At 61.0% G+C, this 52,553-nt stretch carries 69 protein-coding genes, 1 other RNA gene, 1 pseudogene and 1 other annotated feature (2 of these 72 running past the window's edge); of the genes and pseudogenes, 12 read left to right on the top strand and 59 right to left on the bottom strand.

Features of this window, described 5'->3' with window-relative positions; genetic code table 11:
• The 6 genes from I2C21_RS04610 to I2C21_RS04635 all read right to left on the bottom strand — a co-directional run.
• On the bottom strand, positions 1–221 hold the 5' end (the start) of the coding sequence (locus tag I2C21_RS04610) for a phage minor capsid protein (protein ID WP_195278638.1). Its footprint begins 1,273 nt before the window's first position; 221 of the gene's 1,494 nt are visible here — the first part of the coding sequence; it begins with the start codon at positions 219–221; the stop codon falls past the left edge of the window.
• Entirely contained in the window at positions 193–1,647 is a 1,455-nt protein-coding gene (locus tag I2C21_RS04615; protein ID WP_195278639.1) for a phage portal protein, read from the bottom strand. Before I2C21_RS04615 ends, I2C21_RS04610 begins: the two co-directional genes overlap by 29 nt.
• Positions 1,648–2,874, bottom strand: a complete 1,227-nt coding sequence (locus I2C21_RS04620; protein ID WP_195278640.1) for a PBSX family phage terminase large subunit — start codon at positions 2,872–2,874, stop codon at positions 1,648–1,650.
• Complete coding sequence (locus tag I2C21_RS04625; RefSeq protein WP_195278641.1) at positions 2,861–3,367, bottom strand: terminase small subunit; 507 nt, start codon at positions 3,365–3,367, stop codon at positions 2,861–2,863. The genes I2C21_RS04620 and I2C21_RS04625 overlap by 14 nt, the downstream gene beginning before the upstream one ends.
• Positions 3,368–3,451: 84 nt before the next feature.
• Positions 3,452–3,664, bottom strand: coding sequence for a helix-turn-helix domain-containing protein (locus I2C21_RS04630; protein ID WP_186963868.1), 213 nt, complete (start codon positions 3,662–3,664; stop codon positions 3,452–3,454).
• On the bottom strand, positions 3,657–4,424 hold the full coding sequence (locus I2C21_RS04635; RefSeq protein ID WP_195278642.1) for a hypothetical protein: 768 nt from the start codon (positions 4,422–4,424) through the stop codon (positions 3,657–3,659). Before I2C21_RS04635 ends, I2C21_RS04630 begins: the two co-directional genes overlap by 8 nt.
• A 296-nt stretch (positions 4,425–4,720) precedes the next feature.
• Here I2C21_RS04635 and I2C21_RS04640 point away from each other — a divergent pair, with 296 nt between their 5' ends.
• Positions 4,721–5,122 (top strand): hypothetical protein, encoded by a 402-nt coding sequence (locus I2C21_RS04640; RefSeq protein ID WP_193536716.1) that lies wholly within the window; start codon positions 4,721–4,723, stop codon positions 5,120–5,122.
• Between the two features lie 14 nt (positions 5,123–5,136).
• Here the strand turns inward: I2C21_RS04640 and I2C21_RS17500 are convergent, their stop codons facing one another.
• The 13 genes from I2C21_RS17500 to I2C21_RS04700 form a co-directional block, all read right to left on the bottom strand.
• Positions 5,137–5,259 carry a hypothetical protein gene (locus I2C21_RS17500; RefSeq protein WP_268960687.1) on the bottom strand — a complete coding sequence of 41 codons (123 nt, stop codon included), beginning with the start codon at positions 5,257–5,259 and terminating at the stop codon, positions 5,137–5,139.
• Position 5,260: 1 nt separating this feature from the next.
• Entirely contained in the window at positions 5,261–5,707 is a 447-nt protein-coding gene (locus tag I2C21_RS04645) for a DUF551 domain-containing protein (RefSeq protein ID WP_195278643.1), read from the bottom strand.
• Positions 5,707–6,348, bottom strand: coding sequence for a DUF551 domain-containing protein (locus tag I2C21_RS04650; protein WP_195278644.1), 642 nt, complete (start codon positions 6,346–6,348; stop codon positions 5,707–5,709). Before I2C21_RS04650 ends, I2C21_RS04645 begins: the two co-directional genes overlap by 1 nt.
• Positions 6,336–6,503 (bottom strand): hypothetical protein, encoded by a 168-nt coding sequence (locus I2C21_RS04655; protein WP_195278645.1) that lies wholly within the window; start codon positions 6,501–6,503, stop codon positions 6,336–6,338. Before I2C21_RS04655 ends, I2C21_RS04650 begins: the two co-directional genes overlap by 13 nt.
• On the bottom strand, positions 6,500–6,745 hold the full coding sequence (locus I2C21_RS04660; RefSeq protein ID WP_195278646.1) for a hypothetical protein: 246 nt from the start codon (positions 6,743–6,745) through the stop codon (positions 6,500–6,502). Before I2C21_RS04660 ends, I2C21_RS04655 begins: the two co-directional genes overlap by 4 nt.
• Positions 6,738–7,919: a DUF3102 domain-containing protein gene (locus I2C21_RS04665; RefSeq protein WP_195278647.1), complete on the bottom strand. Its 1,182-nt coding sequence runs from the start codon at positions 7,917–7,919 to the stop codon at positions 6,738–6,740. The genes I2C21_RS04660 and I2C21_RS04665 overlap by 8 nt, the downstream gene beginning before the upstream one ends.
• Positions 7,920–7,930: 11 nt before the next feature.
• The gene (locus I2C21_RS04670) at positions 7,931–9,445 is read right to left on the bottom strand and encodes a PcfJ domain-containing protein (RefSeq protein WP_195278648.1); all 1,515 of its coding nucleotides are present in this window, start codon (positions 9,443–9,445) and stop codon (positions 7,931–7,933) included.
• A gap of 185 nt (positions 9,446–9,630) precedes the next feature.
• On the bottom strand, positions 9,631–10,029 hold the full coding sequence (locus I2C21_RS04675) for a hypothetical protein (protein WP_195278649.1): 399 nt from the start codon (positions 10,027–10,029) through the stop codon (positions 9,631–9,633).
• Position 10,030: 1 nt separating this feature from the next.
• Positions 10,031–10,396, bottom strand: a complete 366-nt coding sequence (locus I2C21_RS04680; RefSeq protein ID WP_195278650.1) for a helix-turn-helix transcriptional regulator — start codon at positions 10,394–10,396, stop codon at positions 10,031–10,033.
• 148 nt (positions 10,397–10,544) lie between these two features.
• Positions 10,545–10,862, bottom strand: a complete 318-nt coding sequence (locus tag I2C21_RS04685; RefSeq protein WP_186963878.1) for a hypothetical protein — start codon at positions 10,860–10,862, stop codon at positions 10,545–10,547.
• A 5-nt stretch (positions 10,863–10,867) separates the two neighbouring features.
• On the bottom strand, positions 10,868–11,080 hold the full coding sequence (locus tag I2C21_RS04690) for a hypothetical protein (protein ID WP_193536698.1): 213 nt from the start codon (positions 11,078–11,080) through the stop codon (positions 10,868–10,870).
• Positions 11,073–11,327 carry a hypothetical protein gene (locus I2C21_RS04695; protein WP_193536696.1) on the bottom strand — a complete coding sequence of 85 codons (255 nt, stop codon included), beginning with the start codon at positions 11,325–11,327 and terminating at the stop codon, positions 11,073–11,075. Before I2C21_RS04695 ends, I2C21_RS04690 begins: the two co-directional genes overlap by 8 nt.
• 16 nt (positions 11,328–11,343) lie before the next feature.
• The gene (locus I2C21_RS04700; protein WP_193536694.1) at positions 11,344–11,583 is read right to left on the bottom strand and encodes a hypothetical protein; all 240 of its coding nucleotides are present in this window, start codon (positions 11,581–11,583) and stop codon (positions 11,344–11,346) included.
• 230 nt (positions 11,584–11,813) lie between these two features.
• On the opposite strand from I2C21_RS04700, the gene I2C21_RS04705 reads away from it, so the two are divergent.
• Complete coding sequence (locus tag I2C21_RS04705) at positions 11,814–12,185, top strand: hypothetical protein (protein ID WP_193536691.1); 372 nt, start codon at positions 11,814–11,816, stop codon at positions 12,183–12,185.
• Between the two features lie 75 nt (positions 12,186–12,260).
• Here the strand turns inward: I2C21_RS04705 and I2C21_RS04710 are convergent, their stop codons facing one another.
• On the bottom strand, positions 12,261–12,659 hold the full coding sequence (locus I2C21_RS04710) for a hypothetical protein (RefSeq protein ID WP_195278651.1): 399 nt from the start codon (positions 12,657–12,659) through the stop codon (positions 12,261–12,263).
• A 208-nt stretch (positions 12,660–12,867) separates the two neighbouring features.
• On the opposite strand from I2C21_RS04710, the gene I2C21_RS04715 reads away from it, so the two are divergent.
• Positions 12,868–13,077 carry a hypothetical protein gene (locus I2C21_RS04715; protein WP_186963883.1) on the top strand — a complete coding sequence of 70 codons (210 nt, stop codon included), beginning with the start codon at positions 12,868–12,870 and terminating at the stop codon, positions 13,075–13,077.
• A gap of 17 nt (positions 13,078–13,094) precedes the next feature.
• On the opposite strand, the gene I2C21_RS04720 is transcribed toward I2C21_RS04715, so the two are convergent.
• Complete coding sequence (locus I2C21_RS04720; RefSeq protein WP_195278652.1) at positions 13,095–13,295, bottom strand: hypothetical protein; 201 nt, start codon at positions 13,293–13,295, stop codon at positions 13,095–13,097.
• A 119-nt stretch (positions 13,296–13,414) separates the two neighbouring features.
• Here I2C21_RS04720 and I2C21_RS04725 point away from each other — a divergent pair, with 119 nt between their 5' ends.
• Positions 13,415–13,603: a hypothetical protein gene (locus I2C21_RS04725; protein ID WP_195278653.1), complete on the top strand. Its 189-nt coding sequence runs from the start codon at positions 13,415–13,417 to the stop codon at positions 13,601–13,603.
• Between the two features lie 199 nt (positions 13,604–13,802).
• Here the strand turns inward: I2C21_RS04725 and I2C21_RS04730 are convergent, their stop codons facing one another.
• Entirely contained in the window at positions 13,803–13,976 is a 174-nt protein-coding gene (locus I2C21_RS04730) for a hypothetical protein (RefSeq protein ID WP_195278654.1), read from the bottom strand.
• A gap of 130 nt (positions 13,977–14,106) precedes the next feature.
• Here I2C21_RS04730 and I2C21_RS04735 point away from each other — a divergent pair, with 130 nt between their 5' ends.
• Complete coding sequence (locus I2C21_RS04735; protein WP_195278655.1) at positions 14,107–14,475, top strand: helix-turn-helix domain-containing protein; 369 nt, start codon at positions 14,107–14,109, stop codon at positions 14,473–14,475.
• A gap of 22 nt (positions 14,476–14,497) precedes the next feature.
• Here I2C21_RS04735 and I2C21_RS17430 read toward each other — a convergent pair whose 3' ends face one another.
• Positions 14,498–14,656 (bottom strand): hypothetical protein, encoded by a 159-nt coding sequence (locus I2C21_RS17430; protein WP_207730582.1) that lies wholly within the window; start codon positions 14,654–14,656, stop codon positions 14,498–14,500.
• A 55-nt stretch (positions 14,657–14,711) separates the two neighbouring features.
• Between I2C21_RS17430 and I2C21_RS04740 the strand changes: the two genes are divergently transcribed.
• From I2C21_RS04740 to I2C21_RS04750, 3 genes are all read left to right on the top strand, one after another.
• Positions 14,712–15,347, top strand: coding sequence for a zinc ribbon domain-containing protein (locus I2C21_RS04740; RefSeq protein ID WP_195278656.1), 636 nt, complete (start codon positions 14,712–14,714; stop codon positions 15,345–15,347).
• A gap of 95 nt (positions 15,348–15,442) precedes the next feature.
• Entirely contained in the window at positions 15,443–16,021 is a 579-nt protein-coding gene (locus I2C21_RS04745) for a Uma2 family endonuclease (RefSeq protein WP_195278657.1), read from the top strand.
• Complete coding sequence (locus tag I2C21_RS04750) at positions 16,018–17,481, top strand: recombinase family protein (RefSeq protein ID WP_195278658.1); 1,464 nt, start codon at positions 16,018–16,020, stop codon at positions 17,479–17,481. Before I2C21_RS04745 ends, I2C21_RS04750 begins: the two co-directional genes overlap by 4 nt.
• A gap of 22 nt (positions 17,482–17,503) precedes the next feature.
• On the opposite strand, the pseudogene I2C21_RS04755 reads toward I2C21_RS04750, so the two are convergent.
• The 9 genes and pseudogenes from I2C21_RS04755 to murD all read right to left on the bottom strand — a co-directional run.
• Positions 17,504–17,596, bottom strand: a pseudogene (locus I2C21_RS04755) (manganese catalase family protein); the annotation flags it as partial.
• Complete coding sequence (locus I2C21_RS04760) at positions 17,596–18,096, bottom strand: spore coat protein CotJB (RefSeq protein ID WP_243207978.1); 501 nt, start codon at positions 18,094–18,096, stop codon at positions 17,596–17,598. The pseudogene I2C21_RS04755 and the gene I2C21_RS04760, both read right to left, overlap by 1 nt.
• Positions 18,097–18,344: 248 nt before the next feature.
• Positions 18,345–20,327 carry an NAD-dependent DNA ligase LigA gene (ligA, locus tag I2C21_RS04765; protein WP_195278659.1) on the bottom strand — a complete coding sequence of 661 codons (1,983 nt, stop codon included), beginning with the start codon at positions 20,325–20,327 and terminating at the stop codon, positions 18,345–18,347.
• A gap of 62 nt (positions 20,328–20,389) precedes the next feature.
• Entirely contained in the window at positions 20,390–21,070 is a 681-nt protein-coding gene (gene yunB, locus I2C21_RS04770) for a sporulation protein YunB (RefSeq protein WP_195278660.1), read from the bottom strand.
• A 64-nt stretch (positions 21,071–21,134) separates the two neighbouring features.
• Positions 21,135–22,385 (bottom strand): methionine gamma-lyase family protein, encoded by a 1,251-nt coding sequence (locus I2C21_RS04775; protein WP_101693083.1) that lies wholly within the window; start codon positions 22,383–22,385, stop codon positions 21,135–21,137.
• 43 nt (positions 22,386–22,428) lie between these two features.
• Positions 22,429–23,427 (bottom strand): M42 family metallopeptidase, encoded by a 999-nt coding sequence (locus tag I2C21_RS04780; RefSeq protein WP_195278661.1) that lies wholly within the window; start codon positions 23,425–23,427, stop codon positions 22,429–22,431.
• A gap of 16 nt (positions 23,428–23,443) precedes the next feature.
• The gene (locus I2C21_RS04785; protein WP_195278662.1) at positions 23,444–24,469 is read right to left on the bottom strand and encodes a M42 family metallopeptidase; all 1,026 of its coding nucleotides are present in this window, start codon (positions 24,467–24,469) and stop codon (positions 23,444–23,446) included.
• Positions 24,463–25,497 carry a zinc-binding metallopeptidase family protein gene (locus tag I2C21_RS04790; RefSeq protein ID WP_195278663.1) on the bottom strand — a complete coding sequence of 345 codons (1,035 nt, stop codon included), beginning with the start codon at positions 25,495–25,497 and terminating at the stop codon, positions 24,463–24,465. Before I2C21_RS04790 ends, I2C21_RS04785 begins: the two co-directional genes overlap by 7 nt.
• Positions 25,498–25,545: 48 nt before the next feature.
• Complete coding sequence (gene murD / locus I2C21_RS04795; protein ID WP_195278664.1) at positions 25,546–26,934, bottom strand: UDP-N-acetylmuramoyl-L-alanine--D-glutamate ligase; 1,389 nt, start codon at positions 26,932–26,934, stop codon at positions 25,546–25,548.
• A 258-nt stretch (positions 26,935–27,192) separates the two neighbouring features.
• On the opposite strand from murD, the gene I2C21_RS04800 reads away from it, so the two are divergent.
• Both I2C21_RS04800 and rnpB read left to right on the top strand, forming a co-directional pair.
• Positions 27,193–27,420, top strand: coding sequence for a hypothetical protein (locus I2C21_RS04800; protein WP_193536666.1), 228 nt, complete (start codon positions 27,193–27,195; stop codon positions 27,418–27,420).
• A gap of 33 nt (positions 27,421–27,453) precedes the next feature.
• Positions 27,454–27,912, top strand: an RNA gene (gene rnpB / locus I2C21_RS04805) — RNase P RNA component class A.
• Between the two features lie 54 nt (positions 27,913–27,966).
• On the opposite strand, the gene I2C21_RS04810 is transcribed toward rnpB, so the two are convergent.
• The 22 genes from I2C21_RS04810 to I2C21_RS04915 all read right to left on the bottom strand — a co-directional run bounded on the left by I2C21_RS04810 (position 27,967) and on the right by I2C21_RS04915 (position 46,110).
• The gene (locus I2C21_RS04810; RefSeq protein WP_101693078.1) at positions 27,967–28,341 is read right to left on the bottom strand and encodes a DUF6291 domain-containing protein; all 375 of its coding nucleotides are present in this window, start codon (positions 28,339–28,341) and stop codon (positions 27,967–27,969) included.
• 259 nt (positions 28,342–28,600) lie between these two features.
• Complete coding sequence (locus I2C21_RS04815) at positions 28,601–29,329, bottom strand: YebC/PmpR family DNA-binding transcriptional regulator (protein WP_101693077.1); 729 nt, start codon at positions 29,327–29,329, stop codon at positions 28,601–28,603.
• 115 nt (positions 29,330–29,444) lie between these two features.
• On the bottom strand, positions 29,445–30,239 hold the full coding sequence (locus I2C21_RS04820; RefSeq protein ID WP_101693076.1) for a Nif3-like dinuclear metal center hexameric protein: 795 nt from the start codon (positions 30,237–30,239) through the stop codon (positions 29,445–29,447).
• Entirely contained in the window at positions 30,226–30,942 is a 717-nt protein-coding gene (locus tag I2C21_RS04825) for a class I SAM-dependent methyltransferase (protein WP_195278665.1), read from the bottom strand. Before I2C21_RS04825 ends, I2C21_RS04820 begins: the two co-directional genes overlap by 14 nt.
• Before the next feature lie 70 nt (positions 30,943–31,012).
• Complete coding sequence (locus I2C21_RS04830) at positions 31,013–31,225, bottom strand: DUF1858 domain-containing protein (protein WP_101693074.1); 213 nt, start codon at positions 31,223–31,225, stop codon at positions 31,013–31,015.
• Positions 31,226–31,557: 332 nt separating this feature from the next.
• Positions 31,558–31,839 carry a zinc-ribbon domain containing protein gene (locus I2C21_RS04835; RefSeq protein ID WP_101693073.1) on the bottom strand — a complete coding sequence of 94 codons (282 nt, stop codon included), beginning with the start codon at positions 31,837–31,839 and terminating at the stop codon, positions 31,558–31,560.
• Between the two features lie 79 nt (positions 31,840–31,918).
• Positions 31,919–32,554: a sigma-70 family RNA polymerase sigma factor gene (locus tag I2C21_RS04840; RefSeq protein ID WP_101693072.1), complete on the bottom strand. Its 636-nt coding sequence runs from the start codon at positions 32,552–32,554 to the stop codon at positions 31,919–31,921.
• An 87-nt stretch (positions 32,555–32,641) separates the two neighbouring features.
• Positions 32,642–33,994 (bottom strand): phosphoglucosamine mutase, encoded by a 1,353-nt coding sequence (gene glmM / locus I2C21_RS04845; RefSeq protein ID WP_195278666.1) that lies wholly within the window; start codon positions 33,992–33,994, stop codon positions 32,642–32,644.
• Between the two features lie 58 nt (positions 33,995–34,052).
• The gene (gene ruvB, locus I2C21_RS04850) at positions 34,053–35,117 is read right to left on the bottom strand and encodes a Holliday junction branch migration DNA helicase RuvB (protein ID WP_101693070.1); all 1,065 of its coding nucleotides are present in this window, start codon (positions 35,115–35,117) and stop codon (positions 34,053–34,055) included.
• Between the two features lie 4 nt (positions 35,118–35,121).
• A complete protein-coding gene (locus I2C21_RS04855) occupies positions 35,122–35,640 on the bottom strand; it encodes an ATP-binding protein (protein ID WP_215655686.1) in 519 nt (172 codons plus the stop codon).
• On the bottom strand, positions 35,637–36,242 hold the full coding sequence (gene ruvA / locus I2C21_RS04860; RefSeq protein ID WP_195278667.1) for a Holliday junction branch migration protein RuvA: 606 nt from the start codon (positions 36,240–36,242) through the stop codon (positions 35,637–35,639). Before ruvA ends, I2C21_RS04855 begins: the two co-directional genes overlap by 4 nt.
• A 23-nt stretch (positions 36,243–36,265) precedes the next feature.
• Positions 36,266–36,802 carry a crossover junction endodeoxyribonuclease RuvC gene (ruvC, locus tag I2C21_RS04865; protein ID WP_101693067.1) on the bottom strand — a complete coding sequence of 179 codons (537 nt, stop codon included), beginning with the start codon at positions 36,800–36,802 and terminating at the stop codon, positions 36,266–36,268.
• A 218-nt stretch (positions 36,803–37,020) separates the two neighbouring features.
• Complete coding sequence (xerD, locus tag I2C21_RS04870) at positions 37,021–37,902, bottom strand: site-specific tyrosine recombinase XerD (protein WP_101693066.1); 882 nt, start codon at positions 37,900–37,902, stop codon at positions 37,021–37,023.
• A 33-nt stretch (positions 37,903–37,935) separates the two neighbouring features.
• Positions 37,936–38,559 (bottom strand): stage II sporulation protein M, encoded by a 624-nt coding sequence (locus tag I2C21_RS04875; RefSeq protein ID WP_195278668.1) that lies wholly within the window; start codon positions 38,557–38,559, stop codon positions 37,936–37,938.
• Between the two features lie 294 nt (positions 38,560–38,853).
• On the bottom strand, positions 38,854–40,215 hold the full coding sequence (scfB, locus tag I2C21_RS04880) for a thioether cross-link-forming SCIFF peptide maturase (protein ID WP_101693064.1): 1,362 nt from the start codon (positions 40,213–40,215) through the stop codon (positions 38,854–38,856).
• A 122-nt stretch (positions 40,216–40,337) separates the two neighbouring features.
• Positions 40,338–40,481 carry a six-cysteine ranthipeptide SCIFF gene (scfA, locus tag I2C21_RS04885; RefSeq protein ID WP_101693063.1) on the bottom strand — a complete coding sequence of 48 codons (144 nt, stop codon included), beginning with the start codon at positions 40,479–40,481 and terminating at the stop codon, positions 40,338–40,340.
• A gap of 68 nt (positions 40,482–40,549) precedes the next feature.
• Positions 40,550–40,972, bottom strand: coding sequence for a TIGR04086 family membrane protein (locus tag I2C21_RS04890; protein WP_193536652.1), 423 nt, complete (start codon positions 40,970–40,972; stop codon positions 40,550–40,552).
• Positions 40,973–41,092: 120 nt separating this feature from the next.
• Positions 41,093–41,416, bottom strand: coding sequence for a preprotein translocase subunit YajC (gene yajC / locus I2C21_RS04895; RefSeq protein ID WP_353654777.1), 324 nt, complete (start codon positions 41,414–41,416; stop codon positions 41,093–41,095).
• Positions 41,417–41,530: 114 nt separating this feature from the next.
• Complete coding sequence (gene tgt, locus I2C21_RS04900; RefSeq protein WP_195278669.1) at positions 41,531–42,661, bottom strand: tRNA guanosine(34) transglycosylase Tgt; 1,131 nt, start codon at positions 42,659–42,661, stop codon at positions 41,531–41,533.
• A gap of 111 nt (positions 42,662–42,772) precedes the next feature.
• The gene (locus tag I2C21_RS04905; RefSeq protein WP_101693060.1) at positions 42,773–43,195 is read right to left on the bottom strand and encodes a DUF3842 family protein; all 423 of its coding nucleotides are present in this window, start codon (positions 43,193–43,195) and stop codon (positions 42,773–42,775) included.
• A gap of 189 nt (positions 43,196–43,384) precedes the next feature.
• Positions 43,385–44,455 (bottom strand): tRNA preQ1(34) S-adenosylmethionine ribosyltransferase-isomerase QueA, encoded by a 1,071-nt coding sequence (gene queA, locus I2C21_RS04910; protein ID WP_193536648.1) that lies wholly within the window; start codon positions 44,453–44,455, stop codon positions 43,385–43,387.
• Positions 44,452–46,110 carry a SpoIID/LytB domain-containing protein gene (locus I2C21_RS04915; protein ID WP_195278670.1) on the bottom strand — a complete coding sequence of 553 codons (1,659 nt, stop codon included), beginning with the start codon at positions 46,108–46,110 and terminating at the stop codon, positions 44,452–44,454. Before I2C21_RS04915 ends, queA begins: the two co-directional genes overlap by 4 nt.
• 279 nt (positions 46,111–46,389) lie before the next feature.
• Between I2C21_RS04915 and asd the strand changes: the two genes are divergently transcribed.
• The gene (asd, locus tag I2C21_RS04920) at positions 46,390–47,478 is read left to right on the top strand and encodes an aspartate-semialdehyde dehydrogenase (protein ID WP_101693057.1); all 1,089 of its coding nucleotides are present in this window, start codon (positions 46,390–46,392) and stop codon (positions 47,476–47,478) included.
• A 4-nt stretch (positions 47,479–47,482) separates the two neighbouring features.
• Positions 47,483–48,418 carry a 4-hydroxy-tetrahydrodipicolinate synthase gene (gene dapA, locus I2C21_RS04925; RefSeq protein ID WP_252192564.1) on the top strand — a complete coding sequence of 312 codons (936 nt, stop codon included), beginning with the start codon at positions 47,483–47,485 and terminating at the stop codon, positions 48,416–48,418.
• Here dapA and I2C21_RS04930 read toward each other — a convergent pair.
• The 5 genes from I2C21_RS04930 to recN form a co-directional block, all read right to left on the bottom strand.
• Positions 48,394–48,858, bottom strand: a complete 465-nt coding sequence (locus I2C21_RS04930; RefSeq protein ID WP_195278672.1) for a GNAT family N-acetyltransferase — start codon at positions 48,856–48,858, stop codon at positions 48,394–48,396. The two genes, dapA and I2C21_RS04930, sit on opposite strands and share 25 nt — an antisense overlap.
• Before the next feature lie 67 nt (positions 48,859–48,925).
• Positions 48,926–50,140, bottom strand: coding sequence for an AI-2E family transporter (locus I2C21_RS04935; protein ID WP_193536841.1), 1,215 nt, complete (start codon positions 50,138–50,140; stop codon positions 48,926–48,928).
• Between the two features lie 38 nt (positions 50,141–50,178).
• Positions 50,179–51,405 carry a tyrosine--tRNA ligase gene (gene tyrS / locus I2C21_RS04940; RefSeq protein ID WP_195278673.1) on the bottom strand — a complete coding sequence of 409 codons (1,227 nt, stop codon included), beginning with the start codon at positions 51,403–51,405 and terminating at the stop codon, positions 50,179–50,181.
• Positions 51,406–51,455: 50 nt separating this feature from the next.
• On the bottom strand, positions 51,456–51,755 hold the full coding sequence (locus tag I2C21_RS04945; protein ID WP_101693053.1) for a zinc ribbon domain-containing protein: 300 nt from the start codon (positions 51,753–51,755) through the stop codon (positions 51,456–51,458).
• 45 nt (positions 51,756–51,800) lie between these two features.
• Positions 51,801–52,041: a binding site (T-box leader), on the bottom strand.
• 64 nt (positions 52,042–52,105) lie between these two features.
• Positions 52,106–52,553 carry the end of a DNA repair protein RecN gene (gene recN, locus I2C21_RS04950; protein ID WP_195278674.1) on the bottom strand. Its footprint extends 1,253 nt past the window's final position, so only the last 448 of its 1,701 coding nucleotides appear in the window; the start codon falls outside the window, past its right edge; it ends in the stop codon at positions 52,106–52,108.

Genomic DNA, 52,553 nt, shown 5'->3' on the forward strand with positions numbered 1-52,553 from the left:
AACTGCTTTTCGATCATCCTCGGGACGTATTCCCAGCAGTCTGATTCCATCTTCTGCAGGATGGTTTGCACCCGCTCCAGTGCGGCCACCGCGTGGTAATCGACCAGCCCCCTCGACCGCAGCCGTCCGATCTCCTGGATGATGTCGGTCTCCGCCTTGAGGTAGATGGATATCAGTTTTTTCAGCTCCTGCTCATTCGGCGCTCGTTCCAGTGTCGGCATGCGTCAGTTCCTCTCCATACCCCAGGCCCAGCAGGGGGTCCCGCAGCGCAGTGACATCCTGATAGGTCCTCCCCTTGTTGGCGGCGATGGCCTCGTCGGTGATGCTGTCGAACATGGCCGTATCGTCGGCCAGCTTCTTGAGCTCCTTCTGCGCGGTGGGCACATCCATGAGCCCGGCCTGGAACACGGAGACGATGCTCTCGGATTTGGCCTTGGCGATGTCGGCAGTCTCTTTTGCGCTTGGGGTCCAGAGCGGCGGGAAGATGATCTCCAGTCCGCTGGGGATGGCGCCCCAAGCGGAGAGTGCCATGATGGGGAGCAGCTTTTCCAGCGCCGGGCGCAGCTTGTTCTCCCGCAGGGTATCCACATAGTCGTAGTAGTTGCGCAGATCGCTCTCTCCCGTGGCGTTCATGCCGGCCGGAGACCGCCCAAACAACTTGGTCATGGGATAGTGGGACGCGCCGCACAGATTGAGACACATGGCCTCATAGACTTTGTCGGTGCCCTCGAACTTGTACTGCGTGTTGGTCACCTGGTCCCCCTTGTTGACAAGCTGAAAGCCGAAATTCGAGCGCATAACGCTCTGTGCCTGCATGACTCTCCAGAATCGCTCCTGCTGCTTTACGCTGCCCAGGGCGAAGAGCTGCTCCAGGTTCTGCACTTCCATGGTGTCAATGTTGGCCCGGAAGGTCAGCGCAGCGATGTTGGCGCTCACGTTATCGTGGGCCACCACGTCCTTGTAGATGGCTTCCACCTCGCTCTCGCCCCAGTACATCTCGGCCACCCGCTCCAGGTATGGGAGCTCACGGCCGGTGAAGCGGACGATTCTGGAGTGATGGACCCGGGCCACCATGTGCCCCTCCGCGTTATTGATCTGATAAAACTCCGGGAGACCGAAGTCCGGATCATGGATCTCCATCACCAGTCCCATGTCCGGCGTGATACCGCTCCAGCGGTCGAGTATGTACAGCCCGGCAAAGCTGCCCGGCATGATGGTACCGAGATCCAGGGGCGTGTCCAGCATCCCCTCGTGTCCTCGGATGAGGATCAGTCCGGCCGCACCTCCGTACAGGCGGCCCCACTTGAGCCCTTCGGACAGCCGTTCCCGCATCCGGGTGGTGCGCTCCAGTCGGGAGAGCTCGTCCAAATAGTCCGGAGACAGGCTTCCTCCCAGGGTGTACCACTCCCGGAGCATATCGTCGACCATGAGACCGATCACATTCTGTACCACCCAGTTGTCCCGGTAAAGGGAATTGAGCAGAGCATAGTTGTCGGTCATACGGGTCAAGGGGTATTCCGTTGCCTCCATAGGAGACTGGGAGCCGTGCCCAAGCCGGAAAAGAGGGTTAGAAAACGCGTCCGCAACGCTGACCAATTGGCCATTCGTCTGTCTTCCTTTGGGTGTATTTTTGTTCCGTCTGGACACTTATTCAAACCTCCATTCTGGCAGAGAATTGCAGAAATAGCGCAGCGCGTCCGGCCCGTGGTCCCGCTCCTTCAGCGGCTTGTCCTCTCCGTGCCGGCACGCCTTTTCATCCCAGAGATAGGTGCCCATCTCCCCCAGCAGCGGCTTGCAGCGCTGGCGATGGATCAGCAGTTTGCGCCGCCGGATCAGGGTGGCCGTCCGGCGGATGCCGTCCAGTACGGTATTGTCCGCCGGAATCACATAGATCCCCCTGTGACGTAGAGCGGCGATGAAGCTGGCCGCCGACGGGTCTACGATCACGGCGCAGACATCGTTTCCCATGAAGTCCTGGAGATCATCCGCATACTCCTCGTCGGTCTTCTGCCGGCCTCCGTTCTCCCGGTCCCGGCTGTCCCAGCGGTATTCCCGCTCGACATAGACCGTCCCGTCATGGTCGTAAACATCCAGGAATACGGTGGGGTTGGTGGTCCCATAGTCGCAGGTGATGGTACGTGTCCCGCTGAAGCGGAGGGACGGCGGCCCCTCCTCGTATGTGTTGGCGTCCGGGTGGAACATATCGTAGACCAGCCCTTCCGACATTACCCAGCGTCCCATCACAAAGCGCTCGTAGAATACGCCGCTGTACATGGTGCGATACCGCGCCCGGGTCTCTTCGTCCAGCGCAGGGTTGTCGTCCATCGTGAAGTGGAGATGCAGGGCACGGTGCTGCTCGGCTTTGAGTATCCACTCTTTCCGGAACCAGTGTTCCGGCCCTTCCGGGTTGCAGTTGAACCACAGCTTTGCCCCGCGGACGGAGCAGCGGGCCAGGGCCTGCTCCACAAATGAGCGCGGCATCAGAGCCACCTCATCCAGCAGCACTCCCGCCAGCGTGACGCCCTGAATCAGAGCTGCGGAAGACTCATCCTTTCCACCAAAGAGATAGATCAGATTTTCTACCTTTCCGCGGCGGATGGTAATGACGTGTCCCGCTCGGTTGTATTTCACCGCAAAGTGTTCCTGCAGGTACCGGACGGCCAGGAGCGGGGTCACGATATTTCGCTCCACTGCCCCAACCGATTTCCCACAGAAGGCGAATGCGCAGCCATTGAAGTTGGCCATGGCCCACAGGAAGAACGAGAGCGACATGACGGAGGTTTTTCCGGACCGCACGGCCCCGTCGCAGATCAGCGCCTCATAGCCGCTGTATGGAAACCGGAGGATCTGCCGCTGCTTCTCAGAGAAGCCCATCGCTCCGCTCCTCCTTCAGAGCCTTGGTAATGGGATCGTCCTCGACACGCATTCGATCCGCCTGGCTGTCCCGCTCAAATGCCCCGATCGGCTTGCCCAGGAGCTCCAGCGCCTTGAGGGCACCCTTTGAGTCGATCACATATTCACCCGACTCCACCCACTCACGGGTGTCCGGATCGTACTTCATCACCGGCTTTTCGTTCATGCATTTCCGGTAGACATCCATGGCGTGGAGCCTAATGCGCTCCGGGCTCAGCCCCAGCTGACGGCACAATTCAATCGCGCGCGCACGCATGTACGCGGAGACCTTAGCCGATCTTAGCAGCTTGCTGGCCTGCACAGCTGCAGAGGCGTTCCCATTTCCGGGGGTGTAACCTGCCCGGATGGCCGCTTGGGTCCCGTTGCCGTCCTTCTCGTACTCCTCCACGAAGAGCCGCTCCCTCCTGGTCAGGGTGCGCTCCAGTTCTTCCAGAGTCATCTCCTCATAGTTCACACCTCACGCCTCCCCTCCTGCCTGCAAATGTTCAGGTTGAGCATACCACACCCCGGAGGCAAGTTGCCCAATATATTGGGCACGTCAAAAATTTTTTGACCGTCCCAGCAGGTAGTCGGTGGAGACGCCGAAGTGATCCGCCAGCAGGCACAGCGTGGCCGCCGATGGGTCCGCCTCCCCCCGCTCATAGACGGCGATCATGTTCTTGCTCAGCCCGCACAGCTCGGACAGCGTCCGGCGGCTCATCCGCCTGGCCTCCCGGAGCCTGCGCAGGCGTGTGGGAAATCCCTCATTCATCCTGTCTGCCACCTGCCTTTCTCCCCTTGTGGGACTGTTCCGCCCGCTCCCTGGGCATGATGTAACGTATGTAGGCCGCCGAGAATCCGCTCTCGGCGCTCTCATGCAGTTCCCGCTCCACGATCCTGGCCTCCTTGGGCACTCGCACAGAACCTGCCTGCTGCACTGGGACCGGCGTGGAGTAGACCGGCCTCTTTACCCCCTTCTTGGCGGAGCTCCAGCACTGCTCCCCCCGTCCATATCCGGCATTGCGCACCATGTACCGGGCTACGGCGGTATAGTCCCCACTGTCATCCAGATGCCGACAGGAGAACTCATCGGCGGGCCAGTTGGCGGCGATGAGCTCCCAGTCCATGGCGTTGAGCACCACATGGTGGTGCAGGCGCACGGGGTCTCCTGTCTTTGAGGAGCGGTCTGCTGTGACCAGCGCCCAGATCAGCGTCTTGCCGTGCTTCTTCCGGTAGGCCCTGGCCAGACGTCGGATGAAGTTCTTGGCGATGCGCTTTGCCTCCGCCCGATCCGCCGGGAGACGTCCGTCGGAATATTTCAGCGTGAGGAAGAGATCCCCGCCCCGGTAGTTGCAATTCAGAAACCGGGCCAGGGCAAGCACGCTCTCCCGCTCGTTCCGCTCTACCTGCTTGATGGTCGATTTTCCCTTGCGGCCTCCCCTTGGCTTGCGGGTCCTGGTGACCTCCATGAGCACATCCCGTTTTTCCACCACCCGGCCGGATATGATTTTGTACCGCATGAGCTGCTTCACTGCCTTTCCTCCTGCTCCGCTCTCTGTTCTTTCTTCTGTGGCTCTGGTGCGATAATTAGCGGTCTAAGGGCCCCGCATAAGAACGCGCGTATCCTTATATATAAAGAGTGCCGGCTCTCTGACCGCGCCCCCGGCGAGTGCCCGGGGCGTCATCACAGAGTCGGATGCCCGGAGAGGGCTTGTCCCCCTCTCCGGGCTGTTCCGTAATTTCCTTTTTCTGGATTATCAAAATAATTACCATCCTTGACTTCTCTGCAATTTTTGTTATGATGCAGATAAGAAAGGGGGAGATCGCTATGACACGGATGGAACTGGAGGCGGAACGCGCCAGGCTGCGCCAGCAAATCATCAGCCTGACCTCCATCACCCTCGGTCCCGATATGGCGCCCGTCCGTGCGATGGCGCACGATTCTCCCTGCCGCGCCTTTCTTAACCATCTGGAGGAGCAGCTGGAGGAGAAGAAGGCCCGCCTGCGGGAGCTGGACGAGCAGATCGAGCGGTCCTCCTCCCCCACCGCCCGTTTTCGGGAGAACAGCCTGAATTGTCTCGGGATCATCTGGTTCATCGCGGCCTTCCTGCTGATCGTATGCCTCCTTGCCGGTACGATGCTGGATGATCTCTCGTCCAGAGCGCTGGGCGTGTGTTCGCTCCTCATGTTCCTCTGGGCCCTGTGGGCCACCTTCTCCCGGGATCCGTGATCTCTGCCGCCCCATCAGGGGGCGGCTTTTTGTTTGGTCACGGACATGTCATCCCCGAAAGCCGTTCCATGGCCTTTCGGATGATCGCGCAGCTGTCTGAGTGCCTGGAGCAAGCCGTCCATCGTGTCCAGCGTCATGTCATTTTCCTCCATTACAAGGCTTTGGGAATGGTCTCCAATGGGTCACCACTGGGCAGCCAATTGTGGGGAGTTCGACCCAATGGCCATCTTCTGTGCGCGCTCGTCCAGTCTTTTCCGTTCCGTCACTGAATCGAACAGAGACAATTACATAGTCAGACTCTCTTTGACACAGACCTTCAATACCTTCACGCCACTTTTCCAGACCAATCAGCTTTTTAAATATGCTGTCGCGCTCAGGTGGCAAACGTTCCTCTACACTTATCCACTTACTGTCCTCCACCATATTCCGCAGACGGTCAATGTCGTATTCTTCTCCAATCAATTTCGATATGACAGACTTCATTTGACTTTCTGTCAAACCTCCATCTCCGTCTTCGTACTCACACTTGGCACATGTATCTAATTCACAAAAATCCTTTTTCCCAAAACAGAAAAACCGATCCATCAGCTTTCCTCCTCTCCCTCCAGCGGGCAGCTTCCTGGTGGCTCCGGCAGCGGCATCCAATAAGTTACTTCCGGGCTTTCCCATTCCGGATATTCATTTACTACCCACCCCTCACCTTGGAAATAACCAGCCGTCATGATCGCTCTATGTAAGGTTATATTTTCATGTGGCTTCCCAGAAACGATTACCAGCACAGCTTCTCCATCTTTATTATCTTCCGGAAGTCTATCCTCGACGCTCACCCACGCCTCCCGGTCGATGTGGGCTGGATGGTGTGAGTAGAACTTTACTCCTTCCATTTTTTCTGCATACATCGAGATAAGGCTAGGTGTCAGAATATGTCCGCGAACACAAAGGCACCAGTATCCGCCCCATCCTTCAATCGTTTTATTTTCGACTTCGGCCCACACAGGAGTTGGCTTCTCCATCCCCATCAGCTGTTCCAGTGGCAATGGAACCATATCGGTGGCTTCACCGATATGGCAGGCCCGCACCGCCTCCAGGCAGATCTCCAGGATGTCGATCTGCTCCTGCCAATGAGGCTGCATATCGCATCCGTTGATGTCCGGTGCAAGTCGCAGCGACCGAAGCTCCTGGGTCAGCCAGCGGATGGCCTCCTCTTTTCGGTTCAGATCTCCCATGTTCGTTTTCCCTCCATCCTCCATCTGAGGTATGCGGCGATCCGCCACGGAGCCGGACGGCGGCACAGGTACACAAAAAACTCCCACAGCTCCCGGTCCCTCTGTTCCAGCTCTTTCAGCGCCTTTCTGGCGCGCTTGCACTGTCTTTGACTCATATGCGATTCCTCCATTTCTCCAGGGTGTCCCTGGCCTGCTCCAGAGAACTGAACGTCTGGGTCTGTGTCATCCCCGGTTCTTCCAGGCGCATCTGGATCACCATCGCCGCCGGCTTCCAGACGGCCGGCGCACGGCATACCTGGATGAAAAGCTCCACGCCGCCCAGAAAAACCAACCTCTCTTCGATTGGCGCGCAGCTCCGGAACGCCAGGGAGACACGCTCCCATATCCGCTCATTCATGCGTGTCCTCCGGCTTCGGCTCCTCACGCAGCTTGTCGGCCAGAGCCTCCATGGCGCGGGCGAGCTTGTCGGCGGTCTCCGCCTGTCCGTTGCCACGCATGGAGCGGATGATCTCCCACATCTCCTCTGCCATCTGCTGTGCCTGTCGGAAGTAGACCTGGAAGGATGCCACTTCCCCGCTGCTGGCCACCTGGATCTGCTTTTTCGCCTGGGCCAGCTGCTCCTCGGCCCGCTCCCGGGCGGCGCGGGCCTCTTCCAGCTCCTTCTCCTGCCGCTGTTTCAACGCTTCCAGCGCGCCCTTGGCCTTGGCGGCCTTCTCCCGGGCCCGGTCTTTTTCCGCCTCCGCTTTGCGGATGCGCTCCTCCAGCTCCCGCTCGGCTTCTGCCCTGGCCTGCTCCGCGGCGGCACGGACAGCATCCTCATCCACCACCTTCTCCACGGCCACATCTACCGGGCTGGCACGCAGCTCCTCCAGCTCCGCACGCAGGCGGCTGACCTCCTCGCCGGCGGAGGCCGCCGCCTCTTCGGTCTTTCTGCGCTGCTCTTCCAGCTTTAGGCGGTATCCCTCCGCCTGGTTCTCCGCGGTGCGCTGGGCCTCCCGAGCAGCCCCCACCTCACGGCCCATTCCGGAAAGCCGCTCGTTGGCCAGGCGGATGTCCTCCTCGGATTTCTTCCGGGCAGCCTCTGCGGCCTGCACATCCTCCCGGGCCTGAGCCAGCTCCTTGAGGGCCGTCTGGAGCTCCCGGGTGGACATGCCCTCCACGTCGTTTTCAGAAAGAAAACTCTCACGCTCCTCATCCGGTAAAACCAGCAGGGCCAGGGCCTTGGTGTAGCTCAAATTGCCAAGCGCTTGGGATTTTGCTACCGGTCCGAAGAGGGATTGCTGCTCCGCCCCGTAGGCCTCAAAGATCCGCATGAAATTGTTCGCGGTGCTGGACTTGTATCCCAGTCGGTCCCGCAGGTAGTCCCCCCACTGCCCATGGGGCAGCATGGCCTTGACCTCCACCAGCCTCCGTCCGATCTCGATGGCATATCCAAGCGCCATCTGCTGTGCCTGCTTGTGGAGGGCCTTGATCTCCACGGTGACCAGTTCCACTGTCCGCTCGGGCGCCGGCTCCAGGGCCATCCCGGCATCCGCCGCCAGGCAGCGGGCCTCAAAATCACGATCTTCCATCGTATATCCTCCTATGCGATCTGATCCGCGGGCGCAGCCGCACCGGCGGGCAGGATGGGCGCGCCGCCCTTGTCGCGTTTACTTCCGTTTTTTACCCATGAGAGCCACGGGTCCAGGATCGCAGCATATCTTACCTTTGGATCCTCCTGCTCCGGATTCTCCGGGCAGCTTTCCCGTTCGTTGCGGTATCCATGGATCTGCTGCAAATGGTTCCCGTGCATCTCGATGGTAACAAGAGGCCTCATTGGATGACGCTTATCACGCAGAAAGAGGATCGTAAGCTTCCCCTGCGCATGGCGGGCGGCATAGCCTCCTACACAGTGTTGGAGTGCCTTCCCCTCTTCCACGATCTCACTGACGGAGTATGGAGGCCGGATCAGATAGCCCGCATACTCAAATCGGTACTTCTGCATCAAGCGCTTTACCAGGCCCCGGGCTTCTTTGTTTGCCTGCTTTGCTTCCAGGATGCCTCTTGCCTCGGTTGCCCTGTCGTGGGCATCCTTCAGAGACTTCGGGCGCTGTACATTGTGTACGGTCAGGTCATAACGAAGGAACTCTGCGGCCTCCAGGTAGTCCCGCCACTCCTCCCATACCGCAATGGCTCCACGCCGCTGCCAGTCTGCATCTTGCTTTTTCAAATAGTTCACAGCCTGTCCCACGTTCAGATCCAGACGGATACACCAACGGATGAGCTTTCCTAGCTCTGCACTTCCGACACACAGGCGCAGATCCTCCAGCTGCCGGAAGGTACATTCTTTTCCGGCGGTGCGCAGACTTTTATAAAGTCGGAGCAGCTCCAGCCGTCCTTCTACCGCCTGAAACTCTTTCAGCTCTGCCTTATCCAGTCCAAATCCCTTTCTTGGGTCTGTCTGTGTCCAGTCGATGCCTTTTCCGCTTCTCTTTCGGATCACCAGATCCAGCACAGCCTCTCGGAACCCCATCTTGACCATCATTTCCAGTTGGGGACGACGCGTCGCGGCCCCCAGATAGCGCATGAGCGCCGTGTGTATGTAGCCGTCCATCCATACCTTGTGCCCTTCCCGCTCAAACTGCTCGTATCCGCAATATCGGAGAAAGGAATCCTTCAGGCGATCCAGGCCCACCGCATGATATCCTCCGGCCATATAGGCCCAATACCCGTATCCATCCGGAAACGGCTCATAAATACTCCGGGTCTCGATCCAACTCTCATCCAGGACTTTTCCGCCCGGTGATAGTCCCAACCCGGTCCAATCATGCTGGATCTTCCACTGTTGTGCTTTTCCGGGCGTGAAGCGATAACACATTTTCGGCATGACCTCCAGTTCCGGGCACAGCCCATCCCGGTAGTCCTTCCGCACATAGGCCGCCTCGGCCCATACGGTTTCGCTGTCTGTGTGGAATAGGATCGCCTTACACCACTCCACCAGATTCTTTCTGCTTTTTGCGATACCAATATTTTTTAAAATTGCCCGTGCGCCGCACTTGGGACAGTTCACTGCCCCGTTGTGCCGCGTCCCCATAAAGCTCTGCCATTCCGGTGTCATGAGACGTGGAAGTGACTCGATAATGTACCGCTCTCCGCAGTGTGTGCAGGTACAGCTACGATCTCCATTCCGGCCTGTTCTGTAAAAAACATAGGGTTGGAAGAGCGCATTGAGTCGTTTGATGTCCTCCCCCGTCACGACCGGGAATCCGTTCGGATATTCCTTGCCCATACTCCTGCGCCTCCTTACAGAAAATCGGTCAGGTCTAGAAGCACGCCGGTCTTACGGGGAGGCTTGTCCATTTGCACTGGTACGGGATTTGGCTCCGCATCCCCGCGTACAGATGCGCACAGATCGATCGTCATCTGGCAGCGGATATCTGCACCCGGGAAATAGAACTGCACGGCTTTCTGATAGAGCTTCAGATCGCTGATACAGGTTCCGACTCCTTTCATGGCTGCGGCGCAGCAATCGCTCAGCGTTCCGTCTGCCTGGACCACGGCCTGGGCAAACTCCGCATCCTGTCTGACAAATCTCGTCAGGGCCTCCGCGACCTCATCCTTGACGGCTTGTTCTTTTCTTCCGCCCTTGAATCGTGTCTTCTCCTCTGCGATTTTCCGCACAGCCTCATCAATCCTGTCCATATCACACCATTCCTTTCTTTTTCCCGTTGGGCTCCAGGCCCAGGCGCTTCCGGCGGCCGGCGATGGTTGAGCGGGAGAGCCCCATTTCCCGGGAAATCTGTCCGTCGCTCTTTCCCTCGGCGTAGAGCCGCAGGAAGGTCTCCCGCCGCTCCTGCGCGCTCTCCCGGCTCTTCTGCTTGAGGGCGCACAGGGGATGCCGCTTATCGCACCCGCCGGGCACCTTGCAGTCAAAGCACCGCTTGTCCGGCGGCGCATAGTGGTGACGCTCCCGCTCCACGGGGCCCTCAGAGGGTGCGCCGTCCCACGGCCTTGTGGCGCCGCCGCCGATCCAGACGCCCTTCCCCTGCTTTGAGGAAAACAATTTCATCGCTTCCACGTCCTTTCCAGGAAATATGGTTGCGCCGCCGGACACCTCTGTGATAGGATAGGTGTATCCGGCGGCGTCTGCGCTGCTGGTCTCTGCCGCCCCCTGCGTTGTGTTTGACCGCACCGAACGCAGGGGGCTGTTTTTGTCCTCATCGCCGCATCCCCGCACGGCGGTCCCTGGTCTGGATATCCGCCATCTGGCGGCGGGTAAACTCCTCCGCCGCCCGGCAGTCCCGGCACAGACCCGGCTCCGCGGTGCGCTTTCCGCACCGGCGGCAGGTGGGCTCCAGGGCCCGGCCGCATTTCCGGACGCTCATGCCGCCCACGATGTACTTCCAGTTCTCCTTCTGGCCCCACCTCTCGGCGGCCAGCAACGTGGCCGAGTCCGGCCCGATGGTCTGGACAGTGACCACGCCGAACTCCGGGTGGCTCACCTCATAGTTATAGAGTCGCTCTTTTGCGGCCACCTCCATCACCTCCACACATAAAGTCCCATGGTGGCCAGGACGGTCAGGAGCAGCAGCCCCCCAATACAGGCATACACCTTCCGGCGCAGGCGGGCGGCCCGGCGGCGCTGCCGGTTGCGGCTGCGGTACTTCCCCGCAGCTTCCCGCCGCTCCCGCTCGGCAGCTGCGTCCCGCTGGATGACGCTCCACTCGGTGTCCAGGATGCAGGGCTCAAACATCCTCCTCACCTCCTAGGCAGTCCGGAGCGGGTAGGACGATGAGTCCTCCGTCCTCCAGACGCAGATCCGCCACCCGCATATCCATGGCCAGGGATCGGATCACCGCATCCGGCGCGGTGTGCAGGAGGATGCTGGGGATAAAATCCCCGTCCTCGGTCTCCTCGGTGACGGCCAGCTCCATGGGGCCGTGCTCCAGGGACAGGTCCATCAGGTCGGCCACGATGGCCTTGGTTGTCTTACTGTACATGGTGTTTCTCTCCTTCTTATGTAGTAGGCTCTGCGGCAAATTCCGGGAAAACCTCCTCCAGCGGGGGAAGCGGCTCGGCCGGGCGGTATACCCGCTCTCCGGCAAAGGCCGCGTTGAGGCCCTGGACGTTGATCATGGTACTGACCCAGCGCTTCTGCTCCTGGTTGAGTTCGTCCATGTCGTAATACCGGCCCTTGATGTTGACAAATGCCTGAGAGTTGAAGGTCCAGCCCTCCGGCGTGGTCAGAACTACCATAGTATCACCTCATCTTCACGCTATGCCGCCTCCAGCCCGTCCTATTCTGGCCTTGACAGCGGCGCTCTGGTTCGTCATAATGAGGGTGGAAACAGGGCCTGATTTTCCCGTTCCACCCATGCCCCGCTCCGTGTTGCCGCACGGGGCGGGGCGTTTTTGTCGGTCCGGATGCTCCTCTATTGCAAGATCCGTCTTGGTTTGATAGAATCGCTTCAAAAGGAGGCTCTGCGATGAATATACCGGAATTTGATATGTTGGTTTTAGCTGATATCGCCGATTGCAAAGATGGATGGTCTCGGGAAGAACTGGTGTCGAAACACGGCTTTGAGATTTTGAAAACCGTGGACTTTCTGCTGGAAAACCAGCTCATAAAGGAGCACAAATCCAACCTTGCCCCGTTCTTTCCTCCTGGGTCAGACTACACCGACCCACCGGTTGATAACCTTGTGGCTACCGATTTGGGCCGGATAGAGGTCAAGCGATGGAAAACCGTGCGCATCCTCTCCAAACGCGAACGCTGGAAAGAGCGGATTTCCGGCTTTGTTTCCGGCGTCCTGGTGACGGTTGTCGGTGGCCTTATACTATCGTGGCTTTCACGATGACAAGACCGACCAGACAGCCAACCGCAAACCAGAACAGTCCGCGCCAGCCATACAGAGGGTCACGCTCCACCGTTATCATCCCCTTTCGGAACTCCGCTCTGAGTTGCCACATAAAGAGTTCCATCCTAGAATCACAAAGGACATATAGCGGAACACCTTTTCACAGATTTTTGGATTTCTTGTCAACTTGTGCTTTGCAATCACAAGAGCCAAATCTTCTCCGAGCGCCTTAAACTCATCGGGGCCAATCGCCTCATCCAGTTCTTTTCCCAGCTCCGATTTTGCCGAAGCCTCAAGCATCCCACTCTCAAAGTATCCCGAACGACTGATCGGGTCCTGTACCTCCTCAAGCCGGTCGGCTATCTCACACATAGCCACCGACAATTCCGGCAGATTACTCGGCTTGCTTTCAGAAACCTCGGCCAGCAGTTCCTGCTGCTTGCCGAGGATTTCTTTTATCTGCGTCTGATCCATCTCCCTCACCCCCCTTCTGTACCCCGCTCCGTGTTGCCGCACGGGGCGGGGTTTTAGCTGGCCTTCGGTTCATCCTCTTTCTGCGCCGTGATGGTCATTCCAGACTCCCTCCACGCTCTGTCAATTTTTTCTACTTTCATACAGGTCTCCCTTCTTGTGGTGCCGCTCCCGACGTGATAGGATATAGGTACAGAAAGGAGGTGTGCATATGGACGAAATCACGATTTCCGTGAAGGAGCTTTACGAGATCGCCAAACAGATGCTGGACGACAAAATGGACTGGGTCACGGTCTCGATCCTGGACGCCGACGGCACAGGGGAAAATGCCCTTCCCCCAAGCCTTTCCTTTGAAGCGTTTACTGACGATGCTCCCTACGAAGGTATTGTCTATGATGACATCGACGCCGCTTCTCCCTGACCCTTTCCCCCGCCCGCTCACTGTGGGCGGGGGCTTTTTACGATCTCATAGGACAGCGGCGCTGTTCCCTCCTGCTTCCGGATGCGCGCCGCCCGCCGCAGCATGGCCATGATGCTGGCCAGCTCCTCCGGCGTGACTCTCCCGCTCACTTCCACCTTGATGTGGTCCGGGTGCATCCTGCTGGTCCTGATCTCCCGGATATGGACAGTCTCTTCCATCTGGGTTTCCTCCTCTCCTACTCCGCCCTTCTGGGCGGGGGTTTTAGCTGGCGTTGTCGGACTTGTCTCTCCCCTTTTGCCGTGATAAACTAAGGCGGAAAGGGGGTGAAACTAAAACTATGCTTGAACTTACAAAAGAGCAATGCCTTGAACTTGAAAAGCGGGTCCGCGAAAACTTAAAAGGTTCATTCGATGGCCCATACCCAGAACTCCAGGAAGCTATTGCTCAGATGGCGGTTACTGCTGTCATCACTACCATGCGCGAGTATGAGAAGATGAAATTGGAAAATCAGAAAACATCTCTTTAACTCGCTTATCTACGATTTCCTCAATCGCCTCCCGGTCTTGTCCACCGGGAGGTGATAGTTTTTCCAGCGCCGCAGCTATCCGCTCTGTACTGTCCACTATGGAGGCCAGAGATTTGGCAATTCTGTCCTCACACAATCTTTCCACTTGCGTCACCCCCTTTTCTGCTCCCGCTCCGTGTTGCCGCACGGGGCGGGGGTTTTAGCTGGCTGAGCGCATGGCGACTGCCATAGCGGCTGCGCCCTGCACAACGAGAAGATAGCGCTCCTGCTGCTCCTCATTCAGTGTCTTGACGGCTTCCGAGATGGTCTGCATGATCTTGCGCTCTTTTTCGGTCATCTGGTTCACCTCCGTTTCCTGGATATAAACTATCATATCTTAGAAACGTTGTCAATATCTTTTTATTTCTCAGAAATGTTTTTCGTTGACACCATTCTTTTTTTGTGATTAAATAGGTTCTAGATGGGAGGTGAGTAACACGGCTGATATAAATAGGAGAATAGCGATGTGCGTAGATAAAAGTGGATTGACCAAAACCGCTTTTGCCGAGAGAATTAATGTATCTCAGTCTTTTATTTCTAATCTTTGCAACGGCACAAAAACTCCCAGTGACCGCACGATCGCTGATATTTGCAGAGAATTTAATGTCTCTGAGCACTGGCTCCGCACCGGCGATGGCCCTATGTATGTGGAGATGACCCGGAGCGATGAGATTGCCGCCTTTATGGGCGATGTGCTCAGCTCCAGCAAACCTGATTTCCGGCAGACACTTATTTCTGTGCTCACACAGCTCGATGAGCACGAGTGGGAAGCCCTCGAAAGTATTACCATGAAGTTCATGGATACTTTGCAAAAAGAAAAGACCGGCCCATAATGGACCGGTCTGGAGGTATGTGCTATTTGATGATGCCGAGGACAAAATAATAGATGTTTTTGAGCTTGCTTTCGTCAGCATATTGGAGCAGGCGAACGATAGATTGCATCAACTCATCTTTTGGCGTCATATGGACAGCCCCTCCCCTTTTTTCCGCAATGCGAAATGATTCTTGTTTCATTATAGAACATCAGTTCGTATTCTGTCAATTAATTTTGGAGAGAGGATGTATCACTATGTTTTGTCCTAAGTGCGGAAAGGACGCAGGTAATGCGAAGTTTTGCCCGGAATGCGGAACAGCTATTCAGAAATTGGGAGAGAGCATGAATCCTACTCCCGAACCGTCACCTGTTTCGAGTAACTTGGGCCATAGCAGGAAAGTTGTGCGTCGCAAAAATTCCAAAAATGGCGGTATTTTAAAAATCATTATTGCATTTTGTGTTGTTGTGGGTGTGTTCTATGCGATAATTGCACCAACCAGTATGCAAACTTATGAAAGTATTGACAATGCGCAAAGTGCAAAGAGCGAAAAAATCGTTGAGTATATGGATGGCTACCTAAAGAGCCAAGGATACTTCCCTCAGCAGGCTACCGCTGATTGGATTGGTTATACACACTTTAAAGACCAGTATACGAAAGAAGAATATGAGGAAATGGCGCTCGGCGGTTATTACTCGTATACTGCAACCCTTCCGTCTGGTGAGATGGTGCTTGGAAATATTCGAACCTATTGGGAAGAGGGCGAAGAGCCCGTAATCGTTAATTTAAGCATTGAAACCCTTACAAGTGAAACCTCAATCGTTGAATATAGCGACGAAAAAATACTCGAGTGCTGGACAATATATCAAGAGAAGTGTCCAGACGAAAAATAGTAATTGTACGTTTCTTAAATAGAAGGGCAGGTCTATTCGCGGAAAGAATATATCTGCCCTTTTCCCATATCGTATATGAAAGAGGAGGTCTTACTATGCCGCTCCCCAAAGAATCTCATTATACTCTGGCCGATGTACTGAGCTGGGAGGAGCCGGACCGTGTCGAGCTCATCGATGGCGCGCCGGTGATGATGGCGCCGCCCAGTCGGGCCCACCAGGAGATCCTGACCGAGCTCACCCGGCAGCTGGCCAACTACCTGGAAGGCAAGCAGTGCCGGGTCTATCCGGCCCCCTTTGCCGTGCGCATCTTTGAGCGACCCGGCGACCGGCCGGAGGATGTCCGCACTCTGGTCGAGCCCGACATCTCCGTGGTCTGCGACCGCGACAAGCTGGATGAGGTGGGCTGCAAGGGCGCGCCCGATCTGATCATAGAGATCCTCTCCCCCTCCAGCCTGCGGCACGACCGCCTGACCAAGTACAACCTGTACCAGCGCGCCGGCGTGCGGGAATACTGGATCGTGGACCCCTCCGCCCGGAGCATCCAGTCCTTCGTGCTGGAAAGCGGCCACTACACCGCCAAGGATCTGGGCACCCCCGGGGATGTGCTGAAGGTCCACGTGCTGGACGGCTGCTTTATCGACTTGTCCAAGGTCTTTCCGGAGGCGGGGGTATGAGCGGCCGGAACTATCAGATCGCCGCGGCCTATATCCGGGTCTCCACGGAGGACCAGGCCGAATACTCCCCGGACGCCCAGCTGGTCGAGATCCGGAAATATGCCGCGGTCCACGGCTATATCATCCCCAACGAATTTGTCTTTCTGGACGAGGGCATCAGCGGCAAGCACACAGGCAAGCGCCAGGCCTTTCAGCAGATGATCGGCCTGGCCAAGACCAAACCCAAGCCCTTTGACGCGGTGCTCCTCTGGAAGTTCTCCCGCTTCGCCCGCAACCGGGAGGACAGCATCGTCTACAAGTCCATGCTCCGCCGGCAGCTGGGCATCGAGGTCATCTCCATCAGCGAACCCCTCACCGACGACAAGACCAGCATCCTCATGGAGGCCATCATCGAGGCCATGGATGAGTATTATTCCATCAATCTGGCCGAGGAGGTCAAGCGCGGCATGACGGAGAAGGCCCGCCGGGGCGGGCTCCAGAGTACGCCCCCCTTCGGTTACCGGGTGGAGCACAATGTCCTGGTCCCGGTCCCCGAGGAGGCCGCGCTGGTGCAGTCGATCTTCCAGCGCTTCCGGGATGGAGAGGGCCTGTTCCCCCTGGCCAAGTGGCTCAATTCCCTGGGGGCCAAAACCCACCGGGGCGGCCGTTTCGAGAACCGCACGGTGGAGTACATCCTCCGCAACCCGGCCTACATCGGAAAGCTGCGGTGGAATCCCACCGGACGGACCCGCCGGGATTTTACCAACGAGAACATCATCCTCTCGGACGCCCAGCACGAGCCGCTCATCTCACAGGAGCTGTGGGACGCCGTGCAGGCCCGGATGGCCCAGGTCAAAGCGCAGCACAAATACCACGGCCGGCCCCTGTCCGAGAACCGGGACTGGGTGACCGGGCTGGTCCGATGCGCCTCCTGCGGCACCACGCTCATTTTCTCCAAGCCCCATTATTGGAAGTGCAACAACTATGTCCGGGGCGGCTGCAAGACCTCTCAGCACATCTCAGACGAAAAGCTGAAGGGCATGATCCTCTCCCGGATGCGGTACGACGCGGAAGGGGCCGCTCCCCTGTCCTATTCCATTGTCCGGTCCCGGCCGGAGCAGATCGACGAGGCCGCCATGCTCCAGGAACAGCAGAAGCAGCTCACCGCCAAGCTGGCCCGCCTGCGGGAGGCCTACCTTGCCGGCGTGGAGGATCTGTCCAGCTACGGCGCCGCCAAGGCCGCGCTGGAGGAACAGGCCACCCATATTTCCAAGCGTTTGGAAGAATTGGACCGGCCGGAAGACCCCCAAAAAGCGGAGGCAATTCTGCGGAAGAACATCCAGCAGTGCATCGCGGTCCTGACCGATCCCAAGTCCACGCTGGACGCCAAGAAGAAGGCGGTCCATGACGCGGTGGAGAAATGCGTGTTCGATAAGGCGTCCAACTGCATCCAGATCTACTATCGTATTTTTTTAGCTTGAATAATAGTCTATTGTTGTATGATCCGCCGTACTGACTGATAATAAAGGAGGCCAGCTGCGGGTTGGGGTTTTCGATCTTGATGGGATATTGCAGCTTTTTCTCATAGACGAACATCAGCGCTTCCCTCCTTCCGCAAGGTTCCAGGGCCAGGGATCTTTCAGCCACTGGGTCCAGTTCTCGCTGGAGGCCGTGGCGGTCTGGCGAAGGGGTCCGTGGAGGGCCTCATACTGTCTGCGGCCCTCCTCCTCCATGGCGGCATACTGCTGATAGAGGGCAAAGGCCTCCTGGTCGCTCTGGTGGGTGTCCAGGTACTGCCCCAGCTCCACCAGGACGAATTCCAGGGCCTGGAGCTCAGCCAGGGGGCCGTTCACCACGTCGGCCGCTTCCGGCTTCAGGTGGAAAGGGAGATTCAGCCCCGGGAAGAGGGTTCCGTTGTTGAGGGCCTCCTGCCGGTTGTAGCGCTTGGAGTCGGTCTGCTGGAAGGCCACATAGGGGACCGCCAGCGGCGCACATTCGGGAAGCGGGCCGCAGCCGTCGGAGCAGCGGTCATTCTCCGCTCCGGGTGCCTGCTCCATGCGGCTGCCCGGGGCGCGGGAGTTGGTATCTGGATACAAGTGTGATTCCTCCTCAGATGGATTGGAGACAGGTGCGGGGGGACTTCTGCGTCTCCGGACCATCCTATGCGCCCCTCCCCCGGTCAGGAACGCCTTGCGGGGAGGGGCTCCCCGCTCCACAGCGGGTCCCTTTGCGAAAATGGACGGGTTCCCGCTCTCTTTTCGGTTCCGGACGGAGCAAAGGGACAAAAATAAAAATTCCGGCGGCCTCTGCCATGGTGATGCAGAGGCCGCCGGATTTCTTGTGATCAGGATTCCAACAGTCCGATCAGATCTTCTTCGGTCAGCACGGGGATGCCCAGCTCATTGGCCTTGCGCAGCTTGGAGCCGGCCGCCTCCCCCGCCACCACATAGGTGGTCTTTTTGGAGACCGAGCCGGAGACCTTTCCGCCCAGGGCCTCGATGCGCGCCTTGGCCTCGTCCCGGGTGAAGTGCTCCAGCGTGCCGGTGAGGACAAAGGTCTTGCCCGCGAGCTGATCGCCGGCGGGGGCCTCCCGGCTCTCCAAATTGACGCCCGCCGCGCGGAGCGACTCGATCAGATGGCGGCTCTGGGGACTCTCGAACCAGGAGACGATGTTCCGGGCGGTGATCTCCCCGATGTCGGGGATGGCAGTCAGCTCCTCGATGGTGGCCGCCATCAGCGCGTCCAGGGTGCGGAAGTGGGCCGAGAGCACCTTGCCCGCCTTCTGCCCCACCTGCCGGATGCCGAAGGCGAAGAGGAGCCGGGAGAGGTCCCGCTCCTTGGAGGCCTCCAGGGCGGAAATCAGGTTTTCCGCGCTCTTCTGTCCCATCCGCTCCAGAGCGGCCACCTGCTCTACCTCCAGACGGTAGAGGTCGGCCGGGGACTTGACCAGCTCGGCCTTCACCAGCGCCTCCACCACCGCGGGGCCCAGACCCTCGATGTCCATGGCGTCCCGGCTTGCAAAGTGCACCAGATGCCGCAGCAGCTGGGCCGGGCACTCCGCGCCGGTACAGCGGATGTGGGCGCCGTCCTCATCCCGGACCACAGGGGCCCCGCAGACCGGACAGACCGAGGGCAGATGATAAGCCTGCGTCCCCTCCGGGCGCAGCTCGGGCAGGACCCGGACGATCTCGGGGATGATCTCCCCCGCCTTCTGGACCAGGACCGTGTCCCCGATGCGGATGTCCTTCTCGGAGATAAAGTCCTGATTGTGCAGCGTGGCGTTGGTGACCGTGGTCCCGGCCAGGCGCACCGGCTCGATGACCGCCTTGGGGGTGAGCACCCCCGTCCGGCCAACCTGGACCACGATGTCCACGATCCGGGATGGCTTCTGCTCCGGCGGGTACTTGTAGGCCGCCGCCCAGCGGGGGAACTTGGCGGTACTGCCCAGGATGGTGCGGTCTGCGAGATCGTTGAGCTTGATGACCGCGCCGTCGATCTCAAAGGGGTAGTCCTCCCGCTCCTCCCCCATGCGGTCGATCTCCTGCCGGATCTCGTCGATGCCGGTACACAGGCGATAGGGGATGACCTTGAAGTGCTGCTCCCTCAGGTAGTCCAGGGTCTCGGTGTGGGTGGAGAAGGTCTTCCCCTCCGCCCGCTGGATGTTGAAGACCTGGATGTCCAGACGGCGCTCGGCCACGATCCGGGGATCGTGCTGCCGGAGAGAGCCGGCCGCGGCGTTGCGGGGATTGGCGAAGAGGGGCTTCCCCTGGATCTCCAGCGCGGCATTGAGCTGCTCAAAGACCTGCTTGGGCATATACACCTCCCCACGCACGATGAGGCTGGGAAGCTTTTCGGGCAGCACCATGGGGATGGAGCGGATGGTGCGCAGGTTCTCGGTGACGTCCTCCCCCACCTGGCCGTCGCCCCGGGTGGCCCCCCGGACAAAGACGCCGTCCCGGTACTCCAGGGCCACCGAGAGGCCGTCCACCTTGGGCTCCACATCGTAGACCACCTGGTCCGCGCCCAGGCCCTCCTGCACCCGCACGGTGAAGTCGGCTACCTCCTCCCCGTCGAAGACGTCCTGGAGGCTCTCCAGCGGAACCGGATGGACCACGGGCGAAAAGCCGTCGGCCACGGTCCCGCCTACCCGCTGGGTGGGCGAGCTGGGGTCGGCGTACTCCGGGTGGGCCGCCTCCAGCTCCTCCAGACGGCGGAGCTTGTGGTCAAAGTCGTAGTCGCTCATACTGGGGCAGTCCAGTACATAGTATTCATAGTTGGCCTGTTCCAATTCCTGGCGCAGCTGCTGTATTTCCTGTTTTGCGTCCATAAGGGACCTCCCGTTGGAATGTTTCAGATGGTTGTTGTACTGGGTGTGCCCGTGTACCCCCCTCAGGGGTTCTCCGTCCCGCCGGAGATGTGCACATAGGTCTGGGGGACCTGCCCCACCAGAATGGTCTCGGCCACACAGACCGGGACCTTGGTCTGGATGTCCAGGCTGTGCCCCGGCAGGACGAGGGTGGCGCTGGCCGTCACATCGAACCAGATCCGGTGGAGGGTCTGGTTGATCCCGGCCTCGGAGAACTCGTTGCGCAGCTCCGCCCCGGCCACCGAGACCGACAGGAGCTGCACCTGGATGGAGGGACCGTACCCGCCCAGCACGGAAACGCCGGTCAGATTGCCCAGGGGAAGGGACACCGTCATGGGCTCCATGGCGTGCAGACGGCGGCTGACCTCCTCCACCAGCTGGGCGCGGAGCTGATTGAGGGCAAAGGGGTCCGACGTGAGCGTCTGGACCGTGCCGTCCTCCCCCACCTGAAGGGAGACCAGGTTCTCATAGGAGAGGGGGTACTCCTCCAGATGGTGGGCCACCGCGGCGTTCACCTCCTCCGAGAGAAGGGCCTGGACCTGAGCGGAGGCCAGGGCGAGCACCGATTGGGAGAGCAGCGCGTCCAGCGGAAGAATCAGCAGAAGGGCCAGCCCCACCCCGATCAGGGCGGGCAGGCCCTTCCCTCCCCTGCGGGGAACGGAGCGGCCGGGCCGGGCGGGCCGGCGCAGCCAGATATGTCGCATCCATCGCCGCATGGTATAGACTCACCTCACTTGAGGGAGTATATGCCGCCGCCGGCTTGGCCGATTACTCGCTCCGCAGCAGCTCCTCCACCGCCAGCATGACGCCCAGCTTGCCCGACTCGTAGGTCAGGCCGCCCTGGAGATAGGCGGTGTAGGGGGCGCGCATGGGCGCGTCGCAGGAGAGCTCAATGGAGGCGCCCTGGATGAAGGCGCCGGCCGCCATGATGACGGGGCAGTCATAGCCCGGCATGTCCCATGGCTCCGGAGTCACGTAGGAGTCCACCGGCGCGCCGAACTGGATGCCCTTGCAGAACTGCTTGAGGGGCTCGGGGGTGCCGAAGTGGATCATCTGGATGATGTCATGGCGCACCATGTCGGAGGTGGGCTCGGTGGCGTAGCCCAGAAGCTCCATCATTTTGGCGGCGAAGACCGCCGTCTTGACCGCCTGGGCCACCGTGTGGGGGGCCAGGAAGAGGCCCTGGTAGAGGGCGCGGTTTTGTCCCAGGGTGGAGCCGCACTCCCGGCCGATGCCGGGGACGGTGAGGCGCATGGAGGCCGCCTCGATCAGATCCTTCCGCCCGGCCAGGTATCCGCCCGTGGGGGCAAGACCCCCGCCGGGGTTCTTGATGAGGGAGCCGACCACCAGATCGGCGCCCACCTGGGTGGGCTCCTGCTCCTCCACGAACTCCCCGTAGCAGTTGTCCACCAGGATGGCCGCGTTGGGATTGTGCTCCCGCACCACGGCGCACAGGGCGCCGATCTCCTCCACCGAGAGGGAGGAGCGGGTGGAGTAGCCCTTGGAGCGCTGGATGAGCACCGCTTTGACCCGGGGGTCCTGCACGGCCCGGGCCAGGCCCTCGGGATCGGGGGCGTCGTTCACCAGTTCCACCTGCCGGTACTCGATCCCGTAGTCCTTCAAAGAGCCGGGGCCCTTGTCCACTACGCCGATCACGCCCAGAAGGGTGTCATAGGGGGCGCCCACGGCGGAGACCAGAATATCCCCCGGCTTGAGCGCCCCGAACAGGGCGCAGGAGATGGCGTGGGTGCCGTTCACAAACCCGATGCGCACCAGGGCGTCCTCGGTGCCGAAGATATCGGCATAGATCTCCTCCAGCTTGTCCCGGCCCAGGTCGTCGTAGCCGTAGCCGGTGGTGCCGGCAAAATAGCTCTCGGCCACATGGTGCTTCTGGAAGGCGGCCAGGACCTTCTGGGTGTTGACCTCCGCAATGGCGTCGATCCGGTCAAATTGTTCTCTCAATTCCGACTGAGCCCGGGCCGCCAGGCTCCGGACCCGCTCGCTGATCTGTAAAGACATCTCTCTCTTCCTATCCTATCCGAAATCTGAATCTATGATGGGCTCAGCCCTCCAGGGCCGCCCCGGCAAAGGCCGCGGACAGCTTGGCGCAGGCCTCCACATCCCGCAGGTCCACCATCTCCTGGGGGGTGTGGATGTAGCGGCAGGGGATGGAGATCCCGCCGGTATACACGCCCGCCCGGCTCTGGTGGATGGCCCCGGCGTCGGTGCCGCCGGCCTTGATGATATCGCCCTGGACCGGAATGCCCTGCTCCTTGGCCAGTGCGTTGAGCTTCCGGACCATGCTGGGATGGCACAGGACCGAGCGGTCCATGACCTTGACGGCCGCGCCCGCGCCCAGCTTGCTGGTGGCGGTGTGCTTGCTCCCCAGCTCGTCGTCGGCGGAGGTCACGTCCACCGCGATGGCATAGGCGGGATCAATGGCGAAGGCCGCCGTCTTGGCGCCCCGGAGTCCCACCTCCTCCTGCACGGTAAAGACGAAATAGAGGTCGTTTTCGCTCTTCTGGAGCTGCTCCAGCGCCAGGAGCAGGACGGCGCAGGAGATGTGGTTGTCCATATAAGGGGCCACCATGCGCTTGCCCGCCACAAAGGAGGCGGTGTCATACACAAAGGTGTCTCCCAGCGTCACCTGGCTGCGGGCCTCGGCCTCGTCGCAGGCGCCGATGTCCACATAGAGGTCGTCCAGCTTGAGCTCCTTGGGGTCGGCGCTCTCGGGCACGCAGAGCACACCACGGGTCCCGTTCTGGAACCGGACCGGCGTGGCGGCCAGATCGGGGGCGTGGAGCCCGCCGATGGCGCCGAAGCGCACAAAGCCCTTCTCGTCCACGTGGGTGACGATCCCGCCGATGGAGTCCATGTGGGCGGCGAACATCACCTTGGGACCGATCCCCTTCCGGTGCACGATCACATTGCCCAGCGTATCCACCGAGATGTCGTCGGCATAGGGGGCGGCGAGGGTCTGAATGGCCTGGGCGATCTCCCGCTCATTTCCCGAGGGGGCGTGGCAGGCGTTGAGTGTTTCTATGATCTTTACGATGTCCATCTTGGTACCTCCCTGTTTATGCGCGCGCGGCGATCGCGCCGATGAAGAGCCGGGTCAGATGCAGGATGGCGTCCAGATCCCGCTTGGCCGCCACGCTGGCCGGCGCGTGGAGATACCGTACCGCCAGGGATACGGTGGCCGTGCGCACCCCTTCCCGGGCGCGCTGGAAGGCGGCGGCGTCGTTCCCGCCGGAGATCCAGTGTTTGGTCTGCCAGGGGATCTGATGCTCCTCCGCCAGGGAGCGCAGCAGCTCGAAGAGCCCCCGGTCGGCGATGGAGCCCTTGTCCATGAAGGGGATCACCGCGCCCGCGCCGGGGACACAGACCTTCTGGTGCCCCTCCATGCCGGGCAGATCGGCCGCGGTGGTGGTCTCCAGCACCAGGGCGATCTCGGGCTTGACCGAGAAGGCCGCGCCGAAGGCGCCCCGGGTCCCCACCTCCTCCTGGGCGGTGAAGACAAAAGTGCAGTCCATGGGGAGCTCCTCCTCCAGGAGCTTCAGGAGCACCGCGCAGCCAGAGCGGTCATCCAGGGCCTTGGCCTTGACCATACCCTCTCCAAACTCCACCCAGTCGCTCTCAAAGACGGCGCAGTCCCCCAGGGAGACCAGCGCCTGGGCCTCCGCCTTGGAGCGGGCGCCGATGTCGATATAGTAGTCGTCCAGCTTGGGGACCACCTTTTCCTCCTCGGCGCTGACCAGGTGGTAGGCCTTCAGGCCGATGACTCCGGGGAGGCCCTTCTCCCCCACCTTGACGGGCTTTCCGATGAGGACGCGGCGGTCGATGCCCCCCACCGCGGAGAATTTCAGATACCCCTCGTCGGTGATGTGGCGCACGATGAGGCCCACCTCGTCCATGTGGGCGCACAGGACCAGCTTGTCGCCGGTGGCCTTCCTGCCGCGCTTTTTCACGATCAGGTTCCCCAGGGCGTCCACCCGGATCTCGTCCGCGTAGGGCTGGGCATGAGCCCGGATACAGGCGCGGACCTCGTCTTCAAAGCTGGAGACGCCGGAACAGGCGCACAGCTCTTGCAGCAGATTCAGCATAGGGTCTCCGCCTCCTCTCCCAGTCCCTCGGCAAAGGCGGCCAGGAGCTGGGCCACCTGCTCGGCGTCCGGCTCATCCATGACCTCGATGGGACTGTGCATATATTTGAGGGGCAGGCTGACCACCAGTGTGGCGATCCCCTCCCGGCAGATCTGCATGAACCAGCCGTTGGTCCCGGTGTGCCCGGCCATGACCTCCAGCTGGTAGGGAATGCCCCGCTCGTCCGCCTTCTCCATGGCCCGGCGGGTCATCCAGCGGGTCATGTTGGGACCCACCCCGATGACCGGGCCGCCGCCCACTTCAAAGCTCTTTTCCCTGGGACCGTCCGGCGTGCGGCCGTGGGTCACGTCCACCGCCACGCAGAAGTCGGGGGCGATGGCGAAGGTGGCGCACTGGGCGCCCGAGCCGCTGATCTCCTCCCGGGTGGAGCCCATCACATAGAGGTCCACGTCCAGCTCCTTCCCCTGGAGCAGCTCAGCTGCCCGCAGCAGGGTCACGAAGCAGGCCCGGTCGTCCATGGACTTTCCGCAGATCTCCCGCTCGCCCAGGGGGAAGCAGCCTCCACGGAAGGTCATGGGGGTGCCGATGGGCACCCGGCGCTCGGCCTCCTCCTGGCTCATGCCGATGTCCACGTAGAGCTCGGAGATGGGAATGGAGCGCTTGTCGTCCCCCTCCTTCTGCACGTGGGGGGGCAGGCAGGCCACCACCCCGAAGAGGGGCGGGTCGGTGAGCACGTTCAGCTCCCGGTTGGGGAGCATCCGGGGGTCCACCCCGCCGATGGTCTGAAAGCGGAGGAAGCCCTCCTCGATGCCGGTGACGATGAGCCCGATCTCGTCCAGATGGGCGTCCAGCAGCAGCTTTTTGGCGCCCGGCTTTCCGCAGCGGCGCACCCCGATCACATTGCCCATGCGGTCGGTCCAGACCTCGTCCATCATGGGCTCCAGCAGCGCCCGGGCCACCTGGGCCGCGGGGGCCTCAAAGCCGGAGGGCGCGTTCTGGGCACACAGCTGCTCCAGTGCGTTTCGCATATTCAATCCATATCACTTCCTGTTGTGTTGGGTAAAACCGAATGGCGCTCAGTCCAGCGCGTGGATGATTCGTTTGAAGGCGTTGCCCCGCTCCATGAAGTTCTTGAACCGGTCGAAGGAGGCGCAGGCGGGCGACAGGATGACCACGTCGCCGGGAACCGTGTCCCGGTTGGCCTCTGCCACCGCCTCGTCGAAGTCCTCCACCTCCACGATGGCGGGCCGGCCCGGGGCGTAGCCCGGAGCCCCCTCCACCGCGGCGCGGATCTTGCCGGCGGTGGGTCCGGTGAGGACCAGCTTCTTCACGTGGGAGACGATCTCCGGCCCCAGGGTGTCGAAGGGGATGTGCTTATCGTATCCTCCGGCGATCAGGATGACCGGCTGGTCGAAGCAGCGCAGCCCCGCCGCCGTCCGGGACGGGCTGGAGGCGATGGAGTCGTTGTAGTAGCGCACGCCCCGCAGGGTGCGCACCAGCTCGATGCGGTGCTCCACCCCCTGGAAGGCGGCGGCAAACTCCCGGATCACGTCGTCGGGCACCAGGCCGTTCACGGCGGCGATGGCCGCCATGTAGTTCTCCACGTTGTGGACGCCGGGCAGCAGGATTCCATCGATGGGGAGCACCTCCCGCTTGCCGTTGTCGTCGGAGACCCAGATGGCCCCGTCCTTCACGTAGACGCCCCGCTCCAGCTCCTGCTTCCGGCTGAAGCACATCACCCGGCCGGGGGCCTTGGCGGCAAAGCTGCGGGTGATCTCATTGTCCTCGTTGAGGACCACCAGGCCCTCTTCCTCCTGATGGAGATAGATGTTCTCCTTGGCGGAGACATACTCCTCCATGGAGGTGTGTACATCCAGGTGGTTGGGGGCCAGGTTGGTGATGACCGCGATGTCCGGGCTGCGCTGCATGGTCATCAGCTGGAAGGAGGAGAGCTCCAGCACGGCCACGTCCCCGTGCTCCATCCCGTCCGCGTCGGGCAGCAGGGGCTTGCCGATGTTGCCGCCCACATAGGTGGTATAGCCCGCGGCCTTCAAGAGCCCGGCGATGATGGTGGTGGTGGTGGTCTTTCCGTCACTGCCGGTGACGCCGATCATCTGGCAGGGACAGACCTCGAAGAAGGCCTCCATCTCCGAGGTGAGGACCGCGCCCCGCTCCCGGGCGGCCAGGAGCTGGGGAACATCCGGCCGCAGGCCCGGGGTACGGAAGATCACATCCTGATCCAACCCCTCCAGATAATCCTCCCCCAGGCGCAGCGTCACGCCTAGGCTCTCCAGGGCCTCGGCCTGACCGCCGAAGTCGGCACGGTCCCGCTTGTCGCAGGCGGTCACCTGCACGCCGGCGCGCACCAGCATTTTAATCAGGGGCGTATTGGACACGCCGATGCCGATGACGGCCACCCGCTTCCCCCTGAGATCATCCAGGTATTGCTGTATCATGGAACTCATGGTCTCGTTCCCCTTTCCGGATCACTCCAGTTGTTTAACTGATATATTATATCTCCTCCGCCCAAAAATTTCAAACCATTCTTGCGGTTATCCGTCGGCTGTGAGTGCTGCCCGCAGGTTGCGGAAGATGGGCTTGCTGGTTTCTCTCGAAAAAACACTTGACATTATTTATACAAAGTGATATAATATAAAATTAATATTGACATAAATGAAGTTGCATGCTACTCTTTACTCAACACAGGGTAAGGAGTATTTTTTATGGATTTTTCCAAGAATATGTTTTTTACAAGAAAAAAGATGCTGACCATTGCACTCAAATCGTACATTTTGCAGCAGGGCAATTCTCACCTGCAGAAATATTACAGAAGTGCAGAGGATATCGCCGGCTTTATCTGTGATCTGCAGCCGGCAGAACAGGATGATTACCACGACCTTGCGCACTATATCAAACAGTGGGAAGAGAATCGAGGTGTTCTTTTTGTTTGACAATTTTTCTTCCATAGGGTACAATACCCTTTGCAAGTAGGCTGGACAGCCGCGCAGACGGGACGAAAGGCCCGCCTGTGAGGAAAGTCCGGGCTCCGCAGGGCAAGGATAACGGGTAACACCCGCCGGGGGCGACCCTAGGAAAAGTGCAACAGAGATAAACCGCCTCGTCCCCTTTTCTGGGGCCCCAACAAAAACAGATGTTTTTGTTGGGAGAGGAGGCGCAGCGGACTGAGCGAGCTTTGTCCCTTGGGACGAAGCGAGGGATAGGAAGCTTGCGCCGACGAGGTAAGGGTGGAAAGGCGGAGATAAGAGCCCGCCCGATGGCTGGGAACAGTCCATCGCTGTAAACTCTATCCGGAGCAACGCCGTGGAGGGACATATGGTCGGCCCGACCGTCCCATGGAGGCGGCTGGAGCGTACCGGCAACGGTGCGTCGAGATAGATGGCTGTCTTAAATGACAGAACCCGGCTTACAGGCCTGCTTGTACCAGAAAGAACGTCTCGGCTGTATGGCCGGGGCGTTTTTTGCTGTCCTGAAGAAGGCTATTCCACCTCCCAGCGGTGGGCCAGATCCTGGCGGATCTGGGCCAGGACGTCCCGGGCCTGATAGGTGCGCTCCCCGGTTTCCGGGCCGCTCCCCTGCCCCGCCCGCCGGCGCTCCTGGGCGGCCTGGCGGCCCAGCCAGCGCTGGGTGTCCCGGTGGATGTTGGAACACATGAAGAGGCAGGCCATCCGTGTCTCCTCCGTCATGGCGGGAAAGGCTTCCAGGATCTCCGGGATGGACGGACTGTCCGGCTCTCCGGCGGCCATGCCGTATTCGAAGAGGGCGGTCAGCAGCAGGCCCCGCTGCTCCAGCGGCAGAGCCTGGACCATGGGGTAGTTGTCAAAATAGACGAGAAAACTTTTCTTCTGTGCCATGAAAAGCACCTCCTACCCCTACCCGTCCAACCGCCCTTTGGTGTACGTTTGCGTACACCTGGGACGCCATATAGGGATAGAAATAGAAAAAGAAATAGAAATAAAGATAGACATAGAAATGGATAGGGTCATAGGTACAGCCACCGTGCCCCGGTGGGGCGGGGCCTTGTGTGAGAAGATGTTTGGTGTGAGAAGGCAAAAAAAGTCAGGCCCCTGCAAAGCGCAGGAGACCTGACTTCTTTTGTGTTGCTGGTATGGATCAGTCCTGATCCCAGTTGTGGTAGACGTTCTGCACGTCGTCGTTTTCCTCCAGCAGGTCGATGAGCTTCTCCATGTTCTTGATGTCGGTCTCATCGGTGAGCTTGACATAGTTCTGGGGCACCATCTGCACGGAGGCCTCCAGGAAAGCGTAGCCCTTCTCCTCCAGCTGGGCGAGCACATCGCCGAAAGCGTCGGGGGCGGTGTAGACGGTGAAGACTTCCTCTTCCACCTGCATGTCGTCGGCGCCGCAGTCGAGGGCGTCCATCATCATGGTGTCCTCGTCCAGGTCCTCCCGCTCGATGACGATGACGCCCTTCTGGTCAAAGGACCAGGACACGCAGCCGGTGGCGCCCAGGCCCTTGCCGTACTTGTCCAGCAGGTGACGGACCTCGGGGGCGGTGCGCTGACGGTTATCGGTCAGAGCCTCCACGATGACGGCCACGCCGTTGGGGCCGTAGCCCTCGTAGACCACGCTCTCGAAGTTGTCGCTGTTCCCGGCGCCCAGAGCCTTGTCGATGGTGCGCTTGATGTTGTCGTTGGGCATGTTGGCCGCCTTGGCCTTGGCGATGACGGTGGCCAGACGGGAGTTGTTGGCGGGGTCGCCGCTGCCGCCCTGCTTGACCGCCACGATCATCTCGCGGGCGATCTTGGTAAAGAGCTGAGACCGCTTGGCGTCAGCCGCGCCCTTGGTCTTCTGAATATTGTGCCACTTGGAATGTCCGGACATACAATTCGTTCCCTTCTCCAGAAATCAATACGTCTGCCCCAGCGGGCAGCCGACAAAAATCAGCTAGACTAGTTTAGCACAGCCCACAGGCCTTTGCAACCCCTAAACGTGACGATTATAGATAAGAAAAGACCTCTTTGTGCCGTTTTGTCTGCACAAACTCGACCCCGGGGAAGGCGCCGCGCAGCCATTTCTCCAAAACGGGACAGACCACCTGCTCGGTGGGATAGTGTCCGGCGTCGATCAGATTGATGCCCAGGGCCTTGGCGTCCAGGAAACCGTTGTACTTCACGTCGGAGGTCACGAAGGTGTCGCAGCCCATCCGGAAGGCGTCGGTCAGCAGGTCGCCGCAGGCGCCGCCCCCCACCGCCACACGCCGCACGGGACGGCGGGCGTCCACATAGCGCACGCCGTTGGCGCCCAGGGTCTCCTTCACGAACTGGGCAAAGGCGGGGGCGTACTCGGGGATGCCCTCCCGCATGCCCACCCGGCCCACGCCGTAGGGATGGCCGTCCCCGTCCACCCCGTCGGTGTGGAGGAGCTCCAGCTGGGTGAGACCCAGCTTCTGGGCCAGGGCGTCGTTGACGCCGCCGGCCACCGCGTCCAGGTTGGTGTGTACGCAGATGGCGGCGATCTGGTGCTCGATCAGAGAGAGCAGGATGCGCCCGGTGGGATCGTTGTCCCGGATGCTCTTCACCGGATGGAAGATGACCGGGTGGTGGGACACGATGAGCTCGGCCCCCAGCTCGGCGGCCTCGGCCACCACCTCTTCCGTGATGTCCAGGGCGATCAGGACCTTGGAGACCGTGCGCTCCCCGTGGCCCACCAGAAAACCGGCGTTGTCAAAGTCCATCTGGATGGAGAAAGGCGCTCTCTGATCCAGATAGGCGTAGATGTCATTTACTTTCATCTTGCTTCAACTCCCTTTGCATGGTGATGAGTCCCTCCCGGACGGACTCCAGCTCTGTTTTCCAGGGGATGTCCTCCGGGCGCGTCGAGTGGCGGATGCCGGCGAGGGCCCGCTCCACCCGGGCCAGCAGGTGCTCCAGCAGCGCCGGACGCAGCGGTTCGCTCCCGGCAGTCTCCCAGGAACCGGCCCAGCACTCCGCGGGGGTCAGAGGGGGCATCTCCCCCGCTGCCACCTGCATAATGGTGTAAATGGTGTTGCCCTCCCGGCACAGGCGCTCCCGCAGGATGCGGTAGCCGCTGCGCTGGAGCCAGGCCCGCAGCTCGGGCAGCGCGCTCATGGGCTGGAGGATCAGCGTCCGATCCCCCAGGCGGCACCAGGGGGCGGCCGAGAGGATGGCGGAGATGGTCTCCCCTCCCATCCCGGCGATGGCGATGGTCTGGGCCTCCTCCGGCTGCACCCGCTCCAGCCCGTTGCCCAGGCGGAAGGACATTTGATCGGTGACTCCGTAGCGCTCCGCCGTCTGCCGGGCGCGCTCCAGGGGCCCTTTCCGCAGATCGGAGGCCACCGCGCTGGGGATGATCCCCTTCTGGATCAGATAGGCAGGCAGATAGGCGTGATCCGTCCCCACATCCACAAACCTGGTCTGGGGCGGGACCAGGTCCGCCACGGCCTGCAGGCGCGGCGACAGCTCAATGGTTTTCAAGAACTTCCCTCCTGATCTGAGAAACTCAAAAAAGAGCGGCCGAAAAGCCGCTCTTTTTTTCTCGTACCGATTACTGCTGCTCGGAAGCGGCGATCTGCTCGTTGATGGCGTTGAGCAGGGCCTCCACATTGACGCCGTGGACCATGCAGGCCTCCTCCACGGTCTCGCCGCGAGAAGAGGGGCAGCCCAGGCAGTGCATGCCGATGGACATAAAGAGAGGAGCAGTCTGGGGGGCGATATCCAGGATGTCGCCGATGATGGTGTCTTTCGTAATCTGAACCATATGGGTAAACCTCCAAATCAGAAGATAAAAGGATACGTGAGTAGTATATCCTATTTGTCGCCCTTTTTCAACTCTTTTTCCGGGCGAGGGCAGCGTATTTCTGCGCGCTGTGGGGCAAGCGCCTCGCAGAGTTCCGCCGTCCGCAGACGGCGGAAGGAAGTGAAGGCGTTTTTTCCGGCGGCGTGTACGTCGGAAAAAACACAGCTCAGGCCGCAAGTGTGCGCGCATCCGCGCGTGCGCGCCGCGGCCTGCATCCCCCTCTCAAAAATGCTTGCATTTTTGAGAAAAAAACAAGGACGCCCCGGAGGGCGTCCTTGTCTTACATACAGAGCTTACTGCTGCTCGCCGCGCATACGAGCGAAGCAATCGCTGCAGTACACGGGACGGTCGGACTTGGGCTCGAAGGGCACGCGGGCCTCACCGCCACAGGCGGCGCAGGTAGCAGTGAAGTACTCGCGGGGGCCACGGGAAGCGGCCTTGCGGGCGTCACGGCAGGCCTTGCAGCGCTGGGGCTCGTTCTGGAAGCCGCGCTCTGCGTAGAACTCCTGCTCACCAGCGGTGAACACGAACTCCTGGCCACACTCTTTGCATACCAAAGTCTTGTCTTCGTACATGATAAATACCCTCTCTTTGACTCATTTGCCCAGGTCCGGAATTGAAACCGTGAAGTGCTGGGACAGATTAATATTGCGTTCAGCTCTCGCTGACATCGCCAGATGAAAAGTGCTGCGCGACCTTCCGCCGGATACGTTGCACAGCGTTGTCCACCGATTTCGGGGACCGTTTTACCTCAGCGGCAATCTCGGAATAGGACAACCCTTCCAGATAGAGCCCGAGGATCTTCGCTTCGAAACCGGACAACTGGCCCTTTAGCACATTCATTCGCTCACGGACTTCTTCCTGACCGATCAGAGTATCCTCCGGATTTTCCAGACAGCGATACTCCCTGCCACAGATGTCATGGACGGCAAATCCGTCAAAAAGCGGGGTTTCGAAAGAAACAGAATTGTTCAACGGGGAATGCTTATCTCTTGCTGCTGCTTTAATAGCGGAGCGCAAACGGTTGCGGATACAGGTCTCGGCATAGGTCCGAAAGGAGACCTCCCGCCGGGGATCGTACTCGCGAATGGCGTTCCAAAGTCCCAACATCCCCTCCTGGATCAGATCCTCGCTGTCACCGCCCGCCAGAAAGTAGGGCCGGGCGCACACACGCACCACGCGGTTATAGCGCAGAACCAGCTCCTCTGCCGCGCTGCGATCGCCGGATTTGCTCCTGACACACAGGCATTCGTCGGAAGGATTGGAGTTTTGGGGTTGGAAAGCACTCATGCTCTTGCTCCTTGTCTGTTATTATACGCAAGAGTATATCTTGTTGTCAAGCGTTTATGCAAAATATTTATATTATGCCAAAAAATCTCACAGGATTTTTATGACATCTACCAGTTCTTCGGCGCAGGCACGGGCTGCCTCCTCGGTCTGAGCCTCCACCATCACGCGGATGAGGGCCTCGGTTCCGGAGGGGCGCACCAGGATGCGGCCGGTCCCCTGAAGGGCGGCCTCCTTGGCCTGGACCGCGTCCTTGAGGGCCTGGGCGGCCATGATTTCTTCCTTCTTCTCCTTGCTCTCCACCGGGAGGTTGATGAGGACCTGGGGATACCGGCGGCAGTCGGCCACCAGCTCAGAGGCCTTCTTGCCCGAGCGGTGGAGCACCTGGAGGAACTGGAGGGAGGTGAGCTCTCCGTCGCCGGTGGTGGCATAGGCGCGGAAAATGGTGTGGCCGGACTGCTCTCCCCCGATGACGAAGTCGTGCTCCAGCATCTTCTCCAGCACGTTGCGGTCGCCCACGGGCGTGCAGTGCAGCTCCATGCCGTTCTCCTTGGCGAAGATGTGCAGGCCCATGTTGCTCATGACGGTGCCCACCATGGCGTTGCCGTTGAGCTTGCCCTCGGCCTGGAGCACCCGTGCGCAGGCGGCCATGATCTGGTCGCCGTCGATGTCCTCGCCCTTCTCGTCCACGGCCAGGAAGCGGTCGGCGTCGCCGTCATAGGCCAGACCCAGGTCGTACCCGCCCTTCACGACAGCGGCCTTCAGGTCCTCCATATGGGTGGAGCCGCAGCCGTTGTTGATGTTGATGCCGTCGGGCTGGGCGTGCAGGATGTCGGCGTGCAGCTTGGGGAAGCGGGCGAACAGCCCCGGCGCCGTGGCCGAAGCCGCGCCGTTGGCGCAGTCCACCACGATGCGCATACCGGCAAAATCGGTGTCCACGGTGGAGACCAGGTGGTCGATGTAGGCCCGGGTCTCCTCCTCGTCCTTGTGGATGACCCGGCCCAGGTCCCCGTGGGTCTTGAGGGCGGGCAGCTGTCCGGAGAGGATGATCTCCTCGATCTCCCCCTCCAGGGCGTCGCGCAGCTTGTAGCCCTGGCTGTTGAAGATCTTGATGCCGTTGTGCTCAAAGGGGTTGTGAGAGGCCGAGATGACGATGCCCGCGTCGGCCCCCATCTCCACCGTGAGGAAGGCCACCGCCGGGGTGGGCACCACGCCCAGATGGAGCACGTCCGCTCCCGCGGAGCAAAGGCCCGCGATCAGGGCGCTCTCCAGCAGGTCGGAAGAGATGCGGGTATCCTTTCCGATGGCCACCTGGGGGCGCCTCTTTCCGGTCTCCTTGGCCATGACCACGGCGGCCGCCAGGCCCACCTGATAGGCGAGAGTGGCGTCCAGACCGGCGTTGACCACGCCGCGGATGCCGTCCGTACCAAACAATTTTCCCATAAATACACCTCATTCTCGTTGAATGTGAGTCAGATTCGATGGCAGTTCCCCGCAGGGCTTAAAAGGTGAGCTGCTCCATGCCGCCGGCGGCGCCCCCCGGGACGGGAAGTCCCAGGTGGAGATAGGCCTGCCGGGTGACGCAGCGGCCCCGGGGCGTGCGGGTGAGAAAACCCATCTGCATGAGATAGGGCTCATAGACGTCCTCCAGGGTGATGGACTCCTCGTTGATGGTGGCGGCCAGAGTCTCCAGCCCCACCGGGCCGCCGCCGTAGTGCTCGATGATGGCGCGCAGCATCCGGCGGTCCACCGCGTCCAGCCCCAGGTCGTCCACCTCCAGGGCGGTGAGGGCCTGGTCGGCCACTGCGCGGGTGATGACGCCCCCGGCCTTCACCTGGGCGAAATCCCGCACCCGGCGGAGCATCCGGTTGGCGATGCGGGGGGTGCCGCGGCTGCGCCGGGCGATCTCCATGGCCCCGTCCGGCTCGATGGGGACGTTCAGGATGCCCGCGCTCCGGGTGACGATGAGGGAGAGCTCCTCCGGCGTGTAGAGCTCCAGCCGCAGGGTGACGCCGAACCGGTCCCGCAGAGGGGCGGAGAGCTGGCCCGCCCGGGTGGTGGCCCCGATCAGGGTGAACTTGGGCAGGTCCAGGCGGATGGAGTTGGCCGAGGGGCCCTTTCCGATGATGATGTCGATGGCGAAATCCTCCATGGCGGGATACAGGATCTCCTCCACCGAGCGGTTGAGCCGGTGGATCTCGTCCACGAAGAGGATGTCGTTCTCATTCAGGTTGGTGAGGAGGGCGGCCAGATCCCCCGGTTTCTCGATGGCCGGGCCGGAGGTAATGCGGATATGGACCCCCATCTCGTTGGCGATGATCCCGCTGAGGGTGGTCTTGCCCAGACCCGGAGGGCCGTGGAGCAACACGTGGTCCAGGGGTTCATTGCGCATCTTGGCGGCCTGGATAAAGACCTCCAGGTTGTCCTTGGCCTTGCGCTGTCCGATGTATTCCGAGAGGACCTTGGGCCGGAGGGAGTACTCCCCCTCGTCCTCCTGGAGCAGTGAGGTGGTCACCAGCGGCTCTCTGGTCTCCAGGCTCCCGTCGTCCGAAAAGTCAATGCTCAAAATCTCACTTCCTGTCTCTGATGCGTTTCAAATCCATCTCGATCTCCGCCGCGACCTCTTCCACGCCCTTGCCGTCGGTCCAGACGGGGATCGTATCCATGTCCCGATACAGCGGAAGATAGGCTAGACTCCGCCCGATCACGTCTTCCTGCCGTTTTCCCGCCCGGATATCCCGCCGCAGCCGCTCCTCCAGTACGGCGGGTGCGGCCAGCAGCGAAAAGGCGTGGACCTCCACCCCGTCCAGGGGCAGCCGGGCGCAGATCTCGTCCACGATCTCCTGGCGGTGCATGACCCAGCCGAAAATGACATACTCCACCTCCGAGCACCGGAGAAAGCGGCCCAACAGCGTCCCGATGTTGTCCAGAACCAGGGCCTTCGTCTCCTCGGTCACCCGGAAGGGGTTCAGGTTCCAGCACCAGTCCCCGTCCAGGTAGACGCTGGGCTGGAGCCGCTTTTGCAGGCGCTGGCACACCTGAGTCTTACCCACGCCCATGGGTCCGCCGATCAGGAGAAGCTGTTTCACTGCTTCACCATTTTCTTCAGGGCCTGCTTGATGATGTCCTCCAGGCTGAGGGCCTCCACGTCAATGCCCTTGAGGGCCGTGGCCACCTCGCTCTGGCTGTATCCCAGCACGGCCAGGGCGGCGGCCGCCTCGCTGGACTTGTTCTGGGGGATGACGGTCACGCCGGTGCCGCCGTAGCTCTCGCCCTTGGGGGCGATCTGTCCCTTGGCCAGCTTGTCCTTGAGCTCCAGGATGATGCGCTGGGCGATCTTCTTCCCGATGCCCTGGGCCACGGTGAGGGCCTTCTCGTCCCCGGTGATGATGCTCATGGCCAGCCCCTCCGGCGTGGTGGCCGAGAGGATGGAGAGGGCGGCCTTGGGTCCCACGCCCGACACGCCGATGAGCAGCCGGAAGCAGTTGAGCTCATCCTCGGTGGCAAAGCCGTAGAGCTCAAAGATCTCCTCCCGCACGTAGAGATGGGTGAAGAGCTTCCCCTTCTCCCCTACGGTGAGGCGGGAGAGACTCTGGTTGGTGGTCCGGCAGGCATAGCCCACCCCACCGCAGTCGATCACCGCCAGATAGGGCTCCACATGGGCCACGGTACCGCTGACATAGTAAAACATACGCTGTTGTTTCTCCAATCCTGTTATGATCTGGTCCGGGCGGCGTAGCGGCCGCTGCCCGGGCGGGCGGAGTCCAGAAGACTCAGCCGCGAGGTAAAGGATCTGGCGTGGCACAGGGCGATGGCCACCGCGTCGGCGGCGTCGTCCGGCTTGGGGACGGCGGAGAGGCGCAGCAGCTTGCGGGTCATCTCCATGACCTGGCGCTTTTCGGCCTTTCCATAGCCGGCCACGGCCTGCTTGACCTGGGAGGGGCTGTACTCAAAAATGGGGACCCCCTCCTGTTCGGCGGCCAGGAGGATCACCCCTCTGGCCTGGGCCACACCGATACCGGTGGTCACGTTCTGGTTGAAAAAGAGCTCCTCCACCGCCATGGCGTCCGGCCGGAAGGTGGTCAGCAGCTGGTGCATATCCTCGAAGATCTGCCGAAGGCGCCCCGGGAGGGGCACCCCAGCCGGTGTCGTGATGGCCCCGCACCGGAGCAGACGCTGGGCATTCCGGTCGGCCTCCAGGATGCCGAAGCCCACGATGGCAAATCCCGGGTCGATGCCTAAAATAACCATGTCCTTCCTCCCTGCCCGGTGTTCCGATCCTCTGGGCCGGGCATAGACCCGGCGCTCAATCTTCTTTATTGTAGCACAGACGTTTGAAAATGAAAAGGAGATTTCTCTGCCTCTCTCGTGTGGAGATAGGAAAAGCCGGCGCGCATCCGCGCACCGGCTTTCGGCATGACGAGAAAGTGTATCCCCTCTCAAAAATGCCATGCGTTTTTGAGACAGGTTTATGCCCTTGGATGGGCCTTGCGGTAGACGTCCTTCAGCTTCTGGCTGACGATCTGGGTGTAGATCTGGGTGGAGGAGATGTCGGCGTGTCCCAGCATTTCCTGAATGGAGCGCAGGTCGGCCCCGTTCTCCAGCAGGTGGGCCGCAAAGGAGTGACGCAGGGTATGGGGGGTGATCTCCTTCTGGATGCCCGCCTTCTCCTGATAGTATTTGATGAGCTTCCAGAAGCCCTGGCGGCTCATCCGCTCACCGCTCATGTTGACGAAGAGGGCCTGTTCGTCCGGGTGCTCGATCATCTGGGGGCGCACATGCTCGATGTAATCGCTCAGGGCCCGCACCGCCGCCGGATACAGGGGGATGATCCGCTCCCGGTCCCGGCCGGAGCAGCGGATAAAGGCGGCGCTCAGGTTGATGTGGTCCATATTCAGGCCGATCAGCTCGCTCACCCGGATGCCGGTGGCATAGAGCAGCTCCAGCATGGCCCGGTCCCGGCAGCCCTTGGCGTCCGAGGCGTCGGGCTGCTCCAGAAAGAGCTCCACTTCCTTGCTGGTCAGGATCTGGGGGAGCTTGCGCTCCACCTTGGCCGGAGAGAGCCCCCGGGCGGGGTTGACCTCCACCACGCCCTGACGGATCAGGAAGCTGTAAAAGGATTTCAGCGAGGCCAGAGAACGGGTCACCGTCGCGGCCGATTTCCCCTCGGAGGAGAGAAACTGCGTGTAGGATTCGACGTCTGACTGTTTTACTTGCTCAGGCAGCTTGCCTGCACCCTCCAGCCAGTGCAAAAACTGGCGGATATCGCGAAGATACGAGCTCAATGTATTGGAGGCTACTTTTTTCTCCTCCGCCAGATAACGCTCATACTCTTGATAACAGTCCATCATCCAACACCTTCTTTTTCGCTATTTACCGGTTTCCTAGAGGGAAAACAGTCCGGCCGCGCCCGCCAGCAGCGAGGGGACGACCACGGATTCTAAAAAGATACACACACACAGCGCGCAGGCACACACCCCGCAGCGCAAAAAATAGAGTCTCCCATACGGGAGGGTACGCCGTCCGTCCCCCAGCATGCGGGTGGCCAGACAGCGGGACGCGATCCAACCCTGTACGCCCAGGACGAACAGCGCCGGAAGCGCGATACAGCCGGACACGCCAAAGACCACGAAGGCCAGCAGCGCGCCGCTCGCCCCGAACATCTTGACGAACGAGGCGATGGAAAAGGCCAGGAGGAATCCCCGCACGGAAAAAACCAGCGGGATACCCAGAAGCCCCAGCGTGGTAAACCCCAGTCCGAACACCAGAAGCGGCCAGCGTATGGTCTCCCAGACGGAGATCAGCAGCGGAGGAGATGCGGGCTGCACCTGCACGCTCTGTAAAAAGGAGGTCAGATATTCCGCGAGGAGGTCGTTCCCTCCCCCGCCGACCCGCACCGCCAACAGACACCCCAGGCATCCGCCCAGGAAAAAGCAGATCGATGTCACAGCGAGCGCCGCACTCAGGCCGGACGGCACGTCCCAGACTTTTGCAGTGGGTTTATGCATCTCTCTCACCTCCACCCCATCCTATGCGGAGGAGGGAGGCCTTTAGAAGCACAGAAAAACAACGGACTGGATTCATCCATAATTATAATAATCTACATAATACAATTATGCAAGAGGATTTCCAAAACTACCCGATTTTTGTCAATTATGATAATGCATTATGTATACAGTATTATGTAAATTTCAGAATGCGAAAAAAGATGTGGACCCCGTTTGGGGGCCACAAAACGCAAGATATAGCGATATACAAAACGGATACCGCAAAATGTAGCGGTATCCGTTTTGTTGTCAAAGTTAATCCGCCATCCCGGACGCAATGGCGCGCAGTGCAATGGCACACTCCAGCCGCTTGCGCTCCAGCACGCATCCCACATGGTGGGGGTGCTTGATATCGCCATTGACCAGCAGGTTGGACGCGCTGCACCCGCCGCTGCAATAGAAGCGGGCCCAGCAGTTGCCGCACTCCTCGCGGGTGTAGATGTTCAGACCGGCAAACTTTCCGGACAGCTCCATATCAAAGGTGCCGTCGTAGATGTTGCCCAGCTTGTACTCCTCGTTGCCCACGAACTGGTGGCAGGGGTAGATATCCCCTTCCGGCGTGATGGCCACATACTCACATCCGGCGCCGCAGCCGCGCAGGCGCTTGATCACGCAGGGACCCTGGGCCAGATCCACATTGAAGTGGAAGAAGTTGGTCTCGGGGTGGTCCTTGAGGTACTCGGCCAGGCGCTCGTACTCGGCCTCCAGCTCGGGCAGATCGGACTCCTGGAGGGCATAGGGATCGTCCTCCTTGCCCACCACCGGCTCCACCGAGATGTTCCGGCCGATGGCGGCCAGAGCCTTCACGTCCTCCGCGAAGTCCTTGTGGAAGCGGGTGAAGGTGCCGCGCAGGTAGTAGTCCTTGGTGCCCCGGCCCTCGATGAGCTTTTTGAACTTGGGCACGATCACGTCGTAGCTCCCCTTCCCGTTCACGGTGGGGCGCAGGTCGTCGTTGACCTCCTTGCGTCCGTCAATGGAGAGCACCGCGTTGGACATCTCGCGGTTGATGTACTCGATGTTCTCGTCGCTCAGGAGCACGCCGTTGGTGGTGATGGTGAAGCGGAAGCACTTCCCCTTCTCCTTCTCGATGGAGCGGGCGTAGGCCACGGTCTCCTTCACGGTCTCCATGGCCATGAGGGGCTCGCCGCCGAAGAAGTCCACCTCGATGTTGCGGCGGGGACCAGACTTCTCGATGACGAAGTCGATAGCCTTCTTGGCGGTCTCCACGTCCATGGTCATGCGGTGGCCGGTGCCGAAATCGCCGGTGGAGGCGAAGCAGTACTTGCACCGCAGGTTGCAGTCGTGGGACACGTGGAGGCACAGGGCCTTGACCAGGGCGGACTGCTGCATGGAGGCAGCCTTCTCCCGGTCGATGTAGTCGTCCTCCTCAAAGAGGAGTCCCTCGGCGGCCAGGCCGCGCAGCTCCTGCCACGCCTCCTCCAGCGCGGCAGGATCGTACTGGGACAGAGCGGCCTTGATGTCCTCCGGGCAGTGCTCCCCCATGGGAGGGGTCACCTTCTCCAGCAGGTGGTAGGTCACCTCGTCCAGCACGTGGACCGCGCCGCTGTTGACATCCACCGCGATATTGACCCCAAGGGCTTGAAAGGTATGTACCATGTTCTTTCGATCCTCCAAATCAGATTGAGCGTCCCGGTATCGCGGGGACGTATGCGCTTACGTAGCATGGAAAAAGGGTGGGAAGCCCCACCCTTTTCAACCATGTGTGTTGGTTCTGCCTCTTACTTGTTGTTCTCGCACTTCTGGTTGGCGACGGTGCAAGAGGTCTTACAGGCGGACTGGCAAGAGGTCTGGCACTCGCCGCAGCCGCCGTGAGCAGCGCTGTTCTTCAGGGTAGCGCCGTTGAGCGTCTTGATATGCTTCATTTCTGTTTCCCTCCCATTTGATATAGGATAACCGCAATTAGTATAGCATAGACCGGAAGAAATTTCAATCACTTTCGCCGTTTTTTCCGGCGGGGCGTCATCAACTGACTGCACAGCCCCGCGCCGCACCCGCCCAGCAGGCAGGCCAGCGCCAGCGCGACCCCTCCGTTTTCCAGGGGCTGGGCGTGAAAGGCAAGGCTTCCCACCAGGAGCAGCAGGAGCAAAACCACCGCTCCGGTCCCCGCGCCCACGGGCAGCGCCCGCCGTGCGCAGCGCTTCACGGCCCACAGCGCGCCCAAAAAGGTCCCCAGAACACACGCGGCCAGCGTGATGCGGTCCATATGAGACTCCTTCAGGGCGCCCAGATAGATGGCCGCCGAGGCGGCAAGCAGTAAAAGCAGGCACAGGCCCAGGGCGATGCATCCGCCCAGCAGGATGCCGCCTGCATAACGGGTCCACAATTCTTTCGGCCCCTCTTCTTTTTTCGGCACAGCGCTCTCCCCTTCCTCATCGATTCTGCTCCCATTCTATGAGGCGCATGGAGCGGTCATGCCGGACCAGAGATAAAAAAAGATTCCCACCTCCGGAAGAGACAGGAATCTTTTGATCCATTATTTCGCGGCAGCGTCCGTCTGCTGGCCCTTGGTGGAGACAGCCCACTTGGTGAACTCGATGCGCACGCGGTCGGCGCCGGTCTCGATGACGATGGTCTCCTCCTTGACGGCGCAGATGGTGCCCACGATGCCGCCGATGGTGGTGATGACGTCGCCCACGGCCAGCTCGGAGCGCATCTTCTCCATGGCCTTCTTCTTCTTGTTCTCGGGACGGATCAGCATAAAGTAGAAAATGGCGATCAGCAGGACAAAGGGCAGGATCATGCTGACCATGCTTGCAGTATCACTGCCCGTCAGAAGTGCAGTTCCGATTCCGTTCAAAATAATCTCCTCCAAAATCAAAGTTCCATCACGCTTTGCACGTGAAAGATATTATACGGCAGGCTTGTCCGTTTGACAAGTGTTTTTGCGATTTTTCCCAGAATGGGCCGCACGTTACAGGCGGCGGTCCAGCTTTTCGCTGTACTCGGCCCGGAACTGGGCAAAGGTCCCGGCGTCCAGTTCGGCGCGGATACGCGCCATGAGGCTGTTGTAGAAGTACAGGTTGTGCAGCACGGCCAGGCGCATGGCCAGCATCTCCCCTGCGGCGAAGAGATGGCGCAGGTAGGCCCGGGAGAAGTGCTGACAGGCGGGGCAGCGGCACTCCGGATCGATGGGGCTCCGGTCCAGCTTGTACTTCTCGTTCTTGATGTTGATGGAGCCCTCCCAGGTGTAGAGCTTGCCGTGGCGGGCGTTGCGGGCGGGCATCACGCAGTCGAAGAAATCCACGCCCCGGGCCACTGCCTCGATGATGTTGGAGGGGGTCCCCACGCCCATGAGATAGCGTGGCTTGTCCGGGGGCATGTGGGGCTCCACCGCGTCGATGATGTCGTACATGACCTGCGTGGGCTCACCCACCGCAAGGCCGCCGATGGCATAGCCGTCACAGGGGATCTTGGCGGTCTCCTTCATGTGCCAGACCCGCAGGTCGGGGAAGGTGGCGCCCTGGTTGATGCCGAAGAGCATCTGCCGGGGGTTCACCGCGTCGGGCTGGGCGTTGAGCCGGTCGTGCTCCTTCTTGCACCGCTCCAGCCAGCGGAGGGTCCGCTCGCAGGAGGCCTTGGCGTACTCATAGGTGGCGGGATTCTCCACGCACTCGTCAAAGGCCATGGCGATGTCCGAGCCCAGATTGGACTGGATCTGCATGGACTCCTCCGGACCCATGAAGATGCGCCGTCCGTCGATGTGGGAGGCGAAGGTGACGCCCTCCTCCTTGATCTTGCGCAGCCCGGAGAGGGAGAACACCTGGAATCCGCCGGAATCGGTGAGGATGGGGCCGTCCCAGTCCATGAAGGCGTGGAGGCCTCCCATGTCCCGGACCACCTTGTCCCCCGGACGCAGGTGCAGGTGGTAGGTGTTGGAGAGCTCCACCTGGCACCCGATCTCCTTCAGGTCGTGGGCGGATACCGCGCCCTTGATGGCGCCCTGGGTTCCCACATTCATGAAAACAGGGGTCTGCACCGTGCCGTGGGCACACTGGAAAACGCCCCGGCGGGCCCGCCCCTCCGTCTTAATTACTTCAAACACAGAAAAACTCCTTTGAGGGAGAACGCCGCGCCTGGCCGCACTCGTTCTTCCAATTCATAATATCGCTCTTATACTAATCGCCATTATACCACAGGATAAAATCCCCTGCAATCAGAGCCCGCACGCTTCTCCCTGCAAGGACCGGAGCAGGTCCACCGCGTCCTGGACCAGGCTGCCCATGGACTGCTTCCCCACCCCGGCCACCAGGTTGTCGCAGTGGTTCACCGGGATCAGAATGCGCTTGGCCCGGCTCTGCCCCACGGCAGCGGCCATGGCAGGAGTGATCTCCCCCAGCAGAGCGTCGGCAATGACGATGCCCAGGGGCCCGATGATGGCGTCCGCTTTCCGGCACCCAACCAGGACGGCGTTCTCTCCGGTGGCGGCCAGATGGGCCCCCGCTTTCATCATGGCGCTGGTGGCCAGGCTGTTGGTGCCGACGGCGGTGATCTCCGCGTCGGGGCAGGTCTCCCGAATGGCGGCGACCAGCTGACGGCCGATCCCGCCGCCCTGACCATCAATCACAAGAACCTTCATGGGGGCATCTCCTCTTTCTGTCTCTCAGGGGTATTTTTATATCACATTAGCTTATATAGATTGTGCCGCAATGCCTGTAAAGTAATATCGCTATACAGTTGATTTTAAGAAGGGCTTTTTGAATCTTCAAAAAGTTAACTGTAAAGTAGAATAACTTTTCATATATTGCAGCGCAGTGGATAGAATGGATTACACGTCGGATTTGTGCTGGGTTTCCTCCAGGGCGGGCATCTGGTCTGTAATGAACATGGCGTCCCCGAAGGAGAAGAAGCGATAGCGCTGCTCCACTGCCTCCCGGTAGGCGTTCAGGATGTGCTCTCGCCCGGCCAGGGCCGAGACCAGCATCACCAGCGTGGATTCGGGCAGGTGGAAATTCGTGATCAGGCAGTCCAGCACCTTGAAGCGGTAGCCCGGGTAGATGAAGATATTGGTCCAGCCGGCGCTCTCCTGCATGGTGCCGTCCGGGGCGGCCCAGCTCTCGATGGTACGGCAGGAGGTGGTGCCCACGCAGATGACGCGCCCCCCCTCCCGCTTGGTGCGGTTGATGGTCTCAGCGGTCTCGGCGGAGATCATGCAGTACTCCGAGTGCATCTCATGGTCCAGGATGTCGTCCTCCTTGACCGGCCGGAAGGTGCCCAGGCCCACGTGGAGGGTGACATAGCAGATACGCACGCCCATCGCCTCGATCTCGTGGAGCAGCTCCTTGGTGAAATGGAGTCCGGCAGTGGGGGCCGCGGCCGAACCCACCTCCTTGGAATAGACGGTCTGATACCGCTCGGGGTCGTTCAGCTCCTCCTTGATATAGGGCGGCAGAGGCATCTTCCCCAGCTGCTCCAGCAGCTCCAGGAAGATCCCCTCGTATTCAAAGCGGATCAGGCGGTTGCCGTTGTCCAGCACCTCCACCACCTCGGCCGTGAGCAGGCCGTCGCCGAAGGAGAGCCGGGTCCCGGTGCGCACCTTACGTCCGGGCCGGACCAGGCACTCCCACACCTTTTCGCCCCGGTCCACCAGGAGGAGGACCTCCGCCGCGCCGCCGGAGGGGATGCGGTGGCCCAGCAGCCGGGCGGGCAGTACCCGGGAGTCATTGAGCACCAGGCAGTCCCCCGGCCGCAGGAGCTTGGGAAGATCGAAGAAGTGCATGTGGGCGGTCTGGCCGCTCTCCCGGTCCAGAACCAGCAGCCGGGAGGTGTCCCGCTTTTCCAGCGGGGTCTGGGCGATCAGCTCTTCCGGAAGGTCAAAGTAAAAATCAGATGTTTTCATCGGGATATGTCGACTCCTGTGTAGTAGAATTGTAAGATCTCTTGGTAAGTATAGCCCTGTTTGGCCATGGCGTTGGCGCCGTACTGGCTCATGCCCACATTGTGGCCGTAGCCGGAGCCCTGGATCACAAAGCGGTCGGAACCGGCGGCGGTCCCCCCGCCCAGCAGGGCGGTCCCATTGCTGGTGATCACATAGGGCGAGGCGGAGAGATCCACCTGTCCGGTGGAGCCGTCCCCGCCGATGGCGTAGAAGGAGCTCCCCTCCAGCGGAGTCTGGGCGTTGTTGACATATAGCCCGCCGGAGGCGGAGGAGCTGCTCCCCCCACCGCCCGTCACGGTATAGCGCTGAGAGCGCAGGCCCAGGAAGGTCCGGGCCTGCTCCTTCTGGAAGGTCCAGCTCTTGCCCGAGGCGTCGGTGAAGGTGATGGCTTTCACATTTCCGGTGGGGGTGGTCTCGGAGACCCGGAAGTCCACGATCTGGTCACAGGAGCGCCCGCTGCTGCGCAGCTTCTGGGTCAGCTCGTCAGCGGTATAGGTCACGCTCCAGTTATAGTTGGGGATCTGGCTGGAAATGGTGGCCTCGTAGGGGTCCACCTTGCCCCGCAGGTAGGGCAGCGCGTCGTTCCAGACGTTTTCGGAATTTTCGGTGGCTCCGCCGTCGCTGGAGGAGTACACGGCGTCGATGAGCGCACCGTTATACCGGATGACCATGCCGGCCGTCTCCTGGGTGGCCCGGAGGGTGTTACTTCCCGTCAGCTTCATGCCCGGATAGGCCTGACAGTGGGTCCCGTTGCACAGGTCGAAGTGGTCGGCGGCGTGCTTGCTGCTGTTGGGCTTGCGCATGGCATAGGTCCGCGCCGCGCAGGCCTGGGCCTTGAGGGCCTCCAGCGGCCAGGAGTCGCTCATCTCCTGGGAGATGACGCAGTTGATATAGTCCTCCATGCCGATGAGGTTGACCACGGTGATGTTGTCGCCCCCCACCCGCTCATAGCGGAAGCCGCCGTAATACTTATAGCCCTTGAACCAGGTGACCGGCTGGCTCACCCCGGTGATGTCGGGCATGACGCCGAACACATAGCTGCTGCCCCCGTCGAATTGAAAGAGGATCTGGGCCGTGCCGGTCTCCACCACATTGATCCCGGAGGAGCTGGTCTGGACCACCTGGGCAGTGGTCCCCAGGGCGGCGGCCTCGGCCTCCGCCTGGGTGGCATAGGCCCCGGAGCGGACCTGATAGGTCCCCTCTACCCAGGCGGGAAAGCCCCCCGACACGGAAGCGGCCGCCGTCTGGGCGGAGGTAAAATCAGAATAAGTCCCCGGCCACTGGAGGAAATATCCCCCGATGGTCTGGGCCCCGCTGCTGGGCGTGGTCTGATAGGTCCCCCCAGAGAGGTAGAGAGTCTTTGTTTTCAGCATGGACAGTTTCGTTTTGCTGGTCCGTCCCAGCTCCACAAACTGATTGGCGTCGTCAAAATACCCCAGACGGTAGCCGGAGCCCACGCTGTTTTCCAGATTGGCCGACGGCATGGCGTTGCTTCCATAGTAGAGCCCGATGCGCAGAATGGTCTCCTCCGCCGGGGCCGCCCGGGCGGGCAGGCCGGAGGCGGACAGGGCGACGGCCAGGCACAGGGCAGTCCATTTGATCCATTTTCCCTTCATGGTTTTCTCCTGTTTTATCATTTAACACAGCAAAGTATTGACACGAAAGAATTCCTGTGCTACTCTAAGAGCAACGTCAGGCGTTCGTTTCCGGCGGATACCTGTCCATACAGTAAGTACAGATCAGGCCGATCCACATACCTTATGCCATTATAGTACAAAATCAGCCGGTGTGTAAACCCGCTGATTTCTTTTTTTCCCTTGGATTTTTTTCAATGGACAGACCTGATTTCTTCTGTACCAGCATAGAATCTATCAGAACAACGGGAGGTCATCAGAATGGAAAAGTACAGAGTAGGCGTGATCGGCGGCACGGGTATGGTAGGACAGAGGTTTGTCACTCTGATGGCGGAGCATCCCTGGTTCCAGCTCACCGCCATTGCGGCCAGTGCCCGCTCGGCCGGCAAGACCTACGAGGAGGCCATCGGCAATCGCTGGGCCATGGAGGCCCCCATGCCGGAGGCGGCCAAACACATGGTGGTGCTCAACGCCGAGACCGATATTGAGCGCATCGCATCCCAGGTGGATTTTGTGTTCTCCGCGGTCGATATGAAGAAGGAGGAGATCCAGGCGCTGGAGGAGGCCTATGCCAAGCATGAGTGCCCGGTGGTCTCCAACAACTCCGCCCACCGCTGGACGCCCGACGTGCCCATGGTGGTCCCCGAGATCAACCCGGAGCACCTGAGCGTGATCCCCGCCCAGCGCCGCCGTCTGGGGACCGAGCGCGGCTTCATCGCGGTCAAGTCCAACTGCTCGCTCCAGAGCTATGTGCCCGCCCTCCATCCCCTGCGGGAGCGCTTCGGCCTCTCCAAGGCCCTGGTGTGTACCTATCAGGCCATCTCCGGCGCGGGCAAGACCTTTGAGACCTGGCCCGAGATGGTGGACAACGTGATCCCCTACATCGGCGGCGAGGAGGAGAAGAGCGAGCGGGAGCCCCTCAAGCTCTGGGGTCACGTGGAGGACGGTGTGATCGTCAATGCCGACTCCCCTGCCATCACCGCCCAGTGCTTCCGGGTAGCCGCTTCCGACGGCCACATGGCCGCGGTCTTTGCCAGCTTTGACCGCAAGCCCACCGAGGAGGAGATCAAGGAGGCGTGGGCGTCCTTCCGGGGCCGTCCCCAGGAGCTGGGCCTTCCCTCCGCGCCCCAGCAGTTCCTGCACTATTTCGAGGACCCCAGCCGTCCCCAGACCAAGCTGGACCGCATGACCGAGCGCGGCATGGCCGTTTGCGCCGGCCGTCTGCGTCCGGATACCCAGTATGACTACAAGTTCGTCTGCCTGTCCCACAACACGCTGCGCGGCGCGGCCGGCGGCGCGGTGCTGCTGGCCGAGCTGCTGTGTGCGGAGGGATACATCACAAGGAGGTAATGGATTGAAGAAAGAGCCTGTTTTTACTGGTGTGTGCACCGCTATCGTCACACCATTCGAACCGGACGGCGCCATCGCGTATGACGTCTTCGGAAGGTTGATCGAGGAGCAGATCGCATGCGGCGTGGACGCCATCTGTGTCTGCGGCACCACCGGTGAAAGCGCCACCATGAGCATCCGGGAGCACCACGACGCTGTGGCCTTCTGTGTCGCGCAGGTGAACCACCGGGTGAAGGTGATCGCGGGGGCGGGAAGCAATGACACCGCCGCCGCCCTCTACCTCTCCCAGCAAGCCCAGGATGCGGGGGCCGATGCTCTGCTTCATGTCACTCCTTACTATAATAAGACCACCCAGGCCGGGCTCATCCGGCACTATGAGTTTCTGACCCAGCGCGTGTCTCTTCCCATCCTGCTCTACAACGTGCCCAGCCGCACGGGGCTCTCCTTTACCGCCGAGACCTACCGGGTCCTCTCCCAGAACCCGGGGATCAACGGGGTCAAGGAGGCCAGCGGGAACTTCTCCCTGGCGGCCCAGACCCGGCACCTGTGCGGGGAGGACCTCTTCCTCTGGTCGGGGAACGACGATCAGGTGGTCTCCCTCATGGCACTGGGGGCAAAGGGGGTCATCTCGGTGGCCTCCAACCTGATCCCCCGGGAGATGGGGCGCATCAGCCACCTGTGTCTGGAGGGGCGCTTTGCGGAGGCCGCGCAGCTTCAGCTCCGCTATCTGGAGCTGATCAACGCCCTCTTTCTGGAGGTCAACCCCATTCCCATCAAGGCCGCCCTGGAGATGGCGGGGTACCCGGTGGGGCCCCTCCGCCTCCCCCTCTGCCCCATCTCGGAGGCACACCGGAGGGAACTGCGGGAGGCCATGGAGCGCTCGGGGGTCCTCCCGGCCCTCACACCCTCCCCGGCTCAGAGCTCCAGGATCATGACGTAGTTTTTCAGCAAAATTCCGCCCCGCTCCACCTCCTGCTCCCGCAGCAGGGCGTAGCCCCGGGCGGCAAAGAATGGACGGGCGGTGATGGAGGCGTGGGTCTCCAATCGGCGCACCCCGGCCGCCCGGGCACAGGCCTCGGCGGCATCGCACAGGGCGGTGCCCACGCCCCTTCGCTGGCTGTCCTTGTGGACGTAGAGCCGGTCCAGATATCCGGCCTCCACGTCCAGATCGGCAAAGCCCACGATGTGCCCGTCCTCCTCCGCGATCCAGGTCCGGTGGGCCTGAAAGGACGCGTCCCAGGCCGAAAGGTCCGGGTGCCCCGTGGCCCAGACCCGGCACTGCTCCGCGGTATAGTCCCGCCGGTTCACGCTGTGGACGGTCTGGTAAAAGAGCTCCGCCAGAGCCGATACGTCAGACGGGCGATAAGGTCGAAGATTCATGATGGACTCCTTTCTTTTGGGTAGAAAAGGACTCTGCTTTGTAAGAAGCAGAGTCCTTTTTTCGCTTTTATGGTTGATTGGTGGGATCGTCCGGCCCTTCCGGCGGAATCACCTCCGGCTCGCCGCCCTTGACGGGGCGAATGCCCTTCTGGGTGAGACGCGCCCGGGTCCACTCGCCTACCAGCGCATAGATCACCGCAAAGGTGGGCACGCCCAGCAGCATCCCGGGGAAGCCGAACAGGCCCCCGCCCACCACGATGGAGATGAGCACCCAGAAGGCCGAGATCCCGGTGCTGTCGCCCAGGATCTTGGGGCCGAGGATGTTCCCGTCGAACTGCTGCAGGGCCAAGGCCAGGATGCCGAAGCGCAGGGCCTGCCAGGGGTCCACCAGCAGCAGGATGAGCACGCAGGGGACCGCGCCCACAATGGGGCCGAAGAAGGGGATCACATTGGTCACCCCGATGACCACGCTGATGAGCACCGGGAATTCGATCCGCAGGAGCGAGGTCAGGAAAAAGCACAGCACGCCGATGATGGCGCTGTCCAGGATCTTTCCGTTGATGAAGCCGGAGAAGATGCCGTTGGCCTGGGCACACACGGTGATGAGCCGGTTGGCCTTTCTGGTGGGCAGAATCGCATAGACCAGCTTTTTGGACTGAAGGGACAGGCGGTCCTTGTCCAGCAGCATGTAGACCGAGGAGATCACGGTGGTGATGGCCGAGATCACGCCGGACACCACCCCGCTGCCCACGGCCACGCCCATGCTCAGCACATAGGGCACCGCCTTGGAGAGCATGTTGGACAGGTTCGTCATGATGTCCTTATAGGAGGAATTCAGGTCCAAAAGGAACTCGTTGAGGGCATTCTGGTCGATGTTCAGCTGGATCGCCGCCTCCTGCATCCAGGTGTTGATATTCAGGAAAAAGCTCTGGATGATGCTGTACAGCGCCACGATGCTCTGCACGATCTGGGGCAGGATGAGCTTGACCAGAACGGCCAGCAGCGCGATGACCAGGAGATACACCAACAGCACCGCAAGGCCCCGCCGGCATTTGAATCGATAGAAGACCTTCTGCTCAAAATAGTTGGTCGGGCCGTTGAGGAGGTAGGCAAAGGCAAACCCCACGATAAACGGCATCAGCACGCCGGTGATCATGGAGACCACCCCGCGCACCATATCAAAATGGGAAAAGATCAGGTAAAACGCGATTCCGGCCAGGACTACCAGCAGATTGGACCACATGCGCTCGTCCAGCGAGAACCATTTCTTCTTTTCCTTCACAGGCATTCCACCCTTCTCATCGGTACTGGTCCGGCAAATCAGCCCAGCAGGGCACGGTGGAACACTTTCTTGCCCTTCTTGATCATGAGACCATCGTTGCCGAACGCGGCGGCGTCAAAGGCGGCGTTCACGTCGGAGACCTTCTCGCCGTTGACCGACACACCGCCCTGCTCCACCAGACGGCGACCCTCCTTCTTGGAGGGGGCCAGGCCGCACTTGAGGAGCAGATCCAGCACGCCGATGGAGCCCTCGGTCAGGTCGCCGGTCTCCAGCGTGGTGGTGGGCACGTTGCTCATGTCGCCGCCGCCCACGAAGAGAGCCTTGGCGGCGTCCTGGGCCTTCTGGGCCTCCTCGGTGCCGTGGACCAGCTGGGTCAGCTCAAAGGCCAGGATCTCCTTGGCGGTGTTGAGCTGGGCGCCCTCCCAGTGGTCCATCTCGTCGATCTGCTCGATGGGCAGGAAGGTGAGCATCCGCAGGCACTTGAGCACGTCGGCGTCGCCCACATTGCGCCAGTACTGGTAGAACTCGTAGGGAGAAGTCTTGTTGGGGTCCAGCCACACGGCGCCGGACTGGGTCTTGCCCATCTTCTTGCCCTCGGAGTTGAGCAGCAGGGTGATGGTCATGGCGTGGGCGTCCTTGCCCAGCTTGCGGCGGATGAGCTCGGTGCCGCCCAGCATGTTGGACCACTGGTCGTCGCCGCCGAACTGCATGTTGCAGCCGTAGTGCTGGAAGAGGTGGTAGAAGTCGTAGGACTGCATGATCATGTAGTTGAACTCCAGGAAGGACAGACCCTTCTCCATGCGCTGCTTGTAGCACTCGGCCCGCAGCATGTTGTTCACCGAGAAGCAGGCGCCCACTTCCCGCAGGAGCTCCACATAGTTGAGCTTCATGAGCCAGTCGGCGTTGTTGACCATCTGGGCCTTGCCCTCGCCGAACTCGATGAAGCGCTCCATCTGCTTCTTGAAGCAGTCGCAGTTGTGCTGGATGGTCTCGGGGGTCATCATCTGGCGCATGTCGGTGCGGCCGGAGGGGTCGCCCACCATGCCGGTGCCGCCGCCGATGAGGGCGATGGGCCGGTTGCCCGCCATCTGGAGCCGCTTCATCAGGCACAGGGCCATGAAGTGGCCCACGTGGAGGGAGTCGGCGGTGGGGTCAAAGCCGATGTAGAATACCGCCTTGCCCTCGTTGATCATCTTGGAGATCTCCTCCTCGTTGGTCACCTGGGCGATCAGGCCGCGGGCCTTCAGTTCTTCGTAGCAAGTCATCTTCCATTCTCCTTTGATCGGATTCTGATGGGAATCCGTTTTGTTACAGTTTAATAGAGCCGCGTTCCGCAGTGGGGACATTTGGGGTCGTCCAGATCATGGAGCGTTCCGCAGACAGGACAGCGGGTCTGGGCGATGCCGGAGCCGGAGCTGCCGGAAGCGCTCTCAGCCAGGTAAAAATCCAGCCGGCGGCAGTTCTGGCAGCACCAGACCTCGACCGGCAGGAGATTCTCCCCGTCGAAATGCTCCAGGTTGCCCCGCAGATGCCAGCCGGGAGCACCTTTCTTCAGAAAATGCGATCCCATGGGCGCCATCGTACCGCCGCAGCGGATGCAGGTATCCCGCTCCATATTCTCCCCCCGTTTCGCAAAAAAACGCCCTCTGTCCCCATTCGGACAGAGGGCGTGGATCACGCGGTACCACCTCTGGTTCGTCTTCCCCTCACGGCGGGAGACCTCGTCGAGTGCCATCACACTCCCAGCGCGATAACGGGCGCACCCGACCCTCCCTACTTGACCTGAGCGTTCAGGGGGCTGCTCCGGGGTGTATTCACGGCGTCCGCTCTCCTCTTTTCACCGATCCAGAGGCTCTCTTTGCAGCGGTGGGGCCGTTACTTCTCCCCATCATCACAGTGATTGAGATGTATTATAGCGCAGTCCTCCCGGTTTGTCAAATGGAGATTTCCGCGTGCGGCGGACAGTCAGCGCCCCCGTCTGGCCGCTTTGTACCCCTCGGCAGCCGAGAGCAGCTCCTCCGCTCCGGCCAGGATGGCCGGGGTGATGTGGGCCCCGCCGGTGAGCCGGGCCAGCTCCTCGGTCCGCCGGGTGCGGGTCAGGAGCTCCACCTCGGTGTAGGTCCGCCCCTTCCGCTCCCCCTTCACCACGGAGAAGTGGGTGTCCGCCATGGCGGCGATCTGGGGCAGATGGGTCACGCAGAGCACCTGCTTGTGCCCTGCCACGTCGGCCATCTTCTCGGCCACCTTCTGGGCCGCCCGGCCGGATACACCGGTGTCCACCTCGTCAAAGATCAGCGTGGCCACCGCCTCATTTTCCGCCAGCACGTTCTTGAGGGCCAGCATGATGCGGGAGAGCTCGCCGCCCGAGGCGATGCGCTGGATGGGCTTGAGGTCCTCCCCCACGTTGGCCGAC

This window comes from Clostridium sp. J1101437_171009_A5, from assembly GCF_015547905.1.
GTDB classification, from domain to species: domain Bacteria; phylum Bacillota; class Clostridia; order Oscillospirales; family Oscillospiraceae; genus Pseudoflavonifractor_A; species Pseudoflavonifractor_A gallinarum.

Excerpts from the sequence above, each read along its gene's own strand:
- I2C21_RS04620 (WP_195278640.1), bottom strand. The coding sequence starts at position 2,874 with ATGGGCTTCTCTGAGAAGCAGCGGCAGATCCTCCGGTTTCCATACAGC.
- I2C21_RS04630 (WP_186963868.1), bottom strand. The coding sequence starts at position 3,664 with ATGAATGAGGGATTTCCCACACGCCTGCGCAGGCTCCGGGAGGCCAGG.
- I2C21_RS04640 (WP_193536716.1), top strand. The coding sequence starts at position 4,721 with ATGACACGGATGGAACTGGAGGCGGAACGCGCCAGGCTGCGCCAGCAA.
- I2C21_RS17500 (WP_268960687.1), bottom strand. The coding sequence starts at position 5,259 with ATGACGCTGGACACGATGGACGGCTTGCTCCAGGCACTCAGACAGCTG.
- I2C21_RS04645 (WP_195278643.1), bottom strand. The coding sequence starts at position 5,707 with ATGGATCGGTTTTTCTGTTTTGGGAAAAAGGATTTTTGTGAATTAGAT.
- I2C21_RS04650 (WP_195278644.1), bottom strand. The coding sequence starts at position 6,348 with ATGGGAGATCTGAACCGAAAAGAGGAGGCCATCCGCTGGCTGACCCAG.
- I2C21_RS04655 (WP_195278645.1), bottom strand. The coding sequence starts at position 6,503 with ATGAGTCAAAGACAGTGCAAGCGCGCCAGAAAGGCGCTGAAAGAGCTG.
- I2C21_RS04660 (WP_195278646.1), bottom strand. The coding sequence starts at position 6,745 with ATGAATGAGCGGATATGGGAGCGTGTCTCCCTGGCGTTCCGGAGCTGC.
- I2C21_RS04665 (WP_195278647.1), bottom strand. The coding sequence starts at position 7,919 with ATGGAAGATCGTGATTTTGAGGCCCGCTGCCTGGCGGCGGATGCCGGG.
- I2C21_RS04670 (WP_195278648.1), bottom strand. The coding sequence starts at position 9,445 with ATGACACCGGAATGGCAGAGCTTTATGGGGACGCGGCACAACGGGGCA.
- I2C21_RS04675 (WP_195278649.1), bottom strand. The coding sequence starts at position 10,029 with ATGGACAGGATTGATGAGGCTGTGCGGAAAATCGCAGAGGAGAAGACA.
- I2C21_RS04680 (WP_195278650.1), bottom strand. The coding sequence starts at position 10,396 with ATGAAATTGTTTTCCTCAAAGCAGGGGAAGGGCGTCTGGATCGGCGGC.
- I2C21_RS04690 (WP_193536698.1), bottom strand. The coding sequence starts at position 11,080 with ATGTTTGAGCCCTGCATCCTGGACACCGAGTGGAGCGTCATCCAGCGG.
- I2C21_RS04695 (WP_193536696.1), bottom strand. The coding sequence starts at position 11,327 with ATGTACAGTAAGACAACCAAGGCCATCGTGGCCGACCTGATGGACCTG.
- I2C21_RS04700 (WP_193536694.1), bottom strand. The coding sequence starts at position 11,583 with ATGGTAGTTCTGACCACGCCGGAGGGCTGGACCTTCAACTCTCAGGCA.
- I2C21_RS04705 (WP_193536691.1), top strand. The coding sequence starts at position 11,814 with ATGAATATACCGGAATTTGATATGTTGGTTTTAGCTGATATCGCCGAT.
- I2C21_RS04710 (WP_195278651.1), bottom strand. The coding sequence starts at position 12,659 with ATGGATCAGACGCAGATAAAAGAAATCCTCGGCAAGCAGCAGGAACTG.
- I2C21_RS04715 (WP_186963883.1), top strand. The coding sequence starts at position 12,868 with ATGGACGAAATCACGATTTCCGTGAAGGAGCTTTACGAGATCGCCAAA.
- I2C21_RS04720 (WP_195278652.1), bottom strand. The coding sequence starts at position 13,295 with ATGGAAGAGACTGTCCATATCCGGGAGATCAGGACCAGCAGGATGCAC.
- I2C21_RS04725 (WP_195278653.1), top strand. The coding sequence starts at position 13,415 with ATGCTTGAACTTACAAAAGAGCAATGCCTTGAACTTGAAAAGCGGGTC.
- I2C21_RS04730 (WP_195278654.1), bottom strand. The coding sequence starts at position 13,976 with ATGATAGTTTATATCCAGGAAACGGAGGTGAACCAGATGACCGAAAAA.
- I2C21_RS04735 (WP_195278655.1), top strand. The coding sequence starts at position 14,107 with ATGTGCGTAGATAAAAGTGGATTGACCAAAACCGCTTTTGCCGAGAGA.
- I2C21_RS17430 (WP_207730582.1), bottom strand. The coding sequence starts at position 14,656 with ATGAAACAAGAATCATTTCGCATTGCGGAAAAAAGGGGAGGGGCTGTC.
- I2C21_RS04740 (WP_195278656.1), top strand. The coding sequence starts at position 14,712 with ATGTTTTGTCCTAAGTGCGGAAAGGACGCAGGTAATGCGAAGTTTTGC.
- I2C21_RS04745 (WP_195278657.1), top strand. The coding sequence starts at position 15,443 with ATGCCGCTCCCCAAAGAATCTCATTATACTCTGGCCGATGTACTGAGC.
- I2C21_RS04750 (WP_195278658.1), top strand. The coding sequence starts at position 16,018 with ATGAGCGGCCGGAACTATCAGATCGCCGCGGCCTATATCCGGGTCTCC.
- ligA (WP_195278659.1), bottom strand. The coding sequence starts at position 20,327 with ATGGACGCAAAACAGGAAATACAGCAGCTGCGCCAGGAATTGGAACAG.
- yunB (WP_195278660.1), bottom strand. The coding sequence starts at position 21,070 with ATGCGACATATCTGGCTGCGCCGGCCCGCCCGGCCCGGCCGCTCCGTT.
- I2C21_RS04775 (WP_101693083.1), bottom strand. The coding sequence starts at position 22,385 with ATGTCTTTACAGATCAGCGAGCGGGTCCGGAGCCTGGCGGCCCGGGCT.
- I2C21_RS04780 (WP_195278661.1), bottom strand. The coding sequence starts at position 23,427 with ATGGACATCGTAAAGATCATAGAAACACTCAACGCCTGCCACGCCCCC.
- I2C21_RS04785 (WP_195278662.1), bottom strand. The coding sequence starts at position 24,469 with ATGCTGAATCTGCTGCAAGAGCTGTGCGCCTGTTCCGGCGTCTCCAGC.
- I2C21_RS04790 (WP_195278663.1), bottom strand. The coding sequence starts at position 25,497 with ATGCGAAACGCACTGGAGCAGCTGTGTGCCCAGAACGCGCCCTCCGGC.
- murD (WP_195278664.1), bottom strand. The coding sequence starts at position 26,934 with ATGAGTTCCATGATACAGCAATACCTGGATGATCTCAGGGGGAAGCGG.
- I2C21_RS04800 (WP_193536666.1), top strand. The coding sequence starts at position 27,193 with ATGGATTTTTCCAAGAATATGTTTTTTACAAGAAAAAAGATGCTGACC.
- I2C21_RS04810 (WP_101693078.1), bottom strand. The coding sequence starts at position 28,341 with ATGGCACAGAAGAAAAGTTTTCTCGTCTATTTTGACAACTACCCCATG.
- I2C21_RS04815 (WP_101693077.1), bottom strand. The coding sequence starts at position 29,329 with ATGTCCGGACATTCCAAGTGGCACAATATTCAGAAGACCAAGGGCGCG.
- I2C21_RS04820 (WP_101693076.1), bottom strand. The coding sequence starts at position 30,239 with ATGAAAGTAAATGACATCTACGCCTATCTGGATCAGAGAGCGCCTTTC.
- I2C21_RS04830 (WP_101693074.1), bottom strand. The coding sequence starts at position 31,225 with ATGGTTCAGATTACGAAAGACACCATCATCGGCGACATCCTGGATATC.
- I2C21_RS04835 (WP_101693073.1), bottom strand. The coding sequence starts at position 31,839 with ATGTACGAAGACAAGACTTTGGTATGCAAAGAGTGTGGCCAGGAGTTC.
- I2C21_RS04840 (WP_101693072.1), bottom strand. The coding sequence starts at position 32,554 with ATGAGTGCTTTCCAACCCCAAAACTCCAATCCTTCCGACGAATGCCTG.
- glmM (WP_195278666.1), bottom strand. The coding sequence starts at position 33,994 with ATGGGAAAATTGTTTGGTACGGACGGCATCCGCGGCGTGGTCAACGCC.
- ruvA (WP_195278667.1), bottom strand. The coding sequence starts at position 36,242 with ATGTTTTACTATGTCAGCGGTACCGTGGCCCATGTGGAGCCCTATCTG.
- ruvC (WP_101693067.1), bottom strand. The coding sequence starts at position 36,802 with ATGGTTATTTTAGGCATCGACCCGGGATTTGCCATCGTGGGCTTCGGC.
- xerD (WP_101693066.1), bottom strand. The coding sequence starts at position 37,902 with ATGATGGACTGTTATCAAGAGTATGAGCGTTATCTGGCGGAGGAGAAA.
- I2C21_RS04875 (WP_195278668.1), bottom strand. The coding sequence starts at position 38,559 with ATGCATAAACCCACTGCAAAAGTCTGGGACGTGCCGTCCGGCCTGAGT.
- scfB (WP_101693064.1), bottom strand. The coding sequence starts at position 40,215 with ATGGTACATACCTTTCAAGCCCTTGGGGTCAATATCGCGGTGGATGTC.
- scfA (WP_101693063.1), bottom strand. The coding sequence starts at position 40,481 with ATGAAGCATATCAAGACGCTCAACGGCGCTACCCTGAAGAACAGCGCT.
- I2C21_RS04905 (WP_101693060.1), bottom strand. The coding sequence starts at position 43,195 with ATGAAGGTTCTTGTGATTGATGGTCAGGGCGGCGGGATCGGCCGTCAG.
- queA (WP_193536648.1), bottom strand. The coding sequence starts at position 44,455 with ATGAAAACATCTGATTTTTACTTTGACCTTCCGGAAGAGCTGATCGCC.
- I2C21_RS04915 (WP_195278670.1), bottom strand. The coding sequence starts at position 46,110 with ATGAAGGGAAAATGGATCAAATGGACTGCCCTGTGCCTGGCCGTCGCC.
- asd (WP_101693057.1), top strand. The coding sequence starts at position 46,390 with ATGGAAAAGTACAGAGTAGGCGTGATCGGCGGCACGGGTATGGTAGGA.
- I2C21_RS04930 (WP_195278672.1), bottom strand. The coding sequence starts at position 48,858 with ATGAATCTTCGACCTTATCGCCCGTCTGACGTATCGGCTCTGGCGGAG.
- tyrS (WP_195278673.1), bottom strand. The coding sequence starts at position 51,405 with ATGACTTGCTACGAAGAACTGAAGGCCCGCGGCCTGATCGCCCAGGTG.
- I2C21_RS04945 (WP_101693053.1), bottom strand. The coding sequence starts at position 51,755 with ATGGAGCGGGATACCTGCATCCGCTGCGGCGGTACGATGGCGCCCATG.